48 protein-coding genes and 1 pseudogene (1 of these 49 only partly in view) are annotated in these 56,355 nt (G+C 74.0%); 30 read left to right on the top strand and 19 right to left on the bottom strand.

All coding sequences use genetic code 11. The features are described 5' to 3' along the window. On the bottom strand, positions 1 to 1,169 hold the 5' portion of the coding sequence (locus tag ACIQ87_RS26680; protein ID WP_402410921.1) for a SpoIIE family protein phosphatase. 1,099 nt of this gene lie to the left of the window's left edge; 1,169 of the gene's 2,268 nt are visible here — the first part of the coding sequence; it begins with the start codon at positions 1,167 to 1,169; its stop codon lies off the left edge, out of view. A 423-nt stretch (positions 1,170 to 1,592) separates the two neighbouring features. After that, on the bottom strand, positions 1,593 to 1,967 hold the full coding sequence (locus ACIQ87_RS26675; protein ID WP_392869044.1) for an ATP-binding protein: 375 nt from the start codon (positions 1,965 to 1,967) through the stop codon (positions 1,593 to 1,595). 694 nt (positions 1,968 to 2,661) lie between these two features. Between ACIQ87_RS26675 and ureA the strand changes: the two genes are divergently transcribed. From ureA to ACIQ87_RS26655, 4 genes are all read left to right on the top strand, one after another. Next, on the top strand, positions 2,662 to 3,372 hold the full coding sequence (gene ureA / locus ACIQ87_RS26670; protein ID WP_402410917.1) for an urease subunit gamma: 711 nt from the start codon (positions 2,662 to 2,664) through the stop codon (positions 3,370 to 3,372). Further along, complete coding sequence (locus ACIQ87_RS26665) at positions 3,369 to 5,090, top strand: urease subunit alpha (RefSeq protein ID WP_402410914.1); 1,722 nt, start codon at positions 3,369 to 3,371, stop codon at positions 5,088 to 5,090. The genes ureA and ACIQ87_RS26665 overlap by 4 nt, the downstream gene beginning before the upstream one ends. 44 nt (positions 5,091 to 5,134) lie before the next feature. Then, entirely contained in the window at positions 5,135 to 6,184 is a 1,050-nt protein-coding gene (locus tag ACIQ87_RS26660) for an agmatine/peptidylarginine deiminase (RefSeq protein WP_402410911.1), read from the top strand. 76 nt (positions 6,185 to 6,260) lie between these two features. Beyond that, positions 6,261 to 6,860, top strand: coding sequence for a TetR/AcrR family transcriptional regulator (locus ACIQ87_RS26655; RefSeq protein WP_402410908.1), 600 nt, complete (start codon positions 6,261 to 6,263; stop codon positions 6,858 to 6,860). A gap of 72 nt (positions 6,861 to 6,932) precedes the next feature. On the opposite strand, the gene ACIQ87_RS26650 is transcribed toward ACIQ87_RS26655, so the two are convergent. After that, positions 6,933 to 8,678, bottom strand: coding sequence for a protein phosphatase 2C domain-containing protein (locus ACIQ87_RS26650; RefSeq protein WP_402410906.1), 1,746 nt, complete (start codon positions 8,676 to 8,678; stop codon positions 6,933 to 6,935). 386 nt (positions 8,679 to 9,064) lie between these two features. On the opposite strand from ACIQ87_RS26650, the gene ACIQ87_RS26645 reads away from it, so the two are divergent. The 4 genes from ACIQ87_RS26645 to pth all read left to right on the top strand — a co-directional run bounded on the left by ACIQ87_RS26645 (position 9,065) and on the right by pth (position 11,844). Next, positions 9,065 to 9,532 (top strand): hypothetical protein, encoded by a 468-nt coding sequence (locus ACIQ87_RS26645; protein WP_402410903.1) that lies wholly within the window; start codon positions 9,065 to 9,067, stop codon positions 9,530 to 9,532. A 100-nt stretch (positions 9,533 to 9,632) separates the two neighbouring features. Continuing rightward, a complete protein-coding gene (locus ACIQ87_RS26640; RefSeq protein WP_392869058.1) occupies positions 9,633 to 10,298 on the top strand; it encodes a DUF3105 domain-containing protein in 666 nt (221 codons plus the stop codon). Positions 10,299 to 10,384: 86 nt separating this feature from the next. Then, the gene (locus ACIQ87_RS26635) at positions 10,385 to 11,017 is read left to right on the top strand and encodes a DUF305 domain-containing protein (protein WP_402411106.1); all 633 of its coding nucleotides are present in this window, start codon (positions 10,385 to 10,387) and stop codon (positions 11,015 to 11,017) included. A 239-nt stretch (positions 11,018 to 11,256) separates the two neighbouring features. Continuing rightward, a complete protein-coding gene (pth, locus tag ACIQ87_RS26630) occupies positions 11,257 to 11,844 on the top strand; it encodes an aminoacyl-tRNA hydrolase (RefSeq protein ID WP_402410899.1) in 588 nt (195 codons plus the stop codon). A 108-nt stretch (positions 11,845 to 11,952) separates the two neighbouring features. Here pth and ACIQ87_RS26625 read toward each other — a convergent pair whose 3' ends face one another. Further along, positions 11,953 to 13,440: an MFS transporter gene (locus ACIQ87_RS26625; RefSeq protein WP_402410897.1), complete on the bottom strand. Its 1,488-nt coding sequence runs from the start codon at positions 13,438 to 13,440 to the stop codon at positions 11,953 to 11,955. A 201-nt stretch (positions 13,441 to 13,641) separates the two neighbouring features. Between ACIQ87_RS26625 and ACIQ87_RS26620 the strand changes: the two genes are divergently transcribed. Continuing rightward, entirely contained in the window at positions 13,642 to 14,175 is a 534-nt protein-coding gene (locus ACIQ87_RS26620) for a MarR family winged helix-turn-helix transcriptional regulator (RefSeq protein WP_402410894.1), read from the top strand. Between the two features lie 44 nt (positions 14,176 to 14,219). Next, the gene (locus ACIQ87_RS26615; protein WP_402410891.1) at positions 14,220 to 14,729 is read left to right on the top strand and encodes a GNAT family N-acetyltransferase; all 510 of its coding nucleotides are present in this window, start codon (positions 14,220 to 14,222) and stop codon (positions 14,727 to 14,729) included. A 43-nt stretch (positions 14,730 to 14,772) separates the two neighbouring features. Here the strand turns inward: ACIQ87_RS26615 and ACIQ87_RS26610 are convergent, their stop codons facing one another. After that, complete coding sequence (locus ACIQ87_RS26610) at positions 14,773 to 15,282, bottom strand: methylated-DNA--[protein]-cysteine S-methyltransferase (protein WP_402410888.1); 510 nt, start codon at positions 15,280 to 15,282, stop codon at positions 14,773 to 14,775. Beyond that, positions 15,279 to 17,018, bottom strand: a complete 1,740-nt coding sequence (locus ACIQ87_RS26605; RefSeq protein ID WP_402410885.1) for an AlkA N-terminal domain-containing protein — start codon at positions 17,016 to 17,018, stop codon at positions 15,279 to 15,281. Before ACIQ87_RS26605 ends, ACIQ87_RS26610 begins: the two co-directional genes overlap by 4 nt. 300 nt (positions 17,019 to 17,318) lie before the next feature. On the opposite strand from ACIQ87_RS26605, the gene ACIQ87_RS26600 reads away from it, so the two are divergent. Continuing rightward, on the top strand, positions 17,319 to 17,777 hold the full coding sequence (locus tag ACIQ87_RS26600) for an ASCH domain-containing protein (RefSeq protein ID WP_402410883.1): 459 nt from the start codon (positions 17,319 to 17,321) through the stop codon (positions 17,775 to 17,777). Between the two features lie 63 nt (positions 17,778 to 17,840). Here ACIQ87_RS26600 and rsgA read toward each other — a convergent pair whose 3' ends face one another. Further along, positions 17,841 to 18,986, bottom strand: coding sequence for a ribosome small subunit-dependent GTPase A (rsgA, locus tag ACIQ87_RS26595; protein WP_402410881.1), 1,146 nt, complete (start codon positions 18,984 to 18,986; stop codon positions 17,841 to 17,843). A 294-nt stretch (positions 18,987 to 19,280) separates the two neighbouring features. Next, on the bottom strand, positions 19,281 to 20,429 hold the full coding sequence (locus tag ACIQ87_RS26590; protein WP_402410875.1) for a cytochrome c oxidase assembly protein: 1,149 nt from the start codon (positions 20,427 to 20,429) through the stop codon (positions 19,281 to 19,283). Between the two features lie 302 nt (positions 20,430 to 20,731). Here ACIQ87_RS26590 and ACIQ87_RS26585 point away from each other — a divergent pair, with 302 nt between their 5' ends. Then, positions 20,732 to 22,375 (top strand): FtsW/RodA/SpoVE family cell cycle protein, encoded by a 1,644-nt coding sequence (locus ACIQ87_RS26585; RefSeq protein ID WP_402410872.1) that lies wholly within the window; start codon positions 20,732 to 20,734, stop codon positions 22,373 to 22,375. A gap of 70 nt (positions 22,376 to 22,445) precedes the next feature. Here ACIQ87_RS26585 and ACIQ87_RS26580 read toward each other — a convergent pair whose 3' ends face one another. Next, on the bottom strand, positions 22,446 to 23,864 hold the full coding sequence (locus ACIQ87_RS26580; RefSeq protein WP_402410869.1) for a YihY/virulence factor BrkB family protein: 1,419 nt from the start codon (positions 23,862 to 23,864) through the stop codon (positions 22,446 to 22,448). 177 nt (positions 23,865 to 24,041) lie between these two features. On the opposite strand from ACIQ87_RS26580, the gene ACIQ87_RS26575 reads away from it, so the two are divergent. From ACIQ87_RS26575 to ACIQ87_RS26525, 11 genes are all read left to right on the top strand, one after another. Further along, entirely contained in the window at positions 24,042 to 24,125 is an 84-nt protein-coding gene (locus ACIQ87_RS26575; protein ID WP_318264789.1) for a putative leader peptide, read from the top strand. Between the two features lie 199 nt (positions 24,126 to 24,324). Beyond that, positions 24,325 to 26,049: a nitrite/sulfite reductase gene (locus ACIQ87_RS26570; protein ID WP_402410867.1), complete on the top strand. Its 1,725-nt coding sequence runs from the start codon at positions 24,325 to 24,327 to the stop codon at positions 26,047 to 26,049. Beyond that, positions 26,046 to 26,228 carry a hypothetical protein gene (locus ACIQ87_RS26565; protein WP_392869085.1) on the top strand — a complete coding sequence of 61 codons (183 nt, stop codon included), beginning with the start codon at positions 26,046 to 26,048 and terminating at the stop codon, positions 26,226 to 26,228. Before ACIQ87_RS26570 ends, ACIQ87_RS26565 begins: the two co-directional genes overlap by 4 nt. Beyond that, positions 26,209 to 26,910 carry a phosphoadenylyl-sulfate reductase gene (locus tag ACIQ87_RS26560; RefSeq protein ID WP_402410865.1) on the top strand — a complete coding sequence of 234 codons (702 nt, stop codon included), beginning with the start codon at positions 26,209 to 26,211 and terminating at the stop codon, positions 26,908 to 26,910. Before ACIQ87_RS26565 ends, ACIQ87_RS26560 begins: the two co-directional genes overlap by 20 nt. A gap of 59 nt (positions 26,911 to 26,969) precedes the next feature. Further along, complete coding sequence (gene cysC, locus ACIQ87_RS26555) at positions 26,970 to 27,551, top strand: adenylyl-sulfate kinase (RefSeq protein WP_402411103.1); 582 nt, start codon at positions 26,970 to 26,972, stop codon at positions 27,549 to 27,551. Further along, positions 27,548 to 28,486 (top strand): sulfate adenylyltransferase subunit CysD, encoded by a 939-nt coding sequence (gene cysD, locus ACIQ87_RS26550; protein ID WP_402410862.1) that lies wholly within the window; start codon positions 27,548 to 27,550, stop codon positions 28,484 to 28,486. The genes cysC and cysD overlap by 4 nt, the downstream gene beginning before the upstream one ends. Before the next feature lie 2 nt (positions 28,487 to 28,488). After that, complete coding sequence (locus tag ACIQ87_RS26545) at positions 28,489 to 29,814, top strand: sulfate adenylyltransferase subunit 1 (protein ID WP_402410859.1); 1,326 nt, start codon at positions 28,489 to 28,491, stop codon at positions 29,812 to 29,814. A 244-nt stretch (positions 29,815 to 30,058) separates the two neighbouring features. After that, on the top strand, positions 30,059 to 31,282 hold the full coding sequence (locus tag ACIQ87_RS26540) for an aliphatic sulfonate ABC transporter substrate-binding protein (RefSeq protein WP_402410856.1): 1,224 nt from the start codon (positions 30,059 to 30,061) through the stop codon (positions 31,280 to 31,282). Positions 31,283 to 31,517: 235 nt separating this feature from the next. After that, positions 31,518 to 32,321: an ABC transporter ATP-binding protein gene (locus tag ACIQ87_RS26535; protein ID WP_402410853.1), complete on the top strand. Its 804-nt coding sequence runs from the start codon at positions 31,518 to 31,520 to the stop codon at positions 32,319 to 32,321. Beyond that, positions 32,308 to 33,210 carry an ABC transporter permease gene (locus ACIQ87_RS26530; RefSeq protein ID WP_402410851.1) on the top strand — a complete coding sequence of 301 codons (903 nt, stop codon included), beginning with the start codon at positions 32,308 to 32,310 and terminating at the stop codon, positions 33,208 to 33,210. Before ACIQ87_RS26535 ends, ACIQ87_RS26530 begins: the two co-directional genes overlap by 14 nt. A 10-nt stretch (positions 33,211 to 33,220) precedes the next feature. Beyond that, positions 33,221 to 33,955, top strand: a complete 735-nt coding sequence (locus ACIQ87_RS26525; protein WP_402410848.1) for a sirohydrochlorin chelatase — start codon at positions 33,221 to 33,223, stop codon at positions 33,953 to 33,955. 3 nt (positions 33,956 to 33,958) lie between these two features. Here ACIQ87_RS26525 and ACIQ87_RS26520 read toward each other — a convergent pair whose 3' ends face one another. The 6 genes from ACIQ87_RS26520 to ACIQ87_RS26495 form a co-directional block, all read right to left on the bottom strand. Further along, positions 33,959 to 34,270: a hypothetical protein gene (locus ACIQ87_RS26520; protein WP_402410846.1), complete on the bottom strand. Its 312-nt coding sequence runs from the start codon at positions 34,268 to 34,270 to the stop codon at positions 33,959 to 33,961. Between the two features lie 9 nt (positions 34,271 to 34,279). Then, positions 34,280 to 34,555, bottom strand: coding sequence for a hypothetical protein (locus ACIQ87_RS26515; RefSeq protein ID WP_402410844.1), 276 nt, complete (start codon positions 34,553 to 34,555; stop codon positions 34,280 to 34,282). 180 nt (positions 34,556 to 34,735) lie between these two features. Next, complete coding sequence (locus ACIQ87_RS26510) at positions 34,736 to 35,530, bottom strand: RICIN domain-containing protein (protein WP_402410842.1); 795 nt, start codon at positions 35,528 to 35,530, stop codon at positions 34,736 to 34,738. 360 nt (positions 35,531 to 35,890) lie between these two features. After that, positions 35,891 to 37,558 carry a DEAD/DEAH box helicase gene (locus ACIQ87_RS26505; RefSeq protein ID WP_402410840.1) on the bottom strand — a complete coding sequence of 556 codons (1,668 nt, stop codon included), beginning with the start codon at positions 37,556 to 37,558 and terminating at the stop codon, positions 35,891 to 35,893. A 159-nt stretch (positions 37,559 to 37,717) separates the two neighbouring features. After that, on the bottom strand, positions 37,718 to 37,924 hold the full coding sequence (locus ACIQ87_RS26500; RefSeq protein WP_030060364.1) for a cold-shock protein: 207 nt from the start codon (positions 37,922 to 37,924) through the stop codon (positions 37,718 to 37,720). A gap of 297 nt (positions 37,925 to 38,221) precedes the next feature. Continuing rightward, on the bottom strand, positions 38,222 to 40,402 hold the full coding sequence (locus ACIQ87_RS26495) for an MMPL family transporter (RefSeq protein WP_402410838.1): 2,181 nt from the start codon (positions 40,400 to 40,402) through the stop codon (positions 38,222 to 38,224). 575 nt (positions 40,403 to 40,977) lie between these two features. Between ACIQ87_RS26495 and ACIQ87_RS26490 the strand changes: the two genes are divergently transcribed. The 4 genes from ACIQ87_RS26490 to ACIQ87_RS26475 all read left to right on the top strand — a co-directional run bounded on the left by ACIQ87_RS26490 (position 40,978) and on the right by ACIQ87_RS26475 (position 46,291). Further along, positions 40,978 to 43,218 (top strand): MMPL family transporter, encoded by a 2,241-nt coding sequence (locus tag ACIQ87_RS26490; RefSeq protein WP_402411101.1) that lies wholly within the window; start codon positions 40,978 to 40,980, stop codon positions 43,216 to 43,218. A 119-nt stretch (positions 43,219 to 43,337) separates the two neighbouring features. Further along, a complete protein-coding gene (locus tag ACIQ87_RS26485; protein ID WP_402410835.1) occupies positions 43,338 to 44,231 on the top strand; it encodes a phosphotransferase enzyme family protein in 894 nt (297 codons plus the stop codon). A 173-nt stretch (positions 44,232 to 44,404) separates the two neighbouring features. Continuing rightward, positions 44,405 to 45,448, top strand: coding sequence for a polysaccharide deacetylase family protein (locus ACIQ87_RS26480; RefSeq protein WP_402410832.1), 1,044 nt, complete (start codon positions 44,405 to 44,407; stop codon positions 45,446 to 45,448). A 99-nt stretch (positions 45,449 to 45,547) separates the two neighbouring features. Next, on the top strand, positions 45,548 to 46,291 hold the full coding sequence (locus ACIQ87_RS26475; RefSeq protein WP_402410829.1) for a DUF3592 domain-containing protein: 744 nt from the start codon (positions 45,548 to 45,550) through the stop codon (positions 46,289 to 46,291). 48 nt (positions 46,292 to 46,339) lie between these two features. On the opposite strand, the gene ACIQ87_RS26470 is transcribed toward ACIQ87_RS26475, so the two are convergent. From ACIQ87_RS26470 to ACIQ87_RS26460, 3 genes are all read right to left on the bottom strand, one after another. Next, positions 46,340 to 46,816: a GNAT family N-acetyltransferase gene (locus tag ACIQ87_RS26470; protein WP_402410826.1), complete on the bottom strand. Its 477-nt coding sequence runs from the start codon at positions 46,814 to 46,816 to the stop codon at positions 46,340 to 46,342. Beyond that, complete coding sequence (locus ACIQ87_RS26465) at positions 46,813 to 47,514, bottom strand: exonuclease domain-containing protein (protein WP_402410823.1); 702 nt, start codon at positions 47,512 to 47,514, stop codon at positions 46,813 to 46,815. Before ACIQ87_RS26465 ends, ACIQ87_RS26470 begins: the two co-directional genes overlap by 4 nt. Positions 47,515 to 48,026: 512 nt before the next feature. Then, complete coding sequence (locus ACIQ87_RS26460; protein ID WP_402411098.1) at positions 48,027 to 49,217, bottom strand: SAV2148 family HEPN domain-containing protein; 1,191 nt, start codon at positions 49,215 to 49,217, stop codon at positions 48,027 to 48,029. Between the two features lie 479 nt (positions 49,218 to 49,696). On the opposite strand from ACIQ87_RS26460, the gene glgX reads away from it, so the two are divergent. From glgX to treZ, 3 genes are all read left to right on the top strand, one after another. After that, positions 49,697 to 51,820 carry a glycogen debranching protein GlgX gene (glgX, locus tag ACIQ87_RS26455; RefSeq protein ID WP_402410821.1) on the top strand — a complete coding sequence of 708 codons (2,124 nt, stop codon included), beginning with the start codon at positions 49,697 to 49,699 and terminating at the stop codon, positions 51,818 to 51,820. A 205-nt stretch (positions 51,821 to 52,025) separates the two neighbouring features. Continuing rightward, positions 52,026 to 54,461, top strand: coding sequence for a malto-oligosyltrehalose synthase (gene treY, locus ACIQ87_RS26450; RefSeq protein ID WP_402410818.1), 2,436 nt, complete (start codon positions 52,026 to 52,028; stop codon positions 54,459 to 54,461). Further along, positions 54,461 to 56,194 carry a malto-oligosyltrehalose trehalohydrolase gene (treZ, locus tag ACIQ87_RS26445; RefSeq protein ID WP_402410815.1) on the top strand — a complete coding sequence of 578 codons (1,734 nt, stop codon included), beginning with the start codon at positions 54,461 to 54,463 and terminating at the stop codon, positions 56,192 to 56,194. Before treY ends, treZ begins: the two co-directional genes overlap by 1 nt. 8 nt (positions 56,195 to 56,202) lie before the next feature. On the opposite strand, the pseudogene ACIQ87_RS26440 reads toward treZ, so the two are convergent. Continuing rightward, positions 56,203 to 56,355: pseudogene (locus ACIQ87_RS26440) on the bottom strand (IS110 family transposase); the annotation flags it as partial.

Genomic DNA, 56,355 nt, shown 5'->3' with positions numbered 1-56,355 from the left:
CCCGGGATGGACGGGACGGTGCGCGGCAGCATCACCCGCTGGAGGCCGGCCGCGAGCTCGTGCTCGGCGTCGTGCAGCCGGGCCCGGGCCAGCGACTGGGCGACCAGCCCGCCCAGGGTGGACAGCAGGGTGCGCTCGTCGGCGTCCAGCTCGCGCTCGTCGTCGAAGCTGACCACGCAGACGCCGATAGCCCGGCCGCTGGCCACCAGCGGCAGGTACGCCCAGGAGCCCCGGCCGCCGCGGCTGGTCGGCTCCCACACCTCGGGGTAGCCCTCGCGGAACTCCTCGCGGGTCGAGACGAAGACCGGCGCCCGGTGTCGCAGCGCCTCGGCGGCCGGGTGGCCGGCCGGCAGCACGGTGCGGTCCCAGACCGCCAGCGTGTCGGCGCGGTAGCCGGAGGCGCCGAGGATCTGGGCCCGTCCGGCCTCGAAGGAGGCCAGCACGAGGCCGTCCGGCGGCAGTCCGGGCAGCGGCAGCTCGGTGAACACCCGGGCCACGTCACGCACGGTGACGGCTTCGGAGAGGGCGCGCGCCGCCTCCTTGATGAACCGGGAGCGCTCCTCGCGCAGCAGGGCCATCCGGTCGGCGTGGTCGCGCTTGTGCAGCTCGACGGTGGCGTCCCAGACGAAGCCGACCATCCGGGAGGCCCGGCCGAAGGCGTCGGCGAGCACCCGGCCGCGGAAGCGCACCGCGCGCATGCCGCCGTTCGCCCCGACGGTGCGGTAGTAGGCGCCGCACTGGCCCAGCTCGGCGACCGCGCGCTCGACCCGGCGGCGCACCACGGGCGCGTCCTCGGGGTGCAGCAGGGTCAGGAAGGAGGCGGCGGTGCGGTCGAAGCGGACCCGCTCCAGGGCGTCCAGGCCGACGATCGCGCAGGCCCGCTGGTCGCCCTCCAGGACGTCGCGGCGGATGTCCCAGTCGAAGGAGCCGATGCCGTTGGCGGCCATCGCGGGCTCCAGCCAGTCCGGCATGGTGTCGGCGGTGGAGGGCGGCAGCCCCCCGGAGAGCACGGGCGCCAGCCGGGCGGCGGCGAGGCTCGGGGACGGGCGCACCGCGGAGCCGCGGCGCGAGGGCTGGGCGGGCGGCCTGACCCGGCCGCTCCCGGGGGTGCGCGGTTCCGGGGCGCCGGGCTGCTCGGCGACGCGCGGTCCGCCGGCTCCCGGCTCCACGGCTCTCGGCTCTACCGTTCGCGGCTCGACGACGGGCGACGCTCCGGGAGGAAGCGCCGGCCCCGGCGACTCGGGCTCAGTGGGCATGCTGCTCCTGCCGCTGCCGTGGCGGACCGCGCCGACCGTCCGGACGGGCCGCGTGGCGGTGTGATGGGTCGTGCTGGATAGGACGGTGCGACGGACGGTGGCCAGTCGAGGTTCGGTCTCCCCGCTGCTTCCCGCACGTGGACACACATTCCCACCATCCTGGCCAATGTTCGGCCGAGCGGCAATGCCAACGGGCCGGAAACCTTCCGTTCCGCCTTCCGTTCAGGGCTTGCTTCGACAGCGAATCAATCGCCGACGAACAATCGTACGACCATACCGGCGATGGCGGCCCGGAACCGTAACGACGCAGGTCCCGGGCGTCGACGAGTGCGCGGCTCAGGGCGTGGCGAGTTCGAACCAGGTGACCTTGCCGTCGCCGCGCAGCTGCACGCCCCAGGAGTCCGCGAGCGCCTCCACCAGCTGCAGGCCGCGCCCCGAGGTCGCGTACTCGGCCTCCGGATCGCGGCGGCGCCCGGGAAGTCTGCTGGTGCCGTCCTGCACCTCGATGCGCAGCCGGTGGTCCGTGCCGAGCACCGCGTCGAACACCGCGCCCTTGCCGGTGTGCAGCAGCGCGTTGGTGACCAGCTCGGAGGAGAGCAGCTCGGCGGTGTCGGACAGCTCCGGCACCCCCCAGTGACTCAGCGCCGAACGCAGCCGGTGCCTGACCGCGCCCACCCCGACCAGGTCCGCCGGGTCGAGCGTGAGGTGCAACCGCCGGTGCAAGGCACAACCCGGAGCCGGTGTGCCCGGCAGGGTCGTCCCGGTGCCGGCGGCCGGCCCCTGGACCGGCCCGGACCGGTAGGCGTCGCCGGAACTCGTCCGCTGCCGCGGGAATCGCGACTGACCGTCCATCAACACATGCCCCCGCCCTGGAATCCGGGCCCCCCGCCTCCGGATCCCCCGCCGGCCGGGTGGCCCCCTCGTTCTGACCACTCATCCTCATGCCCAGTTGACGGCGTTTGCAACAGTGTGCGTCCGATCACGTGGGGTGAAAGGGGCACGGGGTGGTTCGCGTGATCCAACTGCCCGCGCCGGGCAGGTTTGCGAAGCGCAGAGGCCGTTTTCGAGGACGCCCCCGCCCGATCCCGCGCACACCCGGCGCCCGTACGGACCGCACGCCCGACCACGCGCCCCCTGCCCCGCTCCCGCCGCGCGCCGGGCCCGGGCGCCGGTCCGGAGCCCCGTCGGAGCCGTCGCCCCCGCTCCCCCACCGGCCCTCACCCCCATCCCCCGCCCGGCAGGCCGAACGCCCGCGGAGCGGCAACGCTGGACAGGGCGGCCCGGTCCGGGTTCAATGACCCGAGATGTTTGAACGACGTTCTAACATCGCCCCGGGCGGCCCCCGAGGCCCGAGCCGACGCCCCCTGCCTGCCCGAGGGGCCCGACGACCCGCGAGCGAGGAACCGTGCGACTGACCCCCACCGAACGGGACCGGCTGCTGATCTTCACAGCAGCCGAGCTGGCCCGCGCCCGCCGTGCCCGGGGCGTGCGCCTCAACATCCCCGAGGCCACCGCCCTGATCGCGGACACCGTCTGCGAGGCCGCCCGCGACGGCCGGCGCCTGGCCGAGGCCATCGAGGCCGGCCGCTCCGTGCTGACCGCCGCCGACGTGCTGCCCGGCGTGCCGGACGTGGTCACCGTCGTCCAGGTCGAGGCCGTGTTCGAGGACGGCACCCGCCTCGCCGTCGTCAACGACCCGTTCAAGGGCGCCGGCTCGCTCGGCGACGAGGCCCCCGGCAGCGCGCTGATCGGCGACGGCGCCGGCTACGACCCGGTCGAGGAGACGCTGCTGCTCCCCGTCCACAACACCTCCGGGGTGCCGATCTCGGTCACCTCGCACTTCCACTTCTTCGAGGCCAACCCGCGCCTGGCCTTCGACCGGGCCGCCGCCTACGGCACCCACCTGGCCGTCCCGGCCGGCTCCTCGGTGCGCTTCGACCCCGGCGCCACCGTCGAGGTCGGCCTGGTGCCGATCGGCGGCGAACGGGTCGCGATCGGCTTCGCCGGACTCGTGGACGGCCCGCTGGACGCGCCCGGCGCCAAGGAGGCCGCCCTGGCGAAGGCCCGCGCGACCGGCTACCTGACCGGCTTCGACGACCCGGAGGTGGGGGAATGACCTCGATCACCCCGCACGACTACATCGCCGTCCACGGCCCGCGCGCCGGGGACCGCGTCCGGCTCGGCGACAGCGGACTGATCGTCCGCGTGGAGTCCGACTCCCAGGCGCCCGGCGACGAGTTCCTGGCCGGCTTCGGCAAGACCGCCCGCGACGGCCTGCACCTCAAGCCCGCCGCCGTCCGGGACACCTGCGACGTGGTGATCAGCAACGTGCTGGTGATCGACGCGGCCCAGGGCATCCGCAAGACCTCGATCGGCCTGATCGGCGGCCGGATCGCCTCGATCGGGCGGGCCGGCAACCCGGACACCCTCGACGGCGTGGACGTGGTCGTCGGCACCGGCACCACCATCGTCTCCGGCGAGGGCCTGATCGCCACCGCCGGCGCCATCGACACCCACGTCCACCTGCTCTCGCCGCGGATCATGGAGGCCTCGCTGGCCTCCGGCGTCACCACGATCATCGGCCAGGAGTTCGGCCCGGTCTGGGGCGTCGGCGTCAACTCCCCCTGGGCACTGCGCCACGCCTTCAACGCCTTCGACGCCTGGCCCGTCAACATCGGCTTCCTGGGCCGCGGTTCGTCCTCCGACGAGGCCCCGCTGATCGAGGCGCTGGCCGAGGGCGGCGCGTCCGGCTTCAAGGTGCACGAGGACATGGGCGCCCACACCCGCGCCCTGGACACCGCGCTGCGGGTCGCCGAGGAGTACGACGTCCAGGTCGCCCTGCACACCGACGGCCTGAACGAGTGCCTCTCCGTCGAGGACACCCTGAAGGTCCTCGACGGCCGGACCATCCACGCCTTCCACATCGAGGGCTGCGGCGGCGGGCACGTCCCCAACGTGCTGAAGATGGCGGGCGTGCCGAACGTCATCGGCTCCTCCACCAACCCGACGCTGCCGTTCGGCCGGGACGCCCTCGGCGAGCACTACGACATGATCGTCTCCGCCCACGACCTCAAGCCCGACCTGCCCGGCGACGCCGCGATGGCCCGCGACCGCATCCGGGCCGGCACGATGGGCGCCGAGGACGTGCTGCACGACCTCGGGGTCATCGGCATCACCTCCTCCGACGCCCAGGGCATGGGCCGGGCCGGCGAGACGGTGCGCCGCACCTTCGCCATGGCCGGGAAGATGAAGGCCGAACTCGGCCCGCTCGACGGCACCGGCTCGTACGGGACGACGGAGGGCGGCGACGACAACGAGCGCGTGCTGCGCTACATCGCCAAGCTCACCATCAACCCGGCCATCGCCCACGGCCTCTCCCACGAGGTCGGCTCGATCGAGGTCGGCAAGCTCGCCGACATCGTGCTGTGGCGCCCGGACCACTTCGGCGCCAAGCCGCAGCTGGTCCTCAAGGCCGGCTTCCCCGCGTACGGCGTGGTCGGCGACCCCAACACCTCCACCGACCGCTGCGAACCCCTCGTCCTGGGGCCGCAGTTCGGCGCCCACGGCGCTACCGCCGCGGACATCTCGGTGGCCTTCGTCGCCCAGGCCGCCGCCGACGGGGCCTACCTCGACCAGGCCGCCGACGGGCTGCCCACCCGCCGCCGCCGGGTCGGCGTGCGCAACACCCGCGGCATCGGGCCGCGCGACATGGTGCGCAACGCCCGTATCGGCCGGGTCGAGGTCACCGAGACCGGGCTGGTCTCGCTGGACGGCTCGCCGCTGCGCTCCGAACCCGCGGACAGCGTCTCGCTCAGCCGCCTCTACTTCCTCTGACTCCCCGAAGACCCGGCCAAGGCCCAGGATTCCCTTAGGACTTGATGATGACCACCCCCACGCCCGCCTCGCTCGGCTACCGGATGCCCGCCGAGTGGCACCCGCACGAGCGCACCTGGATGGCCTTCCCCACCGCCAACCCCACGTTCGACGGCCCCGAGCAGCTGCACGCCGCCCGCCAGGCCTGGGCCGCCGTCGCCGACACCATCGTCGGGTACGAGCCGGTCACGCTGATCGTCAACACCGGCGAGACGGAGGAGGCGCGCAAGTACGTCTCCGAGCGGGTCGAGATCGTCGAGCGCCCGCTGAACGACGCGTGGATGCGCGACATCGGCCCATCCTTCCTGATCGACGGCAAGGGCTCGCTGGCCGCCGCCGACTGGATCTTCAACGGCTGGGGCGCGCAGTCCTGGGCCCGCTGGGACAAGGACCAGCACATCGCCGAGCACATCAGCGAACTGACGGAGGTTCAGCGCTTCGCCTCCCGGCTGATCAACGAGGGCGGCGGCATCCACGTCGACGGTGAGGGCACGGTGCTGGTCACCGAGACCGTCCAGCTCGGCGAGGGCCGCAACGCGGACTGGACCAAGGAGGAGGTCGAGGCCGAGCTGCACGCCTTCCTCGGCACCACCAAGGCGATCTGGCTGCCGCGCGGACTCACCCGCGACTACGACGAGTTCGGCACCCGCGGGCACATCGACATCGTCGCCTCCTTCGTGCGCCCGGGCGTCGTCGTCGCCCACGTCCAGCCCGACCCCTCGCACCCGGACCACGAGGTCTGCCGCGAGCTGGTCGCCGTCCTGCGCGCCTCCACCGACGCCCAGGGCCGGCCGCTGGAGGTCATCGAACTGCCCGCCCCCACCGTCCTGTTGGACGAGGACGGCGAGCCGGTCGACTACTCGTACATCAACCACTACGTGGCCAACGGCGCGGTCGTCCTGTGCGCCTTCGACGACCCGCGCGACCAGGAGGCCGCCGCGATCCTCGCCGAGGCCTACCCGGGCCGCACCGTCGAACTCGTGGACGCCCGCGAGATCTTCGCCAACGGCGGCGGCATCCACTGCATCACCCAGCAGCAGCCGAAGGCGCTCTGACGCCCCACCCGGGCGGGCGCCCCGCGCGCCCGCCCGGGTAGCCTTCCGAGCGCCGTTCCACCGAGGAGACCCGCACATGGCCGACCCCCGCCCGCGCCGGCCGGCCCGCCCCCGCGAGGAGGTCTTCGCCACCGCCCGGGCCGCGATCGCCGAACACGGGCTCGCCAAGCTCACCATGGCCGGGCTCGGCAAACAGCTCCAGATGAGCGCCGGACACCTGCTCTACTACTTCGGCAGCAAGGACCAGCTGCTGCTGGAGACCCTCCGCTGGAGCGAGGACCAGCTCGGCGCCCGCCGCCGCGAGGCCCTCGCCGACCACGCCCTCGACCCCTGGCAGCGCCTCGACGCCTACCTGCGCCTGTACCTGCCGGAGGGCCCGGGCGACCCGCGCTGGATCCTCTGGGTCGAGGTGTGGGGCCGCTCCCCCGCGAGCGCCGAGATCCGCCGGGGCCAGCAGGAGATCGAGGCCCCCTGGCAGGCCGACCTGGTCGCCCTCATCGAGGAGGGCGCCGCCGCCGGCCACTTCACCCCGGGGCCCGCCGCCGACCGCGCGGTGCAGATCCGCGCCCTGCTCGACGGCCTCGCCGTCCCCGTCGCCATCGGCCTCCCGGACGCCCACCGCCCCGCCGCCCTCACCCAGGCCACCGCCGTCACCGGCATCCTGCTGCGCGTCTGACGCGCCCCGGGCCTGGCTGCTCCGGGCCTGGCCGGTGTGGTCCCGGCTGTTCCTGGCCTGGCCGGTGTGGTGTCACTCGGTCCAGATGGCGGCGGCCGTGCGGTCGTCGGCGTAGCCCTTGGCACGGACCTGCACCTGGCGGAGGAAGTCGACGGTGCCCGGGGGGTGGGGGTGGGTCCAGTGGGTGGAGAGGAAGTGGGCGACGGCCGGCTCGTCGGCGACGGGGCGGGCGAGACCCGGAGTGCAGAGGAGCAGGATGTCGCCCGGCGTCGCGGGGACGAGCCGGAAGCGGAACGGGCGCGGGCCGGGCACCGGGGCCTCCGGCACCGGCGGCTGACCGTCCGGGTGGTGCAGCAGGCGGGCCGCGTACGCGTCGATCCAGTGGCCGGAGCGCAGCAGGTAGAGCCCGCCCGGGCCGACGCCGAAGGCCGCGCGGTAGCCGGCCTCCGGGTCCAGTGACACCAGCAGGCAGTGCAGCGAGGCCGGGGACGGGGTCTCCTCAGGCCGCGGCGCCAGGGCGCGCAGCGGGGCGGCCGCGCCGGTGGCCAGCCGCTGGAGGCCGTAGCGGAGCCGGTCGCGGGCGCCGTCACGCAGGTCGGCGGCCAGACCGGCCCGGCTGCGCCCGATCGCGGCGGCGAGCTGGTCGCACGCCTCGCCGGTGGCGGCCGCGACCGCCTCCGGGGCGGGCGCCTCGCCCTCCGCGCCGCCGCCCGTACGGTCGAAACCGCCGAGGACGGCGAGCAGCAGGCCGTCGGGGCCCTCACCGAAGCGGGTGACCAGCAGGGCGTCGCGGCGCGGCTCGCCCCGGTAGCGCGCGGAGTCGCCCCGGACGGAGGCGGCGCGCAGCACGGTGGAGCCGTACTGGGCGCCGTCCAGCACGGTGTCCGGTACGAGGGCGTGCAGGGCGCCCGGGTCCGCCTCGGGTACGGCGGTCGGCTCTGGTCCGTACGTCGGGGGGCGTTCGCCGACGTGCGGGACGGCGGCGCCGCCGTCGGCGAGCGGCGCTCGGACGGCCAGACGGGGATCGAGGACGGCCTGGACCGCGGGCTCGGGGTCGGGCTCGGGGGTGTGGACGGGTTCGGGCTCGGGGGTGGGGGCGGGCTCGGGGGTGGGGGCGGGGGCCTCGGGTTCTGGTTCGGGTTCCGGCTCGGGTTCAGGTGCCGGTTCCGGGACGGGCTCGGGTTCCGGCTCGGGTTCGGGAGCAGGTTCCGGTTCGGGGACGGGTTCCGGGTCCGGGACGGGCTCGGGTTCCGGCTCGGGAGTGGGCGGCGGGGTGGGCTTCTCCGGCGAGACCGGGTCCGGGACGGGTACGGCCGTGGGCTCCGGGGCGGGTTCGGCTGCCGATGCCGGCTCAGGGACGGGCGCGGGCTCGGGCGCCGGCTCGGGCTCGGGCTCGGGTTCCGGTGCGGACACGGCCCTCGGTGTGTCGTCGGCGAAGGCGGGGGCCGGGAACCGGTGGGTCTCCGTGGAGGTCCGCTGACGCCCGATCCCCACCGATCCGCCGCCGATCACGCCGACCGCGGTGTCGAACCAGTCGTCGATGCTGTCCCGGGTGTCCGGGCCCGCCGGGGCGTCGGGGTCCGCAGGAGGCTCCGCCGCAGCCTCGGCAACCGACGCCGACGCCGGCTCCGGCTCCGGCTCCGCCGACCGCTGCTGCCCGATGAGCCCGACCGCCGTGTCGAACCAGTCGTCCACGCTGCCGTCCCCGGGGTCGGCGTGCGGGGTGTCCGGAAGGGTGCCCGCCGGACCGTCGTAGACGGCGTCCCACCAGCCGTCGTCCGGCCGGTGCGGCTCCGCGGGTGCACCCTGCTTGCTCATCTGGCGGCTCCTGGTCGTTCCGTGGTCGCGCCGCCCCGGCGGGCCGGGCTGACGACATTGTTCTCCACCCACGAGGACCCTGTCCGGGTTTCGGCGACAACCGGTCACCCACCGGAAAGTCCCGGCCACCGCGCTCACCAGCCGGTTCGCCGGACCGCACCGGGTGCGTCACCGGTTCGTCCGCTTCCGTTCCGTCCGTGCTTGCCGGATGTGTCCGGAGCAGGGCGTTTCCTGGTCATCCGGGCGCGCGGGCCGCCGAAAATGGGGGCCGATGGGGGGCATCGCATCACTCGTTCGGCTGATTAAATGTGCGCATGACCGCGTCGGCCCCCAGTTCGCCCCGACCGGGGAGGGCCGCATCCGCGGGCCGCCCGGCGGGTGGGCTGTTGGTCCTGCTGCTCGTCACCCTGCTGACGCTGCTGCCCTGCGCGGGCCAGTCGAAGGCGGCGGACGGCTCCGGCCATCCGACGCCGCCCCGGGCCCCGGTCAGCGCCGTCACCGTGGTCAGCGTGGTCAGCGTCCAGGTCGCCACCGGGCAGACCTCCTACACCGGCCGCGCCGCGAAGGTCACCAAGTCCGCGAAGTCCTCGGACCACCACCGGACGGCCGAGGAGCAGGGGCACTGGATCCTCTGCACCGCCGGCGGCGAGCCGCCGCGCAACAACGGCTGCTCCAGCCACCCGTTCTGCCCGCAGGACGCCCAGCTGCCGAACCCGCCGCCGCAGCCGCAGCCCGCCGTGTCACCGCTGACCCCGGCCGCGCCCGAGGCGCCGCCCCGGGTGGCGCCCGCCGGTCTGCTGGACGGCGCGCACCCGGTTCCCGACCTGCACGAACTCCAGGTCCAACGGTCCTGAGTGGAACCCGCCGCCGGCGCGCCGCCGGCGGATCCGCCCTTCCACTCACTCCAGCTGACCGCCGCCACCGACCGGTGCGGCGGGGACAAGGACGACCACCATGGGTTCCGCCTCCAAGCAGTCCAACAAGCCCGGCGGCAAGCAGGACGGCCTCGACCGCCGCGCCCGGATCGCCGAGCTGCGCGCCGCCGAGCAGCGCCGCGACCGCCGCAACAAGATCGTCGCCTCGGTGGCGGCCGGTGTGCTGGTGGTCGGTGCGATCGCCACCGGCACCTGGATCGTCATGGACCAGAACCAGAAGAAGAAGGACAAGGAGGTCGCCGCCAACGCGGACATCCCGGGCGTGAAGACCTTCGGCGACCTGAGCCGCACCCACGTCAAGGACAAGGTCACCTACCCGATGACCCCGCCGGTCGGCGGCGACCACAACGCGATCTGGGCCGACTGCATGGCCCACGTCTACGACCAGCCGCTCGAGAACGAGCGCGCCGTCCACTCGCTGGAGCACGGCGCGGTCTGGGTGACGTACAACGGCAAGGCCACCCCGGACGACCTCAAGATCCTCTCCGACAAGGTCAAGAAGACCCCGTACTCGATGATGAGCCCGTACCCGGACGAGCAGGGCACCATCACCCTGAACGCCTGGAGCACCCAGCTGATCGTGGACAGCGCCACCGACCCGCGGGTGGAGGAGTTCTTCACCAAGTACGTCCAGGGCAAGCAGACCCAGGAGCCGGGCGCCTCCTGCACCATGGGGCAGATGTGACCGCCGCCGACGCGGGCCGCCCCGACGCGTCCGCCCCGGCGGCGACGGACGCCGTCGAGGAGGGCGGGGCCCCGCGCCGCCGCCGCATGTGGTGGCCGGCCGCGCTGGCCGCCGCCGTGGCGCTGGCACTCGGGGTGCCGGCCCTGGTGGCGAGCGGGACCTCCGCGTCCGGCTCGTCCACGCTGTCCGTCCCCGCGGACGACTCCCCGGAGGCCGGGTTCGCCCGCGACATGGCGACCCACCACCAGCAGGCGGTGGACCTGTCGTTCGTCGTCCGGGACCGGACCGCCGACGAGCCGACCCGCACCCTGGCCTTCGACATCATCAACACCCAGGCCAACCAGCGCGGGATGATGATGGGCTGGCTGGACCAGTGGGGGCTGTCCCAGCACTCGACCGCCACGCCGATGGCGTGGATGAAGATGGGCCACGACTACCAGGCCCACGACGGTTCGCTGATGCCCGGCATGGCCACCAACACCCAGATCGCGAAGCTGCGCACGCTCAGCGGGCGGGACGCCGAGGTGTTCTACCTCCAGCTGATGATCGAGCACCACAAGGGCGGCGTCGAGATGGCCCAGGGCTACGTCGACAAGGCCCGGAACGACTCCGAGAAGCGGCTCGCGCAGACGATGGTGGTCGCCCAGACCTCCGAGCTCCAGCTGATGACCGACATGCTCAAGGAGCGCGGCGCCGAACCCGGCGTGCCCGCCTCCTGAGCGGTCGTCCGCGGGCGCGCGCTCCGCGTGTTCCGCGCATGTCGTGTGTTTCGCGAGCTCCACGTGTGCCGCGATTGCCGCGTGTGCCGTGCATGCCGCCTGTGCCGTTTGTGCGGCGCGTACGGCGTGTTCCGCGCGTTTCCCGGACGGCCGGGGCGCCGGCGGGGACGGTCCCGTACCGTCCCCGCCGCGCTCCGGCCGTCCGCCGTCCTCCCCCACACCCCCCGGAGACCCTCCGCATGACCCCCGACGCCCCCTGGCTGATCGCCGGACTGGGCAACCCCGGCCCGTGGTTCCGGCTCACCCGGCACAACGCGGGCTTCCTCGCCGTGGACCGCCTGGCCGAGCGCCACGGCGCCCGGTTCCGCCGCCGCGGCATCGCCACCCGGGTGGCCGAGATCGACGTCGACGGCCGCCGGGTGCTGCTGGCCAAGCCGCTGTGGTCCATCAACCTGTCCGGACGCCCGGTGGCCGCACTGCTGCGCCGCCACGGCGTCCCGGTCGAGCGGCTCGTGGTGGTGCAGGACGACCTGGACTTCCCGTTCGGCTCCGCCCGGCTCAAGCGCGCCGGCGGACCCGGCGGCCACAACGGCGTGCGCTCGGTCGGCGAGGTGCTCGGCACCCGGGACTTCGTCCGCCTGCGGTTCGGCATCGGCCGTCCGCCGAAGGGTCAGAGCGTCGGGGACTTCGTGCTGAAGAAGTTCTCGGATGAGGAACTGGCCGCCATGCCAGGCGAGTTGGACCGCTGCGCGGACGCCCTGGAGACCCTGGTGCGGCGCGGCCTGAACCGGGCCCAGGACATCCTGAACGCCCGTACGGACGCCTAGGGTCCGGTTCTGCCGGCCCGTCCCAGGGCGCCCCGGCGCGGTTCGCGGGGCTCGGTTCACTGAGCGTGGTTTCGCGGGACTCGGTTCGCTGGGCGCGGTTCGCGGGGCTCAGGAGCGAGCGGGCCGGGCGGGCCGGGCGGGCCGGGTGAGCAGCGCGGCGGCGGCCGCGACGGCGGCGAGGACGAAGAGCACCGTCCGCCCACCGGACTCGGCGCCCGCCAGGTGGACACCGAGCACGGAGAGCGCCATGCCGAGCGCCGTACCGAGGCTGCGGGCCATGTTCACCATGCCGCCGCCGACCGCCGAGCACTGCGCCGGGATCGCCCGCATCACCAGGGCGTTGTTGGCGGGCAGCAGCAGGCCCAGCCCGTAGCCGGCGGCCGACAGCGGGAGCGCCGACACGTCCGAGGCCGGCAGCAGGGCGAACAGCAGCAGTCCGCCGGCCGCGAGCAGCGCACCGGCGCGACACCTGGTCACGTCCGACCAGCCCCTGGGCAGCAGCCCGCCGCCGACCGTCGCGGCGAACGCGAACGCGGCGGGCAGCAGGGTGACCACCAGGCCCGCGTGGGCCGTCGAAACCCCCGCGCCGGTGAGCAGCACCGGGCCCAGCACCAGCGGGCAGAACAGCAGCAGGTAGCCGACCAGCGCCACCACCAGGCCGGAGCGCACGCCCGGGGTGTTGACCAGTCCGGGCGCCAGGATCGGCCGGGCGGCCCGGCGCTCCTGACGCACCAGGGCCAGGGCCAGCACGGCGGAGGCGAGCAGCAGGGCGCCCACCGCCCAGCCGGGCAGGGGCAGGCCGGAGGCGGTGGACAGCGCGAGCAGCAGCGAGGTGGTCGCCCCGGTGAGCAGCAGCATGCCGGGCAGGTCGAAGCGGGCGGCGGGCTCGCGGGGTTCGCGGTGCGCGGTCCGGCGTGGGCCCGGCACGACGGTGGGGGCGCCGGTGGGGAGGTGGGCCGGGGCGTCGGCCGTCCGGGTGCGGGGCAGCAGGTACCAACCCGCCAGGATGCCGAACACCGCGATCGGCACGTTGACCCAGAACACCCAGCGCCACGAGGCGTGTTCGACCAGCAGCCCACCGAGGCTGGGCCCGAGCGCCAGGCCGAGGCCCTGGGCGGAGGCCTGGATGCCGAGCGCGCGTCGCATCGCGTGCCCGGGGACGCCGCGCGCGACCAGGGCGACGCTGTTGGCCTGCATCATCGCGGCGCCGACCGCCTGGACGGCTCGGCAGCCGACCAGCACCCAGAGGCTGCCGGCGAATCCGGCGCCGAGGGAGGAGAGGCCGAAGACCGCGAAGCCGCCGATGTACATCGTCTTGCGGCCGACCCGGTCGGACAGCCAGCCGATCGGGGCCAGCAGGGCGACCAGGACCAGCAGGTAGGCGAGGGCGACCCACTCGACGGCGGCGAAGCCCGCGTCGAAGTGGCGGCCGAGCGCGGGGAAGACCAGGGCGATGACGCTGGCGTCGAGCTGGCCGAGGAAGGCGCCGAGACAGACCGTGCCGACGGCGAGCCAGTGGGCGTGGCGCCAGCCGGCTATGCCACGCGGCCGGGGCCGCTCGGTGAGCAGCCGCGAGGCAAGGGTGGCGGCGTTCATGGCACGAATATATCGGATACAGATATGTTCGTGCTACGAGCGGATCGCTCTGCGACAGGATGCGTCCCACGGTGCGGACAGTGCCGGACGGCACCCGGAGGACACCTGCCGCGAGGCCCGCAACAGAGCCGCGAGCCAGCGCGCCCACAGGACCCGAACCGGCCGCAGAACCGCCCCGCACCAGGCGATACGCTGTCCGCCATGCCGTCGTCACCACACGTTCCCGACCCCGCCACCGGAAGCCCCGACCCGGCGGTCGAGCACGCCCGACAGCTGACCGACACCGTCACCCGGCTGCGCCGCGCGCTGCGCAGCAGCATCCGCACCGACTACCCGTGGGAGTCCCTGCCGATGGCGCAGGTCGAACTCCTCCAGACACTGGCCGCCGCCCCACTGCGGGTCGGCGAGCTGGCCGCGCGGCAGCGTCTCGCCCCCAACACCGTCAGCGGGCTGGTCGGGAAGCTGCTCGACGCCGGGTTCGTGGACCGCCAGGCCGACCCCGGCGACCGCCGGACCGCCCGGATCGCCCTCACCCCGGCCGGACGCCGGCAGCTGGACGACTGGCAGCGCGCCCACGAGCGCCGGATCGCCGCCGCGCTCGACACCCTCGACCCGGCCGACCGCGCGGCGGTCGTCGGCGCGCTGCCCGCGCTGGACCAGCTCGCCCGCGCCCTCGCCCAGCCGGGCGCCGGCCAGCCGGGCGCCGGGACCGAGCAGGCGCCCGCAGCCGGGTGAAAACCGATGGTCGCCGGGGCTCGCCCGGCGTTACCGTCCCTCGCATGACCACCGCAGAGGTACGGATCGAACCCTGGGCGGACGGCGACCTCGCGCTGCTGCGCCGGATCAACACGCCGGAGATGAAGAAGCACGTCGGCGGGCCGGAGAGCGAGGAGCAACTGCTCGTACGGCACCGCCGCTACCTGGACTTCGTCCCGTCCGGGCTCGGCTGCATGTACCGGATCGTGCTGCTGCCCGAGGGCGAGGCGGTCGGGTCGGTCGGCTACGGCACCCGGACGTGGGAGGGACGGACCGTCCACGAGATGGGGTGGAACGTGCTGCCCGGCCACCAGGGCCGGGGCATCGCCGTCGCCGCCACCCGCGCGGCGGTCGCGGCCGCCCGCCGCGAGGCAGCCCACCCCCACCTGCACGCGTTCCCGTCGGTGGACAACCCGGCCTCCAACACGGTGTGCGCGAAGGCCGGGTTCACGCTGCTCGGCGAGACGGACTTCGAGTTCCCGCCCGGGCGGTTCATGCGCAGCAACAACTGGCGGGTGGAACTGCGGAGTTGAGCGCTCGGGTTGAGCGCTCGGGTTGAGCGCTCGGGCCCGGCGGTCAGAACAGGGTGCCGCTCTCCAGGTCCAGCAGCCAGCGCTTGCGGTCCACGCCGGCGGCGAAGCCGGTGAGCGCCCCGCCGGCACCGAGCACCCGGTGGCAGGGGCGGACGATCAGCAGCGGGTTGGCGCCCACCGCGCCGCCGACCGCCCGGACCATGCGCGGCTCCTGCCCCGCCAGCACGGCGAGTTCGCCGTAGGTGACGGTCGTGCCGTACGGGATCTCGTCCAGCGCGGCCCAGATCCTGCGGCGGAACTCGGTGCCCTCGGGCGCGAGCGGGAGGTCGAAGCCCGTGCGCTTGCCCGCGAAGTAGTCGGTCAGCTGCGCCACCGGCTCGGCGAGCGCCTCCGGGTCGAGCACCCAGTCGTCGGCGGGCTCGGCCAGCGCGTACTTCTGGCCGGGCACGGTGACGGTGGCCAGCGCGGCCGGGCCGCCGTCCTCCGGCAGCACCCCGCTGAGCAGCAGCCGACCGAAGGGGCTCTCCATGGTGGTGTAGACGGTGGTGCTCATGCTCGTTCGTTCTCCGTTCCGGTGCTGGTGGCGCTGATGCCGGTGGCGCTGGTGGTGCTGATGCTGATGCTGATGCCGGTGCTCGCGGGGGCGGTGGTCGCGGGACCGGTGCCGGCCGGGTCCATGCCGGCGGGACCGGTGCCGGCCGGGTCCATGCCGGCGGGGCCCGTGCCGGCCGGGTCCATGCCGGCGGGGCCCGTGCCGGCGGGACCGGCCCACAGCCGGTGGACGGCGTAGGAGCGCCACGGCGCCCAGGCCTCGGCGGCGCGGGCGGCGGACTTCGGGTCCCCGGCGGCGCCGAGGCGGAGCAGGCCGTGCTTGACGCCTACGTCGCTCGGGAGGAAGACGTCCGGGTCGGCCAGGGCCCGCATCCGCAGGTAGCCGACCGTCCAGGGGCCGATGCCGGGCAGCGCCAGCAGACCGGCCGCGGCGTCCTCCCGGTCGACCCCGCTGTCGAGCCGGACCACGCCCTCGGCCAGCGCGGCGCACAGGCCGGTGAGCGCGCGGCGGCGGGCGGCGGGCATCGCGAAGTCCTCGGGGTCGGCGGTGGCCAGGGCCGCCGCGGTCGGGAAGAGCAGGCGCAGGCCGCCGCTGGGCTCGGGCAGCGGAGTGCCGTACTTCTCGGCGAGCCGCCCCGCCAGGGTACGGGCGGCGACGACGCTGATCTGCTGGCCGAGGACGGCGCGGACGGCGAGCTCGTGCGGGTCCACGTGGCCGGGCGAGCGCAGACCGGGGCGCTCGCGGACCAGCGGGCCGAGCAGCGGGTCCGCGCCGAGCTGCTCGTCGACCGCGAGCGGGTCGGCGTCCAGGTCGAAGAGGATGCGCACGCGCTGGACGGCGGTCGGCAGGTCGCGCAGGTCGGTCAGCAGCAGGCGGCAGTCGAGCCAGCCGCGGGTGAGCGGCTCGCCCGGCGCCAGACCCTCGACCTCGGCGATGCCGTGGCCGTACGGGAGCGCGAGGGTGCGGCGGTACACGCGCACGCCGGGGCGCGCGCCGGGGACGACCTCCTCCACGCCGGGGACGGCACGCAGGGCGAGGAAGTCGATCAGGTGCTCGCTGTCGAGCGCACCGCGGTAGGCGAGGCGCAGGGTGAGGCCGCCGGCCGGGGTCGCGCCGCGGCGGCCGGCGGCGACCTCGGCGCGCAGGCCGCTGGGGGTGCGGTCGTAGACCTCGCGCACGGTGTCGTTGAACTGGCGGACCGAGGCGAAGCCGGCCGCGAACGCGATGTCGGTGACAGGCAGTTCGGTGGTCTGGAGGAGCAGGCGGGCGGTCTGCGCGCGGCGGGCGCGGGCCAGCGCGATGGGGCCGGCGCCGAGCTCCGCGGTCAGCTGGCGCTGCACCTGGCGGGCGCTGTAGCCGAGGCGGCCGGCCAGGCCGTCGACGCCCTCGCGGTCCACCACGCCGTCGCCGATCAACCGCATCGCGCGACCGACCAGGTCGGCGCGGTGGTTCCACTCGGGCGAGCCCGGCACGGAGTCGGGGCGGCAGCGCCGGCAGGCGCGGAAACCCGCGCCCTGGGCGGCCGCGGCGCTGGGGTAGAAGACGCAGTTGACGCGCTTGGGAGTCACGGCGGGGCAGCTCGGACGGCAGTAGATGCCGGTGGTGGTGACCGCCGTGAAGAAGACCCCGTCGAAGCGGGCGTCGCGGCTGTCCACGGCTCGGTACCGGATGTCGTCGTCGATCACGCTGTCCAGTTTGCGGCACTGGGTGGGGGGTGACTGGCGGAAATCGGACATTGCCGTTGATCGCCACTTCGGGGGCCCTCCCCCCTCCCCCACCCTCCCCCCTCCCCCACCCTCCCGCCTCCCGCCTCCCGCCACCCGCCACCCGCCACCCGCCACCCGCTGGGGCCGTAACCCACGGCCCACGGCCGATAGCCCCATGGCCCACGAGCCCATCACCACCGGCTCTCGGCCCACTGGACCCACCAAACCCACTGGACCCACCAGCCACCGGCTTCGGGCCTGCTCCCGCGGCCCGGCCGACGGGCCCGAAATTCGCGAGCCCGTCGGCCGCCCCGCCGCTACCCTCGCGGCATGAGTGAGCAGCAGTCCTACACCGGCCCGGACGACCCGCGCGTCGTCGCCCTGCCTCCGGCCGAGTTCGCGTTCCCCGGCCCGCTGCGGGACCAGCTGGTCGCCGCGATCCTCGACGGTGCCAAGACCAGCACCACCGGCCTGGTCGCCGACTACGAGCACGAGGGCGAGCCCCTGCCGCTGCCCGGTGAGCGCTCCGCGGTCCTCGACTCGGACGGCCACAGGGTCGCCGTGATCGAGACCACGGACGTCCGAGTGGTCCCGCTCGCGGAGGTCGACCTCCAGCACGCCCTGGACGAGGGCGAGGGGTGCACCAGCGTGGCCGAGTGGCGCGCGGCCCACGAGGAGTTCTGGAGCAGCCCGGAGCTGCTCGACGCCCTCGACGACCCGGAGTTCACCGTGGACGACACCACTCCTGTGGTCCTGCAGCGCTTCCGCCTGACGGCCGACCTCCGCTGAGCCGGGCGGGCCCGGCGGAGGCCGGCCGGCGGCCGTTGCGCGGCGGCCGGCCGGAGCCGTGGGTCAGCGCTTCACCGGACCTCCCGCGGCTCGCATCGACTTGTTGATCGTCTTCCACTTCTGCAGCCGCGTCTTGGCCACCCGGGCGTCCGAGCGCGAGGCGATCCACTCGTTCTCGCGCTGGAGCTTGAGGTAGCTGTCCATCCGGCGCTGCGGCAGGGTGCCGTCGGCCAGCGCCGCCTGCACCGCGCAGCCGGGCTCGGTGTGGTGGCCGCAGTCGTGGAAGCGGCACTCCTCGGCCAGCTCGGCTATGTCGGCGAAGGCCAGGTCCACGCCCTCGCCACCGTAGAGGCCGACCTCGCGCAGCCCGGGGGTGTCGATCAGCACGCCGCCGCCGGGCAGCGGGATCAGCTCGCGAGTGGTCGTGGTGTGGCGGCCCTTCTGGTCGACCGCGCGGGCCTCCTGGACCGTCATCACGTCGATGCCGACCAGCGCGTTGGTGAGCGTGGACTTGCCGACGCCGGACTGGCCGATCACCGCGGTGGTGCCGGGGATGCAGGCGCGGAGCACGTCCATGCCCTCACCGGTTTCGGCGCTCACCACGACCACCGTGACCCCGGGAGCGACCGCCTCGACGTCGGACCGGATGAAGTCGGCGTCGTCGACGAGGTCGGCCTTGGTGAGGACGACCAGCGGGTCGGCGCCGGACTCCCAGGCCAGGGCGAGGAAGCGCTCGATCCGCCCGAGGTCGGGGTCGGTGGCGAGGGAGGAGGCGATCAGCACGGTGTCGACGTTGGCGGCCAGCACCTGGCCGTCGGAGCGCTTGCCGGCCACCTTGCGGATGATCGCGGTGGAGCGCGGCATCAGGGCGGCGACCGAGGCCATCGGCTGGGCGTGCAGGTCGACCGCCGCCCAGTCGCCCGTGCACGGGCAGTTGATCATGTCGGCGTCGCCCACCGGCCGGGTGTCGAACCGGACGGTGCGCAACTCGCCCGTCTCCGGGTCGGCGATGACGGCGTCGCACTGGCCGCGGTCGACCCGGACGATCCGGGCGGGGAGCAGCCCGGCCTCGCCGAACGGGGTGAACAGCTCCGCGAGTTCGGGCGTCCAGCCGTAGCCGGCCAGCGCGGAGGCGCCAGCGGAGGACGACGGGGACGAAGAAGAGGAAGAGGAAGAGGAGAACGACGAAACGGAGGCAGCGTTGAACAACGCAGTGGCCCTTCGGGAGGAGATGGTCCCGGCGGGCTACGGCTGGGCGTGAAGGGCTCAGCCGGCGGCCGGGAAAAGGAGGTGAACGCGAGTGCTGCCCTGGGCAGCTATCGGGGCGACAACGACCACTGGGGTTCACCTCCTGCTCTCTACTCCTCGGGCGGCCCAATGGCCCCCGAACCGGATGTGTCACACGCTAGCGGGGCGGGGGATTTTGGCCAACCTATTTTTGACCTGCGGAAACGCGGCGAGGGGGGCGCCAGGGAGGCCTCGGCGGGCCAAAATTGGCCCGCCCTATCCTCGTCCGTACCGGTGCCTGAGGTTCGGGTCGTCCAGCCACCACGGCCGCATCCCCGTCTCCTCTTCCTCCGGCTGCCCCGCCGCCCGGGCCCGCTCGGCCGCCGCCGCGAAGCGGGCGTCCAGTTCGGCGTCCACCGCCTCGATCTCCTCCCGCCCCTGCACGACCATCCGCCGCACCAGCGCGGCCAGGAACGGCAGCCCGACCAGGTCCCCCAGCACCCAGAACGCGTTGCCGCCCCAGGTCTGGTCCTGTGCCAGGCTCGGCCCCCACGGCCGCCCGAGCGCCAGGTAGTGGTGCTCGGCGACCAGGTGCCCGCCGTAGATCAGCACGATCCCGAGCCCCGCGTCGAAGATCACCTCGGCGAAGGTGATGAACAGCCCGACCAGGTGCGGGTACTCGTGCCCGACCGGGTCGATCTGCAGGCGCGGCCAGAAGTACGCGAGACCCAGCAGCACCAGCGCCAGGTGCAGCACCGTGTTCCCGAGCCCGCTGGACACCGACCACTCGTACCAGGGCGTGAAGTAGAGCAGCCACGGCGGCGCCATCAGCAGCGCGGTGGAGACCGCCGGGAACATCAGCACCTTGGACGGGCGGCTGCGCAGCGCCCGCAGCAGGCGCTCCCGCCGGGCCGCCGGCGCCGACTCGACCAGCAGCGAGACCGGCGCGCCGAGCGCGAGCAGCAGCGGGACGACCATCAGCAGCAGCACGACCTGCACGGCCCGGTCGGTGAAGAGGATCCGGTCGTACACGCCGAGGCCGGAGCAGGTGCACCAGATCCACAGCAGCAGCCCGCCGAGGAACGCCGCGGTACGGGTGGGCTGCCAGCGCCCACCGCCGGACCCGGCCCCCGGCCCCCCGCCGCCAACGCGCGGCGCACCGCCGCCCCGGTCTCCGCCGTCCCCCGCGGCCGCCCGCTCCCCGGCCGCCCGCGCCCCGGCCACCCGGCCGACCCTGCGCACCGCCGCCAGGTACCAGACGGCGAGCAGCACCGACAGCGCGAGCACCAGTGGCTCCACGGTCCAGGACGTCGCCAGGTCGGACCACCGCCACGGCGGCGGCCCGCTGTAGGCGAGCACCGAGGCGGGGCCACCCACCGGGCCACCCGCCAGGCCGCCCGCCGCGCCGTCCACCACTGCGTCCATCCGCCCGCTCACCTCGCTCGTCCCGGCGGCCCCGCCCGATCGGCAACCCCGGGTCGGCCGCCCCGGCACCGGGGCACCCCGGCGCCCGGCCATGATGTCCCTCCGCGGCCGCCCCGCCGCACCCGGGGCCCGCCTCTATACCCGGGCCTGAACAAGGCTTTACCCGACCCCAACAAAGCTTTGCCCAGGCAAAGTTCTCCCCTCCTGCCGCTCCTTCCGGCAACCGCGGCGAAGACACAAACGTCTGGCAGGATGCGCCGTCGGCGAGACCCGCCACGTGCTCGACAAGGGGATGACAAGAGGTGCGAACGACTGCACGAGGCGACGGCCGCCGCCTCGCGGCGCGCCACCGCAACATCGAACTGGGCCTGCTGGCCCTCGCGGTGGCCGTCTGTCTGGCGGGACACATCGACGCCGACCTGGCGCTCACCGGCCGGATGCCGCCCGGGCTGCTGGTGCACGGCCTGTCGCTGGGCGCGCTGGCCGGGGTGGCCCATCTGGCGGTGCGCCGGTTCGCCCCGTACGCCGATCCGCTGATCCTGCCGCTGGGCGTCTTCCTGACCGGCTTCGGGCTGGTGCTGCTGGACCGGCTGGACTTCAGCTACAAGGCCGCGCACGCCGCGAAGGGCGACTACCAGAAGATCCCGGCCGCGCCGTCCCAGCTGATGTGGGTGTTCGTCTCGGTGGCGGTGGCGCTCGCGCTGATCGTCCTCGTCAAGCACCACCGTATCTTCCAGCGCTACGTCTACCTGCTGATGGCGGGTGCGCTGGTCCTGCTGGCCGCGCCGGTGCTCTCCCCGGGCGACAGCTTCGGCGCCAAGCGCTGGATCCGGCTGTTCGGACTCTCCTTCGAGCCGGACGAGTTCGTGAAGGTCGCGATCACGATCTTCTTCGCGGGGTACCTGATGGCCTCCCGGGACGCGCTGGCGCTGGCCGGGCGGAAGGTCTGGGGGCTGACCCTGCCGCGCGGACGGCACGCCGGCCCGGTGCTGGCGATCTGGGTGGTCAGCCTGCTGGTGCTGATCTTCGAACGCGACCTGGGCACCTCGCTGATCTTCTTCGGCGTCTTCATCGTGATGTTGTACGTGGCGACCGAGCGCACCAGCTGGGTGGTGCTCGGCCTGCTGATGGCGGTCGGCGGCGCGGCGGTGGTCGGCACCGTGGAGCCGCACGTGCACGGCCGCGTCGAGGCCTGGCTGCACCCGCTCGACTACTACAAGCCGGTGCACGACCAGGCGATCTCCGAGCAGCCCGCCGAGGCGCTGTTCAGCCTGGGCACCGGACACCTGACCGGGACCGGCCTGGGCTCGGGGCGGCCCTGGCTGATCGGCTTCGCCGGGCGCAGCGACTTCATCTTCACCACCATCGGCGAGGAGCTGGGCCTGGCCGGGGTGACCGCGGTGCTGCTGGTCTACGTGCTGCTGATCCAGCGCGGTCTGCGCACCGCGATCGGCCTGACCGACCCGTTCGGCAAGCTGCTGGCGACCGGCCTGTCGGCGGCGCTGGCGCTCCAGGTGTTCGTGGTGGTCGGCGGGGTGAGCGGGCTGGTGCCGCTGACCGGCAAGGCGCTGCCGTTCCTGGCCGCCGGCGGTTCGTCGCTGCTGGCGAACTGGCTGATGCTGGCGCTGCTGATCAAGCTGAGCGACTCCTCCGGACGCACCGCGCTGGACCCGCCCCAGCCCTCCCCGGAGCCGCTCCCGGCCCAGGCCCAGGCCCAGGGCCGCCCGGCGGAGCCGCTCGCCACCGACCCGCCACCCTCCGGCCCGTACGACCCGTACCCGTACGACCCGAACCCGCCGGCCCAGGACCCATCGGCGCCGAACCCGCCGGCCCCGGACCCCGGCGACCCGACCGCCCCCACCGGCCCGGTCCCCGCCGCCCACGCCGAGCCGCACCCCGGCCACGGCCGCCCGCCGGAGCAGGCCGCCCCCTGGCCGGCCAGCTGACCCACCGACGTGACAGGGCCTCCCCCGCACCCGCGGGAGAGGCCCTGCCCTTCTCCTGTCGTCCGCCCGCCTACCGCTGTTCCCACGGCGGCCGGGGCGGCCGCGGCGGGAACCCCGGCACCGGCCCGGGCTGCGAACCAGGCGAACCCGGCGCACCCGGCGAACCCGCCGCACCAGGTCCGCCCGGCTGCGCCCCAGGCCGGCCGCCCGGCTGCGACCCCGGCACGACCCCCGGCGGCGGCCCCGCCGGCCGGTCGCTGTCCGGCGGCGGCGGTCCGGGCCGGTGGTGCGGCCCGCCGCGGGCGGTGAGCCGCCCGCGCACGTTGTCCGCGGCCAGCACGTCGGCCCACCGCTCCGGGTACTCGGAGGGCACGTCGACGTCGTCGCCCTCGTCCTCGCCCCACTCCTCCTCGACGCCCTCGGCGAGCCCGAGTTCGCGGGCGCGCCGGGCCCGTTCGACGGCCCGCCGGGCGGCGACCTCGCGGACCACGGCGGCGGCCGCCTCCTCCTGGGCGCGCTCGTTCTCGGCCCGCGCGTCGGCGGTCTCCAGGGTGGGCCAGCGGCGGTCTATCGCGGCGTTCATCGCGGCGCCGATGAGCACCGCGAGCGCCACCACGAAGATCCACAGCAGTACGGCCACCGGCGCCGCCAGCGAGCCGTACACCGAGGGGCCCTCGCCCGAGCGGCCCTCGATCGAGCTGACCAGGTAGACCCGCAGGCCGACGCTGCAGAAGACCAGCACGACCAGGGCGACCAGGGCGCCGGGGATGTCCTCGCGCCACGGGGTCGAGACCGGGACGGCCAGGTGGTAGAGGGTGGTCAGCGAGACGATCAGCAGCACGATCGCGACCGGCCAGTAGAGGGCGCCGACCAGCCCGGCCACCCCCGGCACGGCGTTCTCCACCAGCCCGGGCCCGGCCATCAGCAGCGGCAGCACCAGCGAGCCGATCACCAGGGCGCCGAAGTAGAGGCCGAGCGACATCAGCCGGGTCTTGACGATGCCCCGCTTGCCGTCGAGCCCGTACATGACGGTGATGGTGTCGATGAAGATGTAGAGGGCCCTGGAGCCGGACCACAGGGACAGCAGGAAGCCGATCGAGACGAGGTCGGGCCGGGCGGTGTCGAACACCTGGTTGAGCAGCGGGACCACGACGTCGTTGACGGAGGAGTCGGACAGCACCGTGCCGGAGGCCGAGACGATGTCGTGCTTGAGCCGCTCGATGGTCTCCGCGCCGAGGAACTGGTCGAGGTAGCCGAGGGTGCCGGCCAGGCCGAGCAGCAGCGGGGGGATCGACAGCAGGGTGAAGAAGGCCGCCTCCGCGGCGAGCCCGGTGACCCGGTACTCGACGCAGGTGTTGGTGGTGTCCTTCACCAGGTCCCACGCCGTGCGGTACCAGGTGGCCTGTTTGGCCGCGCGCCGGGAGCCCTTGCCCCGGCGTCGGGAGGGCCGCTCGGCGTTCGGTCTGCTCGTATCGCCTGCTGCTTGCACAGGGCCAACCGTATCGGGCCGGGGCCGCGCGGTTGATCTCCCCGGGGCGGGGACGTGCGGCCGGGCGTCCGGGCGGGGAGCGGCGGGAACGTCCGGGTGTCCCATATGACGGAACCTCAGCGTCCATTATTCGGATGTTAGTGGACCGCGAGTCCCGCGCCGTGCGAATCTCTTGCCATGTCTAGCGCCGGAACCACCTTGGTAGGTCGACTCCACGTCGACCTCCTTCGCGTGTCCAGCGCCATCTGTCCGGTGACCTGAGCCCAACGCCGCCCGCACCACCGCACCCGGCGTCGACCTTCCCCGCCATCCCCGCCGCAGCGGGTGCGCAGGAGCCCGCCCGGTCCCGGTCACTGCCCTCAAGGCCTTGAGAAATCCGCAGGTCAGAGCAGCACCGCACGGCCGAGCACGCCCCGCGACCCATTCGGCGCCAGCGCCACCTGCCCCGAAGGACTTCACCATGGCCACCTCCCCCGAGACCGTCGAGCCCACGGCCGACCGCGCCGCCGAGCGCCGCCCCGCGGCGGCCCGCAAGGTGACCCGCCACCGCGGCGAGGGCCAGTGGGGCATGGGCCACCACACTCCCCTGAACGCCAACGAGCAGTTCAAGAAGGACGACGACGGTCTCAATGTGCGGACACGCATTGAGACGATCTACGCGCACCGGGGCTTCGACTCGATCGACCCCGCCGACCTGCGCGGCCGGATGCGCTGGTGGGGGCTCTACACCCAGCGCAAGGAGGGCATCGACGGCGGCAAGACCGCGATCCTGGACCCGCACGAGCTGGACGCCGAGTTCTTCATGCTCCGGGTGCGCATCGACGGCGGCCGGCTGACCGTCCCCCAGCTGCGGGCGATCGCCGAGGTCTCCGAGGAGTACGCCCGCGGCACCGCCGACCTGACCGACCGCCAGAACATCCAGTACCACTGGATCCGGATCGAGGACGTCCCGGCGATCTGGCGGAAGCTGGAGGCCGTCGGCCTGTCCACCACCGAGGCCTGCGGCGACACCCCGCGCGTCATCCTCGGCTCCCCGGTCGCCGGCATCGCCGAGGACGAGATCGTCGACGGCACCCCCGCGATCGAGGAGATCCAGCGCCGCTTCATCGGCAACCCGGACTTCTCCAACCTGCCGCGCAAGTTCAAGAGCGCCGTCTCCGGCTCCCCGCTGCTGGACGTCGCGCACGAGATCAACGACGTCTCCTTCGTCGGCGTGGTCCACCCCGAGCACGGGCCCGGCTTCGACCTGTGGGTCGGCGGCGGCCTGTCCACCAACCCCAAGCTGGGCGTGCGGCTGGGCGCGTGGGTCCCGCTGGACGAGGTGCCCGACGTCTACGGCGGCGTCATCGGCATCTTCCGCGACTACGGCTACCGGCGCCTGCGCAACCGCGCCCGGCTGAAGTTCCTGGTCGCCGACTGGGGCGTGGAGAAGTTCCGCCGGATGCTGGAGGAGGAGTACCTCGGGCGCCCGCTGCTCGACGGCCCCGCCCCCGCCGAGCCCGCCGCGCGCTGGCGCGACCACGTCGGCGTCCACCGGCAGCGGGACGGCCGGTTCTACGTCGGCTTCGCGCCGCGCGTCGGCCGGGTCGACGGCAAGCTGCTCGGCCGGATCGCCGACCTCGCCGCCGCCCACGGCAGCGACCGGGTGCGCACCACCGCCGAGCAGAAGATGCTCATCCTCGACATCGCCGAGGAGCACGTCGAGGCCGTGGTGGCCGGCCTGGAGGCGCTCGACCTGCGGGTCACCCCCTCGCCGTTCCGCCGCGGCACCATGGCCTGCACCGGCATCGAGTACTGCAAGCTCGCCATCGTCGAGACCAAGGAGCGCGGCCGCACGCTCATCGACGAGCTGGAGCAGCGCCTGCCGGACTTCGCCGAGCCGCTGACCATCAACATCAACGGCTGCCCGAACGCCTGCGCCCGCATCCAGGTCGCCGACATCGGCCTCAAGGGCCAGCTGGTCACCGACGAGCACGGCAACCAGGTCGAGGGCTACCAGGTGCACCTCGGCGGCGCGCTCGGCCTGGAGGCCGGCTTCGGCCGCAAGGTCCGCGGCCTCAAGGTCACCAGCGCGGGCCTGCCCGACTACGTCGAGCGGGTGCTGACCCGCTACCAGGCCGACCGCGCCGAGGGCGAGCGCTTCGCCCAGTGGGCGGCCCGGGCGACCGAGGAGCAGCTGTCGTGAGTGAGCGAGCGGCACCCTTCTTCTGCCCGTACTGCGGGGACGAGGACCTGCGCCCCTCCGAGGCCGGGCACGGCGCCTGGGAGTGCCACGGCTGCCGCCGCGCCTTCCAGTTGAAGTTCCTCGGCCTGCTGGCACCGACCGACCACGGGGGTACGTCACATGAGCAGCACCGTTCCTGACCACGCGTCGGTCGCGGAGCGGGCCGGCCGCGAGCTGGAGGAGGCGAGCGCGCAGGAGGTCCTCCGGTGGGCCGCGGACACCTTCGGCCCGCGGTTCTGCGTCACCTCCTCGATGGAGGACGCGGTCGTCGCCCACCTGGCGTCCTCGGTGTTCCCCGGGGTGGACGTGGTGTTCCTGGACACCGGCTACCACTTCCCGGAGACCATCGGGACGCGGGACGCGGTGGCCGCGACGATGCCGGTCAACGTCATCACGCTCACCCCGCTGAAGACGGTGGCCGAGCAGGACGCCGAGCTGGGGCCGCACCTGCACGACCGCGACCCGGACCTGTGCTGCTCACTGCGCAAGGTCGAGCCGCTCAACCGGGGCCTGGCCGGCTACGACGCCTGGGCGACCGGGCTGCGCCGCGACGAGTCGCCGACCCGGGCGAACACCCCGGTGGTGTCCTGGGACCCGAAGCGCCGCAAGGTCAAGATCGCGCCGATCGCCCGCTGGACCCAGGAGGACGTGGACGCCTACGTCGCCGCCAACGGCGTGCTGCTCAACCCGCTGCTGTGGGAGGGCTACACCTCGATCGGCTGCTCCCCGCTGTCCTGCACCCGCAAGCCCGGCGAGGGCGAGGACGCCCGGGCCGGCCGCTGGTCCGGGTCGGGCAAGATCGAGTGCGGCATCCACCTCTGACGAACCCGTCGGAAGAACCGTCAACCACTGCGTAAGGAAGAACCGTGACAGCTCACACCCTGGCCGCCGACGGAGCCGCAGAGGCGGCCCGCACGGCCGCACCCTGCGAGCGCGGCGCCACCGTGTGGCTGACCGGGCTGCCCAGCGCGGGCAAGACCACCCTCGCGTTCGCCCTCGCCGAGCGGCTGCGCGCCGAGGGGCACCGGGTCGAGGTCCTGGACGGCGACGAGATCCGCGAGTTCCTCTCCAAGGGCCTGGGCTTCTCCCGTGAGGACCGCCACACCAACGTCACCCGGATCGGCTTCGTCGCCGAGAAGCTGGCGGCGAACGGCGTCAAGGTGCTGGCCCCGGTGATCGCCCCGTTCGCGGACTCCCGCGCCGCGGTGCGCGAGCGCCACGCCGCGAACGGCACCGAGTTCCTGGAGGTGCACGTCGCCACCCCGGTCGAGCTGTGCGCCGAACGCGACGTCAAGGGCCTGTACGCGAAGCAGGCCGCCGGGGAGATCTCCGGCCTCACCGGGGTGGACGACCCGTACGAGGCGCCGCAGGACCCCGAGCTGCGCCTGCAGACCCGGGGCCGCGAGGTGGCCGAGTCCGCCGCCGAGCTGTACGTCTTCCTGACCGAAAGGGGCCTGGCATGACCACCGCGACGGACAGCCCGGTCCGGACTGACGACTCCCCGTTCGCGCTGTCCCACCTGGACGCGCTGGAGGCCGAGTCGGTGCACATCTTCCGCGAGGTCGCGGGGGAGTTCGAGCGCCCGGTGATCCTCTTCTCCGGCGGCAAGGACTCCATCGTCATGCTGCACCTGGCGCTCAAGGCCTTCCACCCCGCCGCCATCCCGTTCTCCCTGCTGCACGTCGACACGGGGCACAACTTCCCCGAGGTGATCGCCTACCGCGACCGCGTCGCCGCGCGGCACAACCTGCGCCTGCACGTCGCCCACGTCCAGGACTTCATCGACCGCGGTGTCCTGCGCGAGCGCCCCGACGGCACCCGCAACCCGCTGCAGACCGTGCCGCTGCTGGACGCCATCGAGAGGAACCGCTTCGACGCCGTCTTCGGCGGCGGGCGCCGCGACGAGGAGAAGGCCCGCGCCAAGGAGCGCGTCTTCTCGCTGCGCGACGAGTTCGGCGCCTGGGACCCGCGCCGCCAGCGCCCCGAACTGTGGTCGCTGTACAACGGCCGGCACGCCGTCGGCGAGCACGTGCGCGTCTTCCCGCTGTCCAACTGGACCGAACTCGACGTCTGGCAGTACATCGAGCGCGAGGGCATCGAGCTGCCGGAGATCTACTACGCCCACGAGCGCGAGGTCTTCGCCCGCAGCGGCATGTGGCTCACCGCCGGCGACTGGGGCGGCCCCAAGGACCACGAGCCGGTCGAGCGGCGGCTGATCCGCTACCGCACCGTCGGCGACATGTCCTGCACCGGCGCCGTCGACTCCGACGCCACCACCATCGAGGCCGTCATCGCCGAGATCGCCGCCAGCCGCCTCACCGAGCGCGGCGCGACCCGCGCCGACGACAAGCTCTCCGAGGCCGCGATGGAAGACCGCAAGCGCGAGGGGTACTTCTAACCATGACCAGCACCGCCACCCAGCACACCGCCGCCACCTCGCTGCTGCGTTTCGCCACCGCCGGCTCCGTCGACGACGGCAAGTCCACCCTCGTCGGCCGCCTGCTGCACGACTCCAAGTCCGTCCTCGCCGACCAGCTGGAGGCCGTCGAGCACGCCTCCCGCAGCCGGGGCCAGGAGGCGCCCGACCTCGCGCTGCTCACCGACGGCCTGCGCGCCGAACGCGAGCAGGGCATCACCATCGACGTGGCCTACCGCTACTTCGCCACGCCCCGGCGGCGGTTCATCCTCGCCGACACCCCCGGCCACGTGCAGTACACCCGCAACATGGTCACCGGCGCCTCCACCGCCGAACTCGCCGTCGTCCTCGTCGACGCCCGCAACGGCGTCGTCGAGCAGACCCGCCGGCACGCCGCCGTCGCCGCGCTGCTGCGCGTGCCGCACGTCGTCCTCGCCGTCAACAAGATGGACCTGGTCGACTACGCCGAGCCGGTCTTCGCCGCCATCGCCGCCGAGTTCACCGCGTACGCGGCCTCCCTCGGCGTCCGGGACGTGCTGGCCGTCCCGATCTCGGCGCTGGCCGGCGACAACGTGGTCGAGCCGTCCGCGCACATGGACTGGTACGGCGGCCCGACCCTGCTGGAGCACCTGGAGACGGTGCCGGTCGGCAGCGACCCGGGCGCCGAACCCGCCCGTTTCCCCGTCCAGTACGTCATCCGCCCGCAGACCGAGGAGCACCCCGACTACCGCGGCTACGCCGGCCAACTGGCCTCCGGGGTCCTGCGGGTGGGCGACACCGTCACGGTGCTGCCCTCCGGCCACACCACCACCGTGGCCGGGATCGACGCGCTCGGCCGGGAGACGGACCTCGCCTGGGCCCCGCAGTCGGTGACCGTCCGCCTCGCCGACGACATCGACGTCTCCCGCGGCGACCTCATCGCGGCCGGCCCCGCTCCCGTCCCCACCAAGGACGTCGAGGCCACCGTCAGCCACCTCAACGAGCGCCCGCTGCGCGCCGGCGACAAGGTCCTGCTCAAGCACACCACCCGCACGGTGCGGGCGCTGGTCAAGGAGATCGGCTACCGGATCGACATCGACACGCTGGAGCGGCGCTCCGGCGCCGACGGGCTGGACGTCAACGACATCGGCCACATCGTGCTGCGCACCGCCGAGCCGCTGGCCCTCGACAGCTACACCGACAACCGCCGCACCGGATCGTTCCTGCTCATCGACCCGGCCGACGGCACCACCCTCACCGCCGGCATGGCGGGCGAGGCCTTCGACACCGCACCCACCACCGGCACACCCGACGAGGAGGACTGGGTCTGATGCCCAGCGAGGCGTTCTCGGGCATGGACAAGGAAGGCGGCCGCATCGGCAGCGGCGTCCTCGGCAGCGGCCAGGGCGGCCTGACCCGATGTGCGGGCCGACAGGGCTGAGTTCGCCCTGTCACCGGGCTGTCTCCCCCCACAGCCGCCCGGCCTGCCCCGGCACACCGCTGCCGCGCGCACCACCTTCCGCACCTTCCGCCCGAGACCGCCTCCTGACGGTCCGTCCGCGAACAGGACTCACCATGGCACCGAACCCGGCACCCTCGCACGGCACGCCCCCGCACAGCCCGTCCGCCAACGGCCCTTCCGCGCACGGCCCTTCCGCGCATAGGCGCCCCCGCCCCGTCGCCGGGCGGATCAGACGGCCCGCCGCCGCGGCCGCGGCCGGCCTGACCGCGGTGGCCCTGCTGTCCGCCTGCGGCTACGGCTCGCAGGCCGACGGCAAGTCCTCCGACACCAAGGCCGACACCGCGGCCACCGCCGGGAACTCCGGCGCGAAGCTGTCCGCGGACACGGTGAAGATCGGCTACTTCGCCAACCTCACCCACGGCACCCCGCTGGTCGGCCTCCAGGAAGGCATATTCCAGAAGGAGCTCGGCTCCACCCAGGTCAAGACCCAGGTCTTCAACGCCGGACCCGCCGAGATCGAGGCCCTGAACGCCGGCTCCATCGACATCGGCTGGATCGGCCCCTCCCCCGCGATCAACGGCTACACCAAGTCCGACGGCAAGTCCCTGAAGATCATCGGCGGTTCCGCCTCCGGCGGCGTCAAGCTGGTCGCCAACCCGGACAAGATCGCCTCCCTGGACGACCTCAAGGGCAAGAAGATCGCCACGCCCCAGCTCGGCAACACCCAGGACGTCGCCCTGCTCAACTACCTCGCGGGCAAGGGCTACAAGGTCGACGCGGCCTCCGGCGCCGGTGACGTCTCGGTCGTGCGCACCGACAACAAGGTCACCCCCGACGCCTACAAGTCCGGCTCCATCGACGGCGCCTGGGTGCCCGAGCCCACCGCGTCCAAGCTGGTCACGCTGGGCGCGAAGGTCCTGCTCAACGAGAAGGACGTCTGGCCGGACAAGCAGTTCGTGATCACCAACATCATCGTCTCGCAGAAGTTCCTCAAGGAGCACCCGGACGTGGTGGAGGCCGTGCTGCGCGGCTCGGTGAAGACCAACGCCTTCATCAAGGCCGACCCCGACAAGGCCAAGGCCGACGCCAACGAGGCGATCAGGAAGGAGGCCGGCAACGCCCTGGAGCCGGCCATCCTCGACCCGGCCTGGGCCGACATCGACTTCCTGGACGACCCGCTGGCGAACACCCTCCAGGCCGAGGCCGACCACGCCGTCACCGCCGGGCTCCTGAAGAAGCCCACCCTGAACGGCATCTACGACCTCACCCCGCTGAACAAGGTGCTCGCCGCCCAGGGCCGACCGGCCGTCGCGGACGCCGGACTCGGCGCCAAGTAGCGCCCGTGGCACGGCCGTTCGTCCCGGCGCCGCCGTTCACCACTGGCACCGCCGTTCGCCGCGGCGCCGCCGCCAGGCCCGGCACCGCCGCCCGTCCCGACTCCGCGGTCCGGCCCCGCCCGCCCGGTCGATCCCCGATCGATGCCCACCGGGACGGGCGGGGCCCGGGCCCCGGCCCAGACCTCCCCCTCCCCGCCCGGAGGAGCCCATGACCACTCACGCAGGAGGTGCCCGGATGACTCCGGCACTGACCACCTCGGCGGACGCCCCCGGCGCCGACGCCCCCGGCGGCGCGCCCGCCGTCCGGATCTCGCACGTGCACAAGTCCTTCGGCCGCCCCGGCGCCCAGACCCACGTCCTGGACGACATCACCCTCGACGTCGCCCCCGGCGAGTTCGTCACCCTGCTCGGCGCCTCCGGCTGCGGAAAGTCCACCCTGCTCAACCTGGTCGCCGGCCTCGACCGGCCCAGCGCCGGCACCATCGAGGTGCCCGGCGGCCGCCCCGCCCTGATGTTCCAGGAGCACGCCCTGTTCCCCTGGCTCACCGCCGGCCGGAACATCGAACTCGCCCTCAAGCTGGCCGGCGTCCCCCGCCCCGAGCGCCGCGCCGAGGCCGAGCGCCTCCTCGAACTCGTCCGCCTCGCCGGCGCGTACGGCAAGCGCGTGCACGAGCTGTCCGGCGGCATGCGCCAGCGCGTCGCCATGGCCCGCGCCCTCGCCCAGGGCAGCGAGGTGCTGCTCATGGACGAGCCCTTCGCCGCCCTCGACGCCATCACCCGCGACGTCCTCCACGACGAGATCACCCGCATCTGGGCCGAACGGCGGCTGTCCGTCCTCTTCGTCACCCACAACGTCCGCGAGGCCGTCCGCCTCGCCCAGCGGGTCGTCCTGCTCTCCTCCCGCCCCGGCCGGGTCGCCCGCGAATGGCACATCGACCTGCCGCAGCCGCGCCGCATCGAGTCCGCGGGCGTCGCCGACCTGTCCATCGAGATCACCGAAGAACTGCGTGGGGAGATCCGCCGCCATGGCCAGCACTGACACCACGCTCACCAAGCCCACCGCGGGCACGAGCGACACCGCCGACGTCGGCGCGGGCCTGGACGCCCTCGACGCCGTCACCACACAGCGCGGATCCCTCGGCGAGGCGCTGCGCGGCAAGGCCCTGCCGCCGCTGATCGGCGTCCTCGTGGTGCTCGCGCTGTGGCAGGGGGCGTACAGCCTGCAGCTCACGTCCTCGTACAAGCTGCCCAGCCCGGCGGACGTGTGGCGCTCCGCCCAGGACCTCTGGTACCAGGGCACCCTGTTCTCGATCATCTGGACCAGCGTCTGGCGGGGCCTGTCCGGCTTCCTGCTCGCCGTGGTCATCGGCACCCCGATCGGGCTGGTCGTCGCCCGGGTCCGGCCGGTGCGCACCGCGATCGGGCCGGTCCTGCAGGGCCTGCAGTCGCTGCCCTCGGTGGCCTGGGTGCCCGCGGCCGTCATCTGGCTCGGCATCAACGACTCGATGATGTACGCGGTGATCCTGCTGGGTGCCGTCCCCTCGATCGCCAACGGGCTGGTGGCCGGCATCGACCAGGTGCCGCCGCTGTTCCTGCGGGCCGGACGCACCCTCGGCGCCACCGGCCTCACCGGGGCGCGCCACGTCCTCATCCCCGCGGCCCTGCCCGGCTACCTGGCCGGCCTCAAGCAGGGGTGGGCGTTCTCCTGGCGCTCCCTGATGGCCGCCGAACTCGTCGCGTCCTCGCCCGACCTGGGCCGGGGACTCGGCCGCTTCCTGGAGGACCAGCGCGAGTTCTCCGACATGTCGGGCGTCCTGCTCGGCATCATCCTCATCCTCTTCGTCGGCATCGCCATCGAGCTGCTGGTGTTCACCCCGGTCGAGCGCCGGGTGCTGCGCAACCGCGGGCTGCTGGCCGCGAGCAAGTGAGGCACCACTGATGCCCGCCCTCCTCCTGATCGCCCACGGCAGCCGCGACCCGCGCCACGCCGCGACGGTGGCCGCGCTCGTGGAGGAGGTGCGGGCGCGGCGGCCCGGCACCGAGGTCGCCACCGCCTACCTGGACCACTGCGCACCGAGGATCCCGCAGGTGGTGGGACGGCTGGCGGACGCGGTGGCGGTGCCGCTGCTGCTGAACCGGGCGTTCCACGCCAAGCACGACATCCCGGCCGCGCTGCGTGCCGCCGGCTCCCGGCTGCCGGTGGCGGACGTCCTCGGCCCCTCGCCGCTGCTGCTCGCGGCCCTGGACCGGCGGCTGGCCGAGGCCGGTCTGGCGGTCGGCTCGCCGGCGGTGCGGGCCCGCACCGGGGTCGTGCTGGCGGCGGCCGGCTCCTCCGATCCGGCCGCCGACGCGGCGACCCGCGCGGTCGCCGCCGAGTGGCGGCGCACCCGCGGCTGGGCCGGCGTCGAGGTCGCCTACGCCTCCGCGGCGGGCCCGCGCGTCCCCGACGCGCTCGCCGCCCTGCGCGCCGACGGCGCCGAGCACACCGCCGTCGCCCCGTACCTGCTGGCCCCGGGGCTGCTCCCGGACCGCATCGCGGCCGCCGCCGTGGCCGCCGGGGCGGACGTCCTGGCCGGCGTCCTCGGCGCGTGCCCCGAGGTGGCGGCGCTGCTCCTGGAACGCCACGCCGAGGCCCTGCGCGCCACCGAGACGGCCCCCGCGCTCACCGCCTGAGGCTCACGAGGCCTTGCGGTGCCGGTACTCGGCGACCGCCGCGGTGATCACGCTGAGCGGCACCGGCTCGTCGGCGTCCGCGATGGCGGCCTCGATCCACTCCCGCATGATCGCCGTCGGCTTCAGCCCCCGTTCCCGCGCGCGGCGCCGGACCTCGTCCATCACCGGCTTGGGCAGCCGCAGCGAGGTGGTGATCATCACCGACTCGGCCGCCACCGGCTCCGCCGGCTCAGCGCTCATGATCTCGTCCTCGGTCAGTTCGTGCGTCTCGTAGTACTCGGCAATCGCTTCGAGGTCCGCACCGTTGTCAGTCATCCGTCACCTTCAACTCGTCCGCTTGAGGAACAAGCGCCTCTCGGCGGCTGTCATGTCGCGGGCCGTGGCGCAGTACCACGCCGACGACACCGCCGCACTGCTTGCCAACACCACCAACAGGTACCGCCCGGCCCGCGTTACGCCGTGGCAGAGCGTCGTTCCCTCCCTCCCGTCGGAGAACCAGTGGGGGCGGGTGAATACGACATCCTCCACTTCCTCCGGGTCGACGCCGTGCCTGGCGATGTGCTCCTCAGACCGCTCAGTCCAGTAGATCTCACTATGCACGAGCAGCAGCGTGATGCAAATGCATTGCGCGGCTCAAGGAACTGTCACTCCCCCGGGTGACGACGCGCGGGGGCTCGCAGGAGCGCGGGCGGCTCGGCCGGCCCTGGTGGCGGCCCGGAGGCCGGGCCGCCACTGAGTCCGTCCGGCCGGGCGGCGGAACGTACGGGCCTACCGGGACCGTCAGACCGGGAGGTTCCACTTCTGGTTGTCGGCGCCGTTGCAGTCCCAGATGCCCAGCTGGTTGCCGTTGGTGGTGGAGAAGCCGAGGTCGTCCAGGCAGCGGCCGGACTGCGGGTTCAGCAGCGAGCCGTCACCGCGGGCCTGCCACTGCTGGGCGCCGGTGCCGTTGCAGTCGTAGATCTGCACCAGGGTGGCGTTGCCGGTGTTGCCACCGGAGACGTCCAGGCACTTGCCGAAGGCGCGGATGGTGCCGTCGGTGCCGATCTTCCACTGCTGGTTGACGTTGCCGAGGCAGTCCCAGATCTGGACGGGGGTGCCGTTGGAGCCGACGCCGCCGCGCACGTCCACGCACTTGCTCGCGTAGCCGGAGATCTGGCCGGTCGGGCCCGCCGGGACGGCGGGGCCGGAGACGATCCAGCCGGAGGTCGGCATCGCCGGCCACATGCACCCCGCGGTGGCGGTGCCATTGCCGACGGCCCAGCCGCCGTACGCCGCCGAGAAGACGGGGAACCCGTTGGCGCCGATGCTCTGGCAGCTGCCGGCGACGCGCCAGGTCTGGTTCGGGTCCATGCCCGAGCAGGTGCCGACGAAGCCGTTGCCGCTTCTGCCGACGGAACAGCTCGCGGCGGTCAGGGCGTTGGCGCCCGCCGCGGCCTGGGAGGCCTGGGAGGTCTGGGAGGTCTGGGAGGTCTGGGAGCCCTGGGTGGCCCGCTCGGCGGCGTTGGCGGCCGGCGCGGTGAGTGCGGCGGCTCCGGCCAGCAGGGCGGTGGCGAAGAGGGCTGCGGTACGGCGCATGGAAGGTCCTTCCGGGTCGTGGGATCACGTCGACCCACCGTCGGCGCAACCGTGGTGACGGTGCGTCGGATGTGTGGGCCGCGTGAAAGACTCGGGGGTGCGCGGTCGGCCGTCAACCGGCAGGTCACCGGCAGCTGCCGGGCATGGGCGCCCTGATCAGGGCCGTCGCTCCGAGCGGCAGTTTCGCCGGGCCTGTTCGACTCCCCGGCGCCGGAGAACCGAAACAGACCCGGAAGCCGAACGGGACCGGGGAGCCGGACGGGCCCGCAGAACCGAAACGGCCCCGGAACGCCGGACGGGCCCCGCACGCCCCCTGTCGTGGGGAGGTGCGGGGCCCGTTCGGTGCGGGTCTGACAGCCGTCAGTCGGCCTTGCGGCGCTGGCGGCCGGTGCCGTAGTTGGAGCCGGACTTGGAGCCACTGCCGGGCTTGGCGCGGCCCGAGGAGCGGCCGATGAAGCCGGCCGCCTGCGGGCGCTCGCCCTGGGCGGCGCCGCCCATGCGCTGCTTGGGGCGGGGGCGGCGCGGGTTGCCGTTCATGTCGACGTCGGTGGGCAGCCCGGAGCGCTTGCCGGAGCGGCGGCGCGGGGAGCCGGACTTGGCCCCGGCGGGCTTGTCGGCGCCGGAGGCGGCCTGGTCCGCGGGGACGGGCACGGCCAGCGTCACCGGGACGCCGCTGGGCGTGCGGGCGCCGGTGATCCGGGCCAGGTCGGCGTCGCCCGGGCGGATCTTGGTGATGGTCGGGCGGATGCCCGCCACCGTCATCAGCCGGTTGACCTCGCGGCGCTGCTCGGGCAGCACCAGGGTGACGACCGTCCCGGACTCGCCGGCGCGGGCGGTGCGGCCGCCGCGGTGCAGGTAGTCCTTGTGGTCGACCGGCGGGTCGACGTTGACGACCAGGTCCAGGCCGTCGATGTGGATGCCGCGGGCGGCGACGTTGGTGGCGATCAGCGCGGTGACGTGGCTGTCCCGGAACTGGTCGAGGACCCGGTTGCGCTGCGGCTGGGACTTGCCGCCGTGCAGGGCGGCGGCCTTCACACCGTTGGCGAGCAGCTGCTTGGCCAGCCGGTCGGCGCCGTGCTTGGTGTGCACGAACATGATCACGCGGCCGTCGCGGGAGGCGATGTGCGCGGTGGCGGAGGCCTTGTCGGCGGGCTCCAGCTGGAGGACGTGGTGGTCCATGGTGGTGACCGCGCCGGCCGAGGGGTCGACGGAGTGGGTGACCGGGTCGGTCAGGAAGCGCTTGACCAGCCGGTCGACGTTGCGGTCCAGGGTGGCGGAGAACAGCATCCGCTGCCCGCCCTCGGCGACCTGCTCCAGCAGCTTGCTGACCTGCGGCAGGAAGCCCATGTCGGCCATCTGGTCGGCCTCGTCGAGGACCGTGATCGCGACGTCGGAGAGCTTGACGTCACCGCGCCCGATCAGGTCGTCCAGCCGGCCGGGGGTGGCCACCAGCACCTCGGCGCCGCGGCGCACCGCGTTGGACTGCCGCCCGATCGACATGCCGCCGACGACGGTGGTGATCCGCAGGTTGACGGCGGTGGCGTACGGGGTGAGCGCCTCGGTGACCTGCTGGGCGAGCTCGCGGGTGGGCACCAGGACGAGCGCCAGCGGGTGCCGGGGGTCGGCGCGGCGCCCGGCGGTACGGGCGAGCAGCGGCAGGCCGAAGGCCAGGGTCTTGCCGGAGCCGGTGCGGCCTCGGCCGAGCACGTCGCGCCCGGCGATCGAGTCGGGCAGCGTGGCGGCCTGGATCGGGAAGGGCTCGGTGACGCCCTGGCGGGTGAGCGCGGAGAGGATCGCCTTGGGCAGTTCCAGCTCGGCGAAGGACGCCGCCGGGGGCCGGGCCGGGGTGCCCTGGACCACGGTGAAGTCGGCGGCCTCGGGGGCGGCGGCGGGGCGGTTCTGCCGGGGGGCGCCGGCGCGGCCGCGCGGCTTGCGCCGGCCGTCGCCGGAGGCGGTGCCGGCGGTGCGGCGGGCCTGGTCGGAGTTGCGGGGGCCGCGGTCGCGCGGCGGGCGGGCAGGGGTGGTCACGGGATCTCCGTCCGTCGGTCTACAGCCCGGTCTGCGAGCTGGGTCGGCCGTCGGAAGGGAGAGTGTGCCGCCCCGGCCGTACGGCGGCATGAGCGGGGGCCCGCACCATGGGTGCGGGCCCCCGCTACGCGATGATCGCGAGTCAGCGTGGAGCTGACGTCAGCCGATGATCTGGATGTTCTCGGCCTGCGGGCCCTTCTGGCCCTGGGTGACGTCGAACTCGACCTTCTGGCCCTCGAACAGCTCACGGAAGCCCTGAGCCTGGATGTTCGAGTAGTGGGCGAACACGTCGGCGCCGCCACCATCCTGCTCGATGAAGCCGAAGCCCTTTTCGCTGTTGAACCACTTCACGGTGCCGGTAGCCATAACCGTCTCCTCCAAACTGGGGCATCAGGGATCCACACCTCGTGGGTCCCCAAGTAGCCGCGATCCCCATCCGGAGACTGAAACACCGGACAAAACAAATGCGCCTGTCGGTTGGAACCAGCAGGCGCACACCACGTTCATGGGAACCAAAACTGCAACTGACTCGACTGTAGCACGGTAGAACCGGGGTTGACCGGGGATTTTCCGCCTCGGAGATCACGTTTGGTGGCCCCGCGAAAGGGGCAGGCGGCGCCCCGCCGAAGCGGGGCGCCGCCTGCCCGTACCGATCCGTCCGGGTCAGCGCCGGCCGGCCGGTTCCGGCACGCCATGGGCGTCGGCCAGCGGGGCCGGACCGTGGCCGTGGGCGGGGCTGTCCGCGTGGCCGGGCCACCAGGCGCGGTGGCCGAGCAGCGCGGTGAGCGCCGGTGTGAAGAACATCGCCATCACGAAGGCCGCAATGAGGATGCCGATGGCGATCGAGAAGCCCATCTCGCTCATCAGGGTGTTCCCGGCCAGCAGCATGGTGCCGAAGGTCGCGGCCAGGATGAAGCCGGCCGCGGCCACCGTCGGGCCGCCGTGGCGGATCGCCTGGCTCGCCGCCTCGCGGGGACTGCGGCCCTCGCGGGCCTCCTCGCGCAGTCGGGCGATCATCAGGATGTTGTAGTCGGTGCCGAGCGCGACCACGAACAGGTAGATCAGGATCGGCAGCATGAACATCAGGCCCTGCTCGCCCTTGATGTTCTGGAACACCAGGGTGGTGGCGCCGAGGGTGGCGCCGAACCCGAGGCCGACCGAGGCCATCAGGTACCAGGGGGCGACCACGCTGCGCAGCAGCAGGCCGAGGATCACCATGATCAGCACCGCGGCGATCGGGAAGACCAGGCTGTAGTCGTGGGCCATCGCCGTGTTGATGTCCTTGAACACGGAGGTGGTGCCGGCGACGTAGGCCTTGGTACCGGCGGGCGCGTGGCCGTGGGCGACCTCGCGGACCTTGCCGATGGTGTCGATGGCCTTGTTACTGGCCGCCTCGTCCTTGAGGACGACGGTGATGTCGGCGGTGAGCCCGTCCTTGCTGATGCCGCGCTCCGGGTCCGGCATGGCGACGCCGGAGACGCCGCTCACCTTGCCCAGGTCGTCCACGTAGCCCTTGAGCCCGGCGACGTCGATCCGGTTGCCGTTCTGGCTGGTCAGGTATACGTGGGCGGGGTCTGCGGCACCGGCCGAGTAAGCCTTGATCATGGTGTCCTGGACGACCATCGACTCCTTGGACTTCGGCATCGAGCTGCCGGCCATGTCGAAGGTGCCCTGGTAGTTGAGCGCGGCGACCGCGAGGCCGACCATCACCAGGCCGGAGAGCACGGCGGCGGCGGCCGGACGGCGACCGACGGCACGGCCCATCGCCGCGAAGCGGGCGTTGGACGGCTCGCGCTGCCAGGCCTTGGAGGGCCAGAACAGGACCTTCTCCGGGATCAGGCACAGGATCGCGGGCACCAGCGTGACCGAGGCGACCGCGGTGACGGCCACCGCGATGGCCAGCGAGGGGCCGAGCGCCTTGAACATGCCGAGGCTGGACAGGACGAGCACGGCGAAGGCGACCACGACGGCACCGGCGGCGGAGGCGATGGCCTCGCCGACCCGGCCGATCGCGTTGGCCACGGCCTGCTTGCGGTCGTCCCCGGCCCGCAGCCGCTCGCGGTAGCGGAACATCAGGAAGAGGAAGTAGTCGGTACCGACGCCGTAGAGCACGACGGTGAGGATCTGTTCCATCGAGCTGTCGGCCTTGAGCCCGAACAGCTTGCTGGCGTCGGCGATGAGGCCGTTGGCGACCATCGAGTAGATGATCACCGAGAGGATCGGCAGCAGCGCGATGATCGGGCTGCGGAAGATGATCCCCAGCGTGAGCAGGATGATCACGACCGTGCCGAGGCCGATCAGCATGCCGGCCGTCTTGCCGGCGTCCTTCTGGTCCAGGTTCATCGCGGCCGGGCCGCCGACCTGGTATTTCAGGTTGCTGCCGGAGGCGAGCGCGGTGCCTTCGTCGCGGAGCTTCTTCGCAGCGTCGGTGAACTCGTCCGACTGCATCTTGGTCTTGTCGATGGAGACCAAGGTCATCGCGTACTTGTGGTCCTGGGAGTAGGACGCCGGGGACACCGGGACGACCATCTCGACCAGCGGGATCTTCTTGTCGGTCAGGCCCTGGGTGACCTTGGCCATGGCCGCCGCGTCGCCCTCGTCCAGCTTGCCGCCGTCGGTGCGCTCGAAGAGCAGCAGCGCGGAGGGCGAGATGTTGGACGGGAAGGCCTTCTGCTGGAGCTCCGAGGCCTGGATGGACTCGTAGTGCTTGGGCAGGAAGGCCGCCTCGTCGGTGTTGGCCTTCAGCGGCGGGGCGGTCGCGATGATCGCGACCGCAGCGATCAGCCATGCGCCGATGACCCACCAGGGGCGGCGAACGACGAATTGTCCGAGTCGGTGGAACATGCTCGTGATGCCTCCTGGGCATGGTTCACCGCAGCCCTCGGGGGACGGGTTTCGGGGCGACGGCAGGGCCGGCTCGGGGAACGCCTCGCGGACGCCCCCTTGCCGGTCGGCAGGTAAGTGGATCTGGGGCATCATCCTACGAGCACTTGCTTGCCGCCCGGCAAGGAGCCCCCGTGTGCTTCAACCCCCGTCGGGCCGCCACGAAGCGGCCCCGGCCCAGTTTCTCCCGGGCACGGGCCCGTTGACCTCGTGCTACGGGTGGAGACTTCTCCCCCTCAGGGTGGAGGTGGATCCCCTACCCCCCAGGAGGAGATCTCGGGGTCCGGGGGTAGGGAAAACCCCACCCGGACCCCCGAGGAGAGCACCAGGAAGAGGCCACCCGCCAGCCGGATTAACCGTCAACCCCCCTTTCCCTACTGTCGATCGGGACGCCGGACCGCAGTCGGCGCACCGCCATCGGCGACTCCCGCGACCCGGGGCCGCCGCCGCTCCCGTCCGGCGACGACCGCCGAATCTCCCAGGGGGGAAGAACCACCGTGAAGCCCGTGAAGCCCAGACTCGGCCTGGCGGCCGCGATGGGCGCCTGGAGCGCCCGGCACCGCAGGACGGCCGTGTTCGGCTGGCTGCTGTTCGTCGTCCTGACCGCCACTCTCGGCGGCCTGCACGGCAGCACCAGGATCACCGAAGCCGAGCAGGTCCCCGGACAGGTCTCCCGGGCCGCGCGGATCCTCGACGAGGCCGGCCTGAAGAGCCCGGCCGGCGAGACCGTGCTGGTCCAGAGCGCCACCCGCGGCGCCGACGACCCGGAGTTCCGCGCCGTCGTCGGCCAGGTGGTCGCCGCCGTCGACGGCACCGGCGAGGCCGCCGAGGTCCGCTCGCCGTACGACACCAGGGCGGTCTCCGCGGACGGCCACTCCGCACTGGTGACGCTGACGCTCAAGGGCGACGCCACCGAGGCCGTGGACCACGTCCAGCCGGTGCTGGACGCGGTGGCCGCCGTACAGAAGCAGCACCCCGACCTGACCGTGGTCCAGCTCGGCGACGCCAGCTCCGGCAAGTGGGTGCAGGACCAGCTCACGACCGACTTCGCCCGCGCCGAGTGGACGGCCGTGCCGCTCGCCCTCGGCATCCTGCTGGTCGCCTTCGGCGCGCTGGTCGCCGCCGTGCTGCCGGTGGTGCTGGCGCTCACCGCCTTCGTCGCCGCCGCCGGCCTGGTCGCGCTCGGCAGCGGGTTCCTGCACACCAGCGGCGACGCCAGCTCGGTGATGCTGCTCGTCGGCCTCGCCGTCGGCGTCGACTACTGCCTGTTCTACCTGCGCCGCGAGCGCGAGGAGCGGGCCGCCGGGCGCGACGCCGCCACCGCGCTGGCCGTGGCCGCCGCCACCAGCGGCCGGGCGGTGCTGGTCTCCGGCATCACCGTGGTCGTCGCCATGGCCGGCATGTTCCTCACCGGGATCTCCACCTTCAAGGCGATGGCCTTCGCCACCATCGTGGTCGTGATCACCGCCGTGCTCGGCTCGCTCACCGTGCTGCCCGCGCTGCTGTCGCTGCTCGGCGACCGGGTCGAGAAGGGCCGGGTGCCGTTCCTCGCCAAGCTGCGCCGCCCGGACGCCGGACAGGACGGCGGACGGTTCTGGAACGCGGTGCTGACCCCGGTGCTGCGCCGCCCGCTGGCCGCCACCGTGCTCGCCTGCGCCTTCCTGCTGGCCCTGGCCGCACCGCTGCTCACCATGCACACCGCCAAGCTGACCTTCCAGCAGCAGCTGCCCAGGGGCAACGCCCTGGTCGCCGCCTCGCAGAAGATCGAGGCCGCCTTCCCCGGCAGCCCCGCCCCCGCCACCGTGGTGATCAGGGCCGCCGACATCGACTCCCCCGCGATGACCGCCGCGATCGCCGACCTCCAGGCCAGGGCGCTGGCCGGCGGGCGGATGCACGGCCCGGTGGAGGTCGCCGTGCACGCCGACCGGAACGTGGCCGTCGTCGCCATCCCGCTCAACGGCACCGGCAACGACGCCACCAGCAACGACGCCCTGAAGAGCCTGCGCGAGGACCTGCTGCCCGCCACCGTGCTCAGGGTGCCCGGCACCGAGGCCCCGGTCACCGGCCAGACCGCCGCCTCGTACGACTTCAACCGGAAGATGACCGGCTCGATGCCGCTGGTCTTCGGCTTCGTCGTCGCCTTCGCCTTCCTGCTGATGCTCACCTCGTTCCGCTCCCCGGTCGTCGCGGCCACCGCCGTGGTGCTCAACCTGCTCTCGGTGGGCGCCGCGTACGGGGTGCTGACGCTGGTCTTCCAGCACGGCATGGGCGCCTCGCTGCTGGGCACCGCCGGGGTCGGCGCGGTGGAGTCCTGGGTGCCGCTGTTCCTCTTCGTGATCCTCTTCGGGCTCTCGATGGACTACCACGTGTTCGTGGTCTCCCGGATCAAGGAGGGCCGTGACCGCGGCCTGCCGACCCGGGCCGCGGTCGCCCACGGCATCCGGTCCACGGCCGGGGTGGTCACCAGCGCCGCGGTGATCATGGTGGGGGTGTTCTCGGTCTTCGGCTCGCTGTCCATGCAGGTGATGAAGCAGATGGGCGTGGGCCTGGCGGTCGCGGTGCTGATCGACGCCACGGTGATCCGCGCGGTGCTGCTGCCCTCGGTGATGACGCTGCTGGGCGAGCGCAACTGGTACCTGCCGCGCTGGCTGCGCTGGCTGCCGGACCTCTCGCACGGCGAGTCCGTCCCGCCGCTCGGCGCCGACGGGGCCGCGCCGCCCGCCCGGCCGGCCGCCGCGTCGACGGAGGGGGCGCGCCACCGCCGGGCCGGGGTCTGAGCGCCCCGCCGGAACGCCCCGACGCCGGGTCCCGCAACGCGCGGGGCCCGGCGTCCGTGCGTCATGATGATCACCGTCCGGGAACCTCCGGACGAACGTCGGCGGAACGGAACCCAGCCATGATCCCCTTCGACGAGGGCCGCGCCCGGCTGCTGCTCGCCCAGGCCTGCGACTCGGCCGGACTGGCCGCCCCCGACGGGGCCACGCTGCTCGCGCTCGGCGAGAACGCCGTCTTCGACCTCGGCGTCCCGGCCGTGGTCGCCAAGGTCGGCCGCGGCCCCGAGCTGTACGACCGGGCGCACCGCGAGCTGGCCCTCGCCCACTGGCTGGCCGGCCAGGAGGTGCCGGTGGTCCGCCCGTACGACGCGGTGGCGCCCGAGCCGCAGCTCGCCGACGGCCACCCGGTCACCTTCTGGCACCGGCTCGCGCCCGCCGTCCGGCCCGCCCGCCCGGTCGACCTCGCCCCGCTGCTGCGCGCCCTGCACCGGCTGCCGCTGCCGCCCTTCACGCTCGGCCGGCGCGACCTGCTGGCCCCGGTCGAACGCTGGCTGGCCTCCGCCGAGGGCCACGTCGACCCGGCGGACGTCGCCTTCCTGCGCCACCGCCGGGACGCCTTCGAGGCCGCCCTGCCGGACCTCGTCCCGCAGCTGCACCCCGGGGTGATCCACGGCGACGCGCTGCCGCGCAACGTCCACATCGGCCCCGAAGGCCCGGTGCTGCTCGACCTGGAGTTCATGGCGAACGACCTGCGCGAGCACGACCTGGTGGTCCTCGCGCTCAGCCAGGACCGGTACGGCGTGCCCGCCGAGGAGTACCGGGCGTTCACCGAGGCGTACGGCTGGGACGTGCGCGAGTGGCCCGGCTTCACGGTGCTGCGCGGCGCCCGGGAGACCGCCAGCGCCTCCTGGGTGGCGCAGCAGGCGGCCAGCAACCCGGCCGCGCTGAAGGAGTTCCGGCGCCGGGTCGACTCGTTGCGGGACGGGGCCACGGAGGTGCGCTGGTACCCGTTCTGACGGCCCTGTCCGTTACCCGTGGCGGGGCGGCGCTGCCACCGGGGCGGGTGTGAGAAGACTCTTACGGCGGTTCGGTCCGGCCCGCAACCGAGGAACGTACGATCGGCGTCCTATCGGACAGTCGTCCTGACCCGAGAGATCGGCACCGTACTCGCACCTCAGGAGCCGCCGCCATGCACCGGACCGCCCGTCGCCACCCCTTCGCCCCGACCCGACCGTCCCGCTCCCGGCGCCGGCTGCTGGCGGGCTGTGTGGCGGTGGCCGCCGCCCTGGGGCTGGCCGCGTGCGGGACGGCCGGCGGGGCGCTCCGGGCGGCGCCGAGCGCGGCCGCGTCCGGGACGCCGTCCGGTACGCCGTCCCCGGACGCCGCCCGGCCGAGCGGGACGGCGGCGACCACCATCGCGCCGGCGCCCGGCTCGGACGCCGCACCGCCGGTCTCCCCCGCGGCCCCCGCCGCCCCCTCCGCCTCCGCCTCCGCCCCGTCGGCGCCGGCGAAGCCGAACCCGCCCGTGGCCACCGGCTCCCCGGTGTCCACCACGCCCGCCGCGCCGGCCGCCACCCCGACCGCACCGGCCGCCGACCCGTCCTCGCCCGCCGCGCCGCCCCCGCACACCGGGGCGGGCACCGTGATCGGCTCCACCGCCTCCGGCGGCCGCACCGTGGCGCTCACCTTCGACGACGGCCCCGGGCCGGCCACCGGGCAGATCCTCGACCTGCTGGCCCAGCACCACGTCAAGGCCACCTTCTGCGAGATCGGCCAGAACGCCGCCGCCAACCCGGCCATGGTCAAGCGCGTCCTGGCCGCCGGGCACCGGCTCTGCGACCACAGCGTCCACCACCCGCAGCCGTTCGCGAAGCTCCCGCACGACAAGGCCGTGCACGAGATCACCGCCGCCCGGGACATGATCGTCCAGGCGGGCGGCCCCGGCACCGAGGTCGGCTGGTTCCGCGCCCCGGGCGGTGGCTTCAACGCCGACAACGAACAGATCACCGCGAGCCTGGGGATGTCCTCGCTCGGCTGGTCCGTCGACCCGCGCGACTGGGCACGGCCGGGGACGCCGGCGATCGTCTCGGCCGTGCAGAAGCAGCTCAAGCCCGGCGGCGTCATCCTGATGCACGACGGGGGCGGCGACCGCAGCCAGACCGTGGCCGCGCTCAAGCAGCTGCTGCCCTGGCTGGTCGCCCAGGGCTACACCTTCGACTTCCCGGCCGCGTAAGGCCGTCGGGCCCGCCACCGAGGGACGTTTCCCCCTCGTTCACCGGCCGGACGACGGCCCACACACCGCCCGCACCGGCCGTCGCACTAGCCTCCCGGCATGACTGCCGGCACTCCGTCGAGTCCCCGACTCCCTTACCTCAAAAGGCGCCTGGGCTTCGGCCGGGCGCTCGCGGCGCTGCTCCTGCTGGCGCTGTGCGCGACGGCCGGCCGGCTGTTCGCGGCCGGGGTGGTCGCCTACCGCGACCCGGAGACCTGCTCGCCGCTCTGCCTCGGCTCGCCCCACACCCAGGCGTACTGGGCCGGCGCCGCGCTGTGCTGGCTGACCGGCATGGTGGGCGCGGCGACGGTCGGCCGCTCCCCCGGCGCCGGCGCCCCGAACCGGCTGCCCGCCGGCGGGGTCCTGCTCCTCGCCGTCCTGGCCGGGGCGCTCGGCGCGGTCTACGGGCCCGGCGGGCCGTACCGGGCCGCGCTGCCCGCCGTCGGGCTCCTGGCGGCGCTCACCCTGGTCCTGGTCACCCTGTCCGAGTCCCGGCTCCGGGCGCAGTACCGCGCGTACCGGGCCGCCCGGACGACCGCCGACCGGCTCGCCGCGCACGGGGTGAGCACCGTCGGCACCGTCACCGCCGTCCGGCCCGGTGAGCCGACGGGCTTCGCCCAGCCGCAGTTCCGGCTCACCGTCGGCTACGCGGCCCCCGACGGTGTCGCCCGCAGCCTGGACTGCGTGGTCCGCGTCCAGGCCTACCTCGCGCCCCGGGTCGGGCAGTCGATGACCGTCCGCTACGACCCGCTGGCGCCGGACACCGCCGAGGCCGCCGTCGTGGCCCCGCCCGAGGGGGTCTGACGCCGCGGGCGGGCCCGGGGCCGGCACCCGGTCGGCGCCGTGCCCTCGTCAGTCGACGCGCAGCCGGTAGACCTGCCGGGAGCCGCCCTCCGGGCCCGGGGCGGCGGCCTCGGCCGGGGTGAAGCCCAGCCGCTCGTAGAAGACCCGGGCGCCGCTTGCCACCGCGCCCGGGTGGTCCGGGCCGAAGGTCACCACCTCGACGGTGGCCGGGCCCCGGACGCGGCGGCGCAGCGCGTCCTCGACCAGTGCCCGGCCGACACCGGTGCCCCGGGCGCGCCCGGCGACCACCAGCCAGTGCAGGTGGTGGGGCCCCGGGCCGCCGGCGCCGAACAGCAGGCCGCCGAGCAGCCCGTCGCCGTCCTCGGCGACCGTCGCCAGGCCGCGGTCGATGCCGTCGCGCACGGCGCGGTGGAAGCCCGGCTCGGCGACCATCGGGCCGAACCAGTGCTCGACCTCGGCGGCGAGCGCGAGGAGACCGGGCAGGTCCGCGGAGCGGGCGGGGCGTACCGGGCGGACGTCCGTCACCGGGCGGGCCAGCGCGGGTCGACCACCGCCTGCGGGTCCTTGCCGCGGCGCAGCCAGGCCTGGAGGCCCTCGGCCCACTGCCGGTACCAGTCGATCTGCCGCCGGTGCAGTTCGGCCGGGTCCAGCGCGCCGACCTCGTTCGGGTAGCGGCCGGCCAGCGCGACGGCGACCCGGACGGCGGCCAGCGCGTCGCTGCCCGCCTCGTGGGCGTCCGTCAGCTCCACCCCGTACAGCTCGCAGACCCGCTGCAGGGTGCGCGAGCCCTTGCGGTACTTGTCCACGGCCCGGTCGATCACCAGCGCGTCCAGCACCGGCCCGACGGGGCGGCCCAGGCGCTCGGCGAGCGTCGCCAGCCCGTGCCGGCGCAGCTCGGCGTCGAGCAGCGACAGGTCGAACGGCGCGTTGAACGCCACCACCGGCCGCCCGTCGGCGATCCGCTCGCACAGCGCGGCGGCTATCTCCTCCACCGCCTCCTTCGCCGGTCTGCCCTTGCTCCGCGCCACCTCGTCCCCGATCCCGTGGATCGCCTCCGCCTCGGCGGGTATCGGCACCCCGGGGTCGAGCAGCCAGTGCGCGGCGCCCACCCGGGCGGCCCCGACGGTGTCCACGAGCGCGGCCGTGACGATGCGGTCCACGGCCGGGTCGGTGCCCGTGGTCTCCAGGTCGAAGCCGACCAGTGGCTGCTGCCACCAGCTCATCAGGTGTGTCCTTCCGTCCTGCCTCTCGAAACAGCCCCTATCATCACCCGCCCCACCGACAGACCGGCCCACGGGGAGCCCGATCATGGGCCCGCCCGCCCTGCGCCGTTCCCCGGACCCGAGCGAATGAGCCGACCATGAGCACCGCCCCGGACCTGCCCGTACCCCCGCGCCGAGCCGACAGCGTCCACCCGCTGCGGACGATCAGGGAGGACGATCAGGGAGATCCGTGGGTCGCTGCCCGCGGACCGGGTCAAGCACTTCGACGCCGAGCTCGCCGACACCGACATCGACGCGCTGCCGGCGCTACCGCACCGCCGGGCGACACCGGGGACCGACGGCTTCGTCGACCGGCTCCTGTCGACGCCGTTCGAAGGGGTGGAGTTCGGGGCGCGCTCCTCCGACGACCCGGCGGGCTCCGAGCGGGTCCTCGACGGAGTGCGAGCCGAGTACCAGGGCCGGATCGCCTCGGCACCGCCGCCCCGACCAGCGCCTTTTCGATTGCGCGCGGCTCAGGAGACGGGCCGGGAGTCGGCCCAGACGCCCTCGAACTCCTCGCGGTAGACCTCCAGCAGTCCGGGTTCGGTGCCGCCGGGCTGCTGGCCGGCGCCGCCGCGCAGCACCAGGGCCGGGGACTCCATGCCGCGGGCGCGGCGCAGGTAGGGCTGGACGACGCCGAGGTCGCGGCCCTGCCGCCGGCCGCCTGCCTGGCCGGCCGTGCGGGGGCCCTCGACGAGGTAGGCGGTGAAGCGCGGGGTCTCGTCGAAGACCCGGATCTCGAAGCCGCCCTGGTCCCGCAGCCGGGCCCGCACCCGTCGCACGTGCATGATGTTCATCTCGATGGAGCGGGACAACTCACTGCGCCCGAGGCCGAGTTCGCGTTCACGGCGGCGCACCGCGCTGCTCGCCGGGTTGAGGAAGAGCAGCCGCACCCGGCAGCCCTCGCCGGCCAGGCGCACCAGGCGCTTGCCGGTGTAGTTCTGGCAGAGCATGCCGAGGCCGATGCCGAGCGCGTCCAGACGCCGGGCGCCGTCCAGCAGGTCCTCGACGGGCAGGTCGCGCTGGAGCCGGACCCGGTCCGCGTGCACGGCGACGACGTCGGCGTACCGGCCGGCCACCAGGGACTCGACGACGTCGGCGGGCACCCCGCCGGCGCCGCCGTCCAGTACGGCGAGCAGCCGGGCGGCGGCCCGTTCGGTCTGGGCGAGCACGGTCTGGGTGAGCGCCCGGTTGCGGGAGACCACGTGCCGGGCCACCTCCAGCTCGTCCAGCGCCAGTTCGATCTCGCGCCGGTCGGCCAGGTACGGCTCGAAGCAGGGCCAGTGCTGCACCATCAGTTCACGCAGCTGGGGCAGGGTGAGGAAGACCAGCGGGTCGTCGTCGGCCGGGTCGAGCAGGTAGCCCTTGCGGCGGCTGACCTCGCGGACGGCTCCGGCCCGGTGTGCCCACTCCTCGCCGGCCGGCCCGGCGGCGGCGGTGACCCAGTCCTCGCCGTGGGCGGGGGCGTAGATCGGGTGCAGCACCTCGTCGACCAGGGCGCGCAGCCGCTGTTCGACGAGGTTGAGCCAGACGTAGGCGCGGCCGGACAGCCGGACCCGCTGGTAGGCGTCCTCCCACTCGCCGGCCGACCAGGCCAGGGCGGGCACCTCGACCGGGCCGCTCTGGGCGGGCACCAGGGCGCGGCCGGTCAGGGTGGGGCGCATGACGACCGTGGGCGCCTCGCTGCGGGCCGCGCCCCGGCCGGGGCCGTCGGCGGGGAACACCATGCGCCACCTCGTCTGGTCTGCTGCGGCCGACCCCCGCGGGCGCGGGGGCCGCTGACTCCCTGTGACTTCCTGGAGGCCCGCCCACGCGGCCGGACGATCAAGGGTACTGCCCGCCGCGAGCCGCCCGCAGCCGGATGCCCGGGGGCTCCCCCGCACCACCGGGCGCACTCTTCACACGAATGCCCGGTGGGCGCTCGTTCGGCCCAACCCGGGCCGGATGTCCCGGCCGCCGGGGACGGGCTCGGGGAGTATGCGCTGTGCCGCGCGTCACGGCCGCTGTGCCGTGCGTCACGGCGCCCGGTCGCGCACATGCCCGGCCGCCCGGCCGGGAAAAGAGCGTCCGGTCCGGTCAGGCGATCCGGATCGCCCTCGGATCACATGCCGGTTTCCGTCGCCAGAAAGGAAGTTGAGGAGTCATGCAGGTCTGGCCCGGTACGCCCTACCCGCTCGGCGCCACCTACGACGGGGCCGGCACCAACTTCGCGGTGTTCTCCGAGAGCGCCGACCGGATCGAGCTGTGCCTGATCGCCGAGGACGGCTCCGAGACGGCCGTCGAACTGCGCGAGACGGACGCCTTCGTCCGGCACGCCTACCTCCCCGGCGTCCAGCCCGGCCAGCGCTACGGCTTCCGCGTGCACGGCCCGTACAACCCGGGCCTGGGCCAGCGGCACAACAGCGCCAAGCTGCTCCTGGACCCGTACGCCAAGGCGATGAGCGGGCACATCGACTGGGACGAGTCGGTCTACGGCTACCACTTCGGCGCCCCCGAGCGCCGCAACGACCTGGACTCCGCCCCGCACACGATGCACTCGGTGGTCATCAACCCGTACTTCGACTGGGGCACCGACCGCCCGCCGCGCACCGACTACCACCGCACCGTCATCTACGAGGCGCACGTCAAGGGCCTCACCCGGCTGCACCCGGGCATCCCCGAGGAGATCCGCGGGACGTACGCGGGCCTGGCCCACCCGGCGGTGATCGAGCACCTGGCCAAGCTCGGCGTCACCGCGATCGAGCTGATGCCGGTGCACCAGTTCGTCCGTGACCACCGGCTGCGGGACCTCGGCCTGGCCAACTACTGGGGCTACAACACCGTCGGCTTCTTCGCCCCGCACTCCTCCTACTCCTCCACCGGCGACCGCGGCCACCAGGTGCAGGAGTTCAAGTCCATGGTCAAGGCGCTGCACGCGGCCGGGATCGAGGTGATCCTGGACGTCGTCTACAACCACACCGCCGAGGGCAACCACCTGGGGCCGACGCTGTCGCTGCGCGGCCTGGACAACGTCTCCTACTACCGCCTCGCCCGGGACCAGCGCTTCTACGAGGACACCACCGGCACCGGAAACAGCCTGCTGATGCGCAGCCCGCACGTGCTCCAGCTGATCATGGACTCGCTGCGCTACTGGGTGACCGAGATGCACGTGGACGGCTTCCGCTTCGACCTCGCCGCCACCCTCGCCCGGCAGTTCCACGAGGTGGACCGGCTGTCCTCCTTCTTCGACCTGGTCCAGCAGGACCCGGTGGTCTCCCAGGCCAAGCTGATCGCCGAGCCCTGGGACCTCGGCGAGGGCGGCTACCAGGTGGGCAACTTCCCGCCGCTGTGGACGGAGTGGAACGGCATGTACCGGGACACCGTGCGGGACCTGTGGCGCGGCGAGAACGCCACCCTCGCCGAGTTCGGCTCCCGGCTCACCGGCTCCTCCGACCTCTACCAGGACGACGGCCGCCGCCCGATCGCCTCGATCAACTTCGTGACCTGCCACGACGGTTTCACCCTGCGCGACCTGGTCTCGTACAACGAGAAGCACAACCAGGCCAACGGCGAGGACAACCGGGACGGCGAGTCCTTCAACCGCTCCTGGAACTGCGGCGTCGAGGGCCCCGCCGCCGACCCGTCCGTCGAGGAGCTGCGGGAGCGCCAGCAGCGCAACTTCATCGCCACCCTGATGCTCTCCCAGGGCGTGCCGATGCTCTCGCACGGCGACGAGCTCGGCCGCACCCAGCTGGGCAACAACAACGCCTACTGCCAGGACAACGAGCTCACCTGGGTGCACTGGCCCGAGGGCGACGGGCCGCAGGCGCGGCTGCTGGAGTTCACCCAGGGGATGATCTGGCTGCGCCGCGACCACCCGGTGTTCCGGCGGCGGCGGTTCTTCCACGGCCGGCCGGTGTCCGCCTCCGGCGGCTTCGACGACCTCACCGACATCGCCTGGTTCACCCCGACCGGGGAGGAGATGACCAAGCGCAACTGGGGTGCCAGCCATGCCAAGTCGCTGACCGTCTTCCTCAACGGCTACGCGATCTCCGAGCCGGACCGGCGCGGCGGGCGGATCGTCGACGACTCCTTCCTGCTGATGTTCAACGCCCACTTCGAGCCGCTGGAGTTCACCGTGCCCGCCGACCACGGGCAGGAGTGGCAGGTCGTGGTCGACACCGCCCGGCCCCGGCTGCCCGCCCCGGGCACCGGTGCCCGGGTCAAGGCCGGGGACAGCCTGTGGCTGACCGACCGCTCGCTGATGGTGCTGCAACGGCCCGCGTAGCCGGCGCGGGGAGGCGGTGCGCGTAGCCGGCGCGGGGAGGCGGCCCGCGTAGCCGGCGCGGGGGGACGGTCCTCGAAGCGGGTCCTCGAAGGCGGCACCGGGCCGCTCCCCGGAAGCGGCGCGGCCCTTCGGACGGCCGGGTAGGTCACCTGTTCGGGTCAGCAGCGGGTCTTGGCGGCGCCCTCCCCCGGGTACCTATGGAGCTATGACCCCCGCCGCCGAGCCCGCGCAGCCCCGCCCGGCCGCCGCCGTCCCCTCATCGTCGTACCGCCTCCAGCTCCAGCCCGGCTTCACCCTCCACGACGCCACCGCCGCCGTCCCCTACCTGGCCGCCCTCGGCGTCTCCCACCTGCACCTCTCCCCGCTGCTGGAAGCCGTCCCCGGCTCCACCCACGGGTACGACACCGTCGACCACACCCGGATCAGCGAGCAGCTCGGCGGGGAGCCGGCGCTGCGCGAGCTGGCCGCCGCCGCGCACCGCCACGGCCTGAGCCTGATCGCCGACGTGGTGCCCAACCACATGGCCGTGCCCGCCCCCGAGCGGCTCAACCGGCCGCTGTGGCAGGTGCTGCGCGACGGGCCCGACTCGCCGTACGCACGCTGGTTCGACATCGACTGGACGGCCCAGGCGGGCCCCGTCGACGCCCCCGGACGCGGTCGGGTGCTGCTGCCGCTGCTCGGCGACCGGCTCGGCGCCGTGCTGGACCAGCTCACCGTGGACGCCGGAGTGCTGCGCTACCACCGGCACGAGCTGCCGCTGCGCCCCGGCACCGAGGAGCTGCCGCTGCCGGAGCTGCTCGCCCGCCAGTGGTACCGGCTGGCCTGGTGGCGGCTGGCCCGCACCGAGCTCAACTACCGGCGCTTCTTCACCGTCAACGAGCTGATCGCGCTGCGGGCCGAGGACCCGGAGGTGTTCGCCGCCACCCACGCCGTCCTCCTCGGGCTGCACGCCGACGGCGTCCTGGACGGCTTCCGGATCGACCACCCGGACGGGCTCGCCGACCCGCGCGGCTACCTGGAGCGCCTGGCGGCGGCCACCGGCGGGGCGTACGTCGTGGTCGAGAAGATCCTCACCGGCGAGGAGCGGCTCCCCGCGGACTGGCCGGTGGCCGGCACCACCGGCTACGACGCGCTGCGCCGGATCGACGGCGTGCTCACCGACCACGCGGGCGCCTGCCGCCTCGCCGGAGCGTACGAGTCCTTCCTGCACGGCGGCCCGGTCCGGGACCTCTGCGCCGACCCGCACCCCGCGATCGCCGAGGCCCGGCGCGGGCGCGCCGACATGGCCGGGCCGGACGGCGAACTCGCCGCCGAGGTCGAGCGGCTGGTGCGGATCGCGCTGCGGATCGGCGCGGCCGAGCCCGCGCACGCCGACCACGCGCCCGGGCAGCTGCGCGCGGCGCTCGGCCGGCTGCTCACCGGCTACCCGGCGTACCGGCCGTACGCCCGGCCCGGCGAGGCGCCGTCGACGGCGTCGGTGGAGCAGCTGCGGGCGGCCCTGGACGGCTCCGCCGACCCGACCGACCGGCTGGTGGCCGCGCTCGCGCTCGGCGAGCTGGGCCGCGGCGCCGACAAGGACGAGTTCTGCGCGCGCTTCGCCCAGACCGCCGCCGCAGTGGCCGCCAAGGGCGTCGAGGACACCGCCTTCTACCGCTGGAACGCCCTGCCGGGCCTCAACGAGGTCGGCGGCGAGCCCGCCCGGCCCGGGCTGCACCCGGCGGAGTTCCACGACTGGTGCCGCTACCTGGAGGGCACCTGGCCGCACAGCATGACGGTGCTCTCCACCCACGACACCAAGCGCAGCGCCGACGCCCGGGCCCGCCTCGCCGTGCTCGCCGAGCGGCCGGACGCCTGGGCCGCCGAGGCCGCCGCGTGGTCCACCGCCGCGGGCCCCGGCTTCGACCGGGACGCCGACTGGCTGCTCTGGCACACCCTGGTCGCCGCCTGGCCGATCGACCCGGACCGGCTGGTCGCCGCCCTGCTCAAGGCCGCCCGCGAGGCCAAGCTGCACACCTCCTGGACCAGCCCCGACCCCGGCTACGAGCGGGCCCTGGAGCAGCGCGCCCGCGCCGTCCACGGCAACCCCGGGCTGCTCCCCAGGATCGAGGGCGCCGTGCACGCCCTCGCCCCGTACGCCCGCGCCAACACCCTCGCCGCCGCGCTGCTGCACCTCACCGTGCCGGGCGTGCCGGACCTCTACCAGGGCAGCGAGGAGCCGCTGTACACCCTGGTGGACCCGGACAACCGGGGTGTGGTGGACTTCGGGGCGCTCGCCGTGCGGCTGACCGACGCGGCCGCGCCGCGCCCCGGCGACCTCGCCCGGGAGAAGCTGCACCTCACCGCCACCGCGCTGCACCTGCGCCGCTCCCGCCCGCTCGGCCCGTACCGGCCGCTGCACGCCGTGGGCCTCGCCGGTGACCACCTGCTGGCCTTCGCCCGGGGCGAGGACGTGGTCACCGCCGTCACCCGGCTGCCGTACGGGCTGGAGCGGGCGGGCGGCTGGCGCGACACCGTGCTGGAGCTGCCGGCGGGCGGGCCGTGGACGGACGAGCTGACCGGGCGGAGCTTCCCGGCGGGCGCGGTGCCGGTGGCCGAGCTGCTGGCGGGCCTGCCGGTGGCGCTGCTGACGAGGAGGGGATGATGCCGGCCTACGAGGTGTGGGCGCCCAACGCGGCCGACCGCGTGCGGGTCGAAGTCAACGGCTTCGCCTACGAGTTGGCCCGCTGCCCGGACCGGGACGGCTGGTGGTCCGGCGAGGCCCCGGCGGGCGACTACGCCTTCCGGCTCGACGACGGCCCGCCGCTGCCGGACCCGCGCTCGGCCCGGCAGCCGCACGGGCCGGACGGGCCGAGCCGCGCGGTGGACCACGCCGCCTTCCGCTGGTCACAGGAGGGCCGGCACGGCCGGCCGCTGCCCGGCGCGGTGCTGTACGAGCTGCACGTGGGCACCTTCACCGCCCGCGGCACCTTCGACGCCGCCGCCGAACGCCTGGACCACCTGGTCGAGTTGGGCGTGGACTTCGTCGAACTGATGCCGGTCTGCCCGTTCCCCGGCAGGCACGGCTGGGGCTACGACGGGGTCTCGCCCTGGGCCGTCCACGAGCCCTACGGCGGCCCCGACGGGCTCAAGCGCTTCGTGGACGCCGCCCACCGCAGGGGCCTCGGGGTGGTGCTGGACGTCGTCCACAACCACCTCGGCCCCTCCGGCAACCATCTGCCCGCGTACGGCCCGTACTTCACCGACCGGCACCACACCCCGTGGGGCTCGGCGGTCAACCTGGACGCGCCCGGATCGGACGAGGTGCGCGCCTACCTGATCGGCAGCGCGCTGGCCTGGCTGCGCGACTACCGGATCGACGGGCTGCGGCTGGACGCCGTGCACGCCCTCGTGGACCATCGGGCGGTCCACTTCCTGGAGGAACTCTCCAGCGAGGTGCGGAAGTTGGCCGTCGCCACCAACCGGCCGCTGTTCCTGGTCGCCGAGTCCGACCGCAACACCCCGGCCACCACCACCCCGCCCGAGGCCGGCGGGCAGGGCCTCACCGCCCAGTGGAGCGACGACTTCCACCACGCCCTGCACTGCGCGCTCACCGGCGAATCCCAGGGCTACTACGGGGACTTCGCACGCGCCCCGCTCGCCGCCCTCGCCAAGGCGCTCACCCGGGGGTTCTTCCACGACGGCACCTGGTCCTCCTTCCGCGGCCGAACCCACGGGCGCCCGTTCGCCCCGCTCGGCGACGGACACCGGCTGCTCGGCTACCTCCAGACCCACGACCAGGTCGGCAACCGGGCGCTCGGGGACCGCGTCTCCACCAGCCTCTCCCCCGGCCGGCTCGCCTGCGGCGCGGCGCTGGTGCTCACCTCGCCGTTCACCCCGATGCTCTTCATGGGCGAGGAGTGGGGAGCCGCCACCCCCTGGCAGTACTTCACCGACCACACCGACCCGGACCTCGCCGAGGCCGTCCGGCAGGGCCGGCGGCGGGAGTTCGCCGAGCACGGCTGGACCGCCGACGCCGTCCCCGACCCGCAGGAGCCCGCCACCGTACTGCGCTCGGTCCTCGACTGGACCGAGCTCCGGCGCGCCCCGCACACCGAACTGCTCGCCTGGTACCGGAAGTTGATCCGGCTGCGGCGCGAGCGCCCGGAACTGTCCGACCCGGACCTCGGCGCGGTTCGGGTGACGCACGACGACGCGGCGGGCCTGCTGGTGGTGCACCGGGGGCCGTACCGGATCGCCGTCAACCTCGGGCCGGACGAGGCCGCACCGGCGCTGGGGGCCACCGGGCGCGAGGTGGTGGCGGCCTTCGGGGCGGCGGCGCTGGAGGGGGCGGCGGTGCGGCTGGCGGCGGACGCGGTGGCGATCGTCGCTTCCTAATGTCGTTGTCAAGCCGTCTCGGTCGCTGGGGGTGTGATGTGGTAGCACCGTCGGTCACGAATCAGGGCCCACAGGACGTTGACGCGTCTGCGGGCCAGGGCCATCACGGCCTGGACGTGCCGTTTCCCCTCCGCGCGTTTGCGGTCGTAGAACTTTCGCGA

It is taken from the genome of Kitasatospora sp. NPDC096204 (assembly GCF_044763205.1).
Classification (GTDB): domain Bacteria; phylum Actinomycetota; class Actinomycetes; order Streptomycetales; family Streptomycetaceae; genus Kitasatospora.
Note: the sequence above shows the minus strand (reverse complement) of the source record. Positions and strands in the feature narration are given on the sequence as shown.

Bases quoted from the DNA above. Each gene is read 5' to 3' on its own strand.
- ACIQ87_RS26525 (WP_402410848.1), top strand. From the start codon at position 33,221: ATGCCCGCCCTCCTCCTGATCGCCCACGGCAGCCGCGACCCGCGCCAC.
- ACIQ87_RS26600 (WP_402410883.1), top strand. From the start codon at position 17,319: ATGAGTGAGCAGCAGTCCTACACCGGCCCGGACGACCCGCGCGTCGTC.
- ACIQ87_RS26650 (WP_402410906.1), bottom strand. From the start codon at position 8,678: ATGAGCAAGCAGGGTGCACCCGCGGAGCCGCACCGGCCGGACGACGGC.
- glgX (WP_402410821.1), top strand. From the start codon at position 49,697: ATGCAGGTCTGGCCCGGTACGCCCTACCCGCTCGGCGCCACCTACGAC.
- ACIQ87_RS26640 (WP_392869058.1), top strand. From the start codon at position 9,633: ATGGGTTCCGCCTCCAAGCAGTCCAACAAGCCCGGCGGCAAGCAGGAC.
- ACIQ87_RS26635 (WP_402411106.1), top strand. From the start codon at position 10,385: ATGTGGTGGCCGGCCGCGCTGGCCGCCGCCGTGGCGCTGGCACTCGGG.
- ACIQ87_RS26520 (WP_402410846.1), bottom strand. From the start codon at position 34,270: ATGACTGACAACGGTGCGGACCTCGAAGCGATTGCCGAGTACTACGAG.
- ACIQ87_RS26465 (WP_402410823.1), bottom strand. From the start codon at position 47,514: ATGAGCTGGTGGCAGCAGCCACTGGTCGGCTTCGACCTGGAGACCACG.
- ACIQ87_RS26545 (WP_402410859.1), top strand. From the start codon at position 28,489: ATGACCAGCACCGCCACCCAGCACACCGCCGCCACCTCGCTGCTGCGT.
- ACIQ87_RS26475 (WP_402410829.1), top strand. From the start codon at position 45,548: ATGACTGCCGGCACTCCGTCGAGTCCCCGACTCCCTTACCTCAAAAGG.
- ACIQ87_RS26665 (WP_402410914.1), top strand. From the start codon at position 3,369: ATGACCTCGATCACCCCGCACGACTACATCGCCGTCCACGGCCCGCGC.
- treY (WP_402410818.1), top strand. From the start codon at position 52,026: ATGACCCCCGCCGCCGAGCCCGCGCAGCCCCGCCCGGCCGCCGCCGTC.
- ACIQ87_RS26590 (WP_402410875.1), bottom strand. From the start codon at position 20,429: ATGGACGCAGTGGTGGACGGCGCGGCGGGCGGCCTGGCGGGTGGCCCG.
- ACIQ87_RS26605 (WP_402410885.1), bottom strand. From the start codon at position 17,018: ATGTCCGATTTCCGCCAGTCACCCCCCACCCAGTGCCGCAAACTGGAC.
- cysD (WP_402410862.1), top strand. From the start codon at position 27,548: ATGACCACCGCGACGGACAGCCCGGTCCGGACTGACGACTCCCCGTTC.
- ACIQ87_RS26540 (WP_402410856.1), top strand. From the start codon at position 30,059: ATGGCACCGAACCCGGCACCCTCGCACGGCACGCCCCCGCACAGCCCG.
- ACIQ87_RS26625 (WP_402410897.1), bottom strand. From the start codon at position 13,440: ATGAACGCCGCCACCCTTGCCTCGCGGCTGCTCACCGAGCGGCCCCGG.
- ACIQ87_RS26485 (WP_402410835.1), top strand. From the start codon at position 43,338: ATGATCCCCTTCGACGAGGGCCGCGCCCGGCTGCTGCTCGCCCAGGCC.
- ACIQ87_RS26655 (WP_402410908.1), top strand. From the start codon at position 6,261: ATGGCCGACCCCCGCCCGCGCCGGCCGGCCCGCCCCCGCGAGGAGGTC.
- ACIQ87_RS26610 (WP_402410888.1), bottom strand. From the start codon at position 15,282: ATGAGCACCACCGTCTACACCACCATGGAGAGCCCCTTCGGTCGGCTG.
- ACIQ87_RS26490 (WP_402411101.1), top strand. From the start codon at position 40,978: ATGGGCGCCTGGAGCGCCCGGCACCGCAGGACGGCCGTGTTCGGCTGG.
- ACIQ87_RS26660 (WP_402410911.1), top strand. From the start codon at position 5,135: ATGATGACCACCCCCACGCCCGCCTCGCTCGGCTACCGGATGCCCGCC.
- ACIQ87_RS26620 (WP_402410894.1), top strand. From the start codon at position 13,642: ATGCCGTCGTCACCACACGTTCCCGACCCCGCCACCGGAAGCCCCGAC.
- ACIQ87_RS26560 (WP_402410865.1), top strand. From the start codon at position 26,209: ATGAGCAGCACCGTTCCTGACCACGCGTCGGTCGCGGAGCGGGCCGGC.
- ACIQ87_RS26575 (WP_318264789.1), top strand. From the start codon at position 24,042: ATGTCTAGCGCCGGAACCACCTTGGTAGGTCGACTCCACGTCGACCTC.
- ACIQ87_RS26495 (WP_402410838.1), bottom strand. From the start codon at position 40,402: ATGTTCCACCGACTCGGACAATTCGTCGTTCGCCGCCCCTGGTGGGTC.
- ACIQ87_RS26530 (WP_402410851.1), top strand. From the start codon at position 32,308: ATGGCCAGCACTGACACCACGCTCACCAAGCCCACCGCGGGCACGAGC.
- ACIQ87_RS26615 (WP_402410891.1), top strand. From the start codon at position 14,220: ATGACCACCGCAGAGGTACGGATCGAACCCTGGGCGGACGGCGACCTC.
- ACIQ87_RS26570 (WP_402410867.1), top strand. From the start codon at position 24,325: ATGGCCACCTCCCCCGAGACCGTCGAGCCCACGGCCGACCGCGCCGCC.
- ACIQ87_RS26510 (WP_402410842.1), bottom strand. From the start codon at position 35,530: ATGCGCCGTACCGCAGCCCTCTTCGCCACCGCCCTGCTGGCCGGAGCC.
- pth (WP_402410899.1), top strand. From the start codon at position 11,257: ATGACCCCCGACGCCCCCTGGCTGATCGCCGGACTGGGCAACCCCGGC.
- treZ (WP_402410815.1), top strand. From the start codon at position 54,461: ATGCCGGCCTACGAGGTGTGGGCGCCCAACGCGGCCGACCGCGTGCGG.
- ACIQ87_RS26500 (WP_030060364.1), bottom strand. From the start codon at position 37,924: ATGGCTACCGGCACCGTGAAGTGGTTCAACAGCGAAAAGGGCTTCGGC.
- ACIQ87_RS26535 (WP_402410853.1), top strand. From the start codon at position 31,518: ATGACTCCGGCACTGACCACCTCGGCGGACGCCCCCGGCGCCGACGCC.
- ACIQ87_RS26480 (WP_402410832.1), top strand. From the start codon at position 44,405: ATGCACCGGACCGCCCGTCGCCACCCCTTCGCCCCGACCCGACCGTCC.
- ACIQ87_RS26460 (WP_402411098.1), bottom strand. From the start codon at position 49,217: ATGCGCCCCACCCTGACCGGCCGCGCCCTGGTGCCCGCCCAGAGCGGC.